53 protein-coding genes, 1 tRNA gene and 1 pseudogene (2 of these 55 running past the window's edge) are annotated in these 57671 nt (G+C 41.4%); 8 read left to right on the forward strand and 47 right to left on the reverse strand.

Translation table 11 applies throughout. The features are described from left to right. From JYB65_RS10580 to JYB65_RS10660, 17 genes and pseudogenes are all read right to left on the reverse strand, one after another. Positions 1-873 carry the 5' portion of a 4Fe-4S dicluster domain-containing protein gene (locus JYB65_RS10580; RefSeq protein ID WP_206582644.1) on the reverse strand. It extends 477 nt beyond the left edge of the window, so only the first 873 of its 1350 coding nucleotides appear in the window; its start codon is at positions 871-873; its stop codon lies beyond the left edge, outside the window. 23 nt (positions 874-896) lie between these two features. Continuing rightward, the gene (locus JYB65_RS10585) at positions 897-1178 is read right to left on the reverse strand and encodes a EutN/CcmL family microcompartment protein (protein ID WP_206582645.1); all 282 of its coding nucleotides are present in this window, start codon (positions 1176-1178) and stop codon (positions 897-899) included. Between the two features lie 54 nt (positions 1179-1232). After that, on the reverse strand, positions 1233-1985 hold the full coding sequence (locus JYB65_RS10590) for a hypothetical protein (protein WP_206582646.1): 753 nt from the start codon (positions 1983-1985) through the stop codon (positions 1233-1235). A gap of 54 nt (positions 1986-2039) precedes the next feature. Then, a complete protein-coding gene (gene pduL / locus JYB65_RS10595; protein ID WP_206582647.1) occupies positions 2040-2654 on the reverse strand; it encodes a phosphate propanoyltransferase in 615 nt (204 codons plus the stop codon). Between the two features lie 16 nt (positions 2655-2670). Further along, complete coding sequence (locus tag JYB65_RS10600) at positions 2671-3468, reverse strand: ATP-binding protein (protein WP_342366661.1); 798 nt, start codon at positions 3466-3468, stop codon at positions 2671-2673. 26 nt (positions 3469-3494) lie between these two features. Then, the gene (gene eutM / locus JYB65_RS10605) at positions 3495-3779 is read right to left on the reverse strand and encodes an ethanolamine utilization microcompartment protein EutM (protein WP_206582649.1); all 285 of its coding nucleotides are present in this window, start codon (positions 3777-3779) and stop codon (positions 3495-3497) included. Between the two features lie 13 nt (positions 3780-3792). Continuing rightward, the gene (gene eutM / locus JYB65_RS10610) at positions 3793-4074 is read right to left on the reverse strand and encodes an ethanolamine utilization microcompartment protein EutM (RefSeq protein ID WP_206582650.1); all 282 of its coding nucleotides are present in this window, start codon (positions 4072-4074) and stop codon (positions 3793-3795) included. A gap of 18 nt (positions 4075-4092) precedes the next feature. After that, positions 4093-5565, reverse strand: a complete 1473-nt coding sequence (locus JYB65_RS10615; RefSeq protein WP_206582651.1) for an acetaldehyde dehydrogenase (acetylating) — start codon at positions 5563-5565, stop codon at positions 4093-4095. A 360-nt stretch (positions 5566-5925) separates the two neighbouring features. Then, positions 5926-6159: pseudogene (locus JYB65_RS15215) on the reverse strand (BMC domain-containing protein); the annotation flags it as partial. Between the two features lie 18 nt (positions 6160-6177). Further along, entirely contained in the window at positions 6178-6828 is a 651-nt protein-coding gene (gene eutL / locus JYB65_RS10625) for an ethanolamine utilization microcompartment protein EutL (RefSeq protein ID WP_206582653.1), read from the reverse strand. Between the two features lie 17 nt (positions 6829-6845). Beyond that, a complete protein-coding gene (eutC, locus tag JYB65_RS10630; RefSeq protein WP_206582654.1) occupies positions 6846-7730 on the reverse strand; it encodes an ethanolamine ammonia-lyase subunit EutC in 885 nt (294 codons plus the stop codon). Positions 7731-7745: 15 nt separating this feature from the next. Then, entirely contained in the window at positions 7746-9116 is a 1371-nt protein-coding gene (locus JYB65_RS10635) for an ethanolamine ammonia-lyase subunit EutB (RefSeq protein ID WP_206582655.1), read from the reverse strand. 58 nt (positions 9117-9174) lie between these two features. Continuing rightward, a complete protein-coding gene (gene eutA, locus JYB65_RS10640) occupies positions 9175-10605 on the reverse strand; it encodes an ethanolamine ammonia-lyase reactivating factor EutA (protein WP_206582656.1) in 1431 nt (476 codons plus the stop codon). A gap of 182 nt (positions 10606-10787) precedes the next feature. After that, positions 10788-12224: a sensor histidine kinase gene (locus JYB65_RS10645; RefSeq protein WP_206582657.1), complete on the reverse strand. Its 1437-nt coding sequence runs from the start codon at positions 12222-12224 to the stop codon at positions 10788-10790. 16 nt (positions 12225-12240) lie between these two features. Next, complete coding sequence (locus JYB65_RS10650; RefSeq protein WP_206582658.1) at positions 12241-12822, reverse strand: ANTAR domain-containing response regulator; 582 nt, start codon at positions 12820-12822, stop codon at positions 12241-12243. Between the two features lie 54 nt (positions 12823-12876). After that, a complete protein-coding gene (locus JYB65_RS10655; protein WP_206582659.1) occupies positions 12877-13242 on the reverse strand; it encodes a BMC domain-containing protein in 366 nt (121 codons plus the stop codon). 222 nt (positions 13243-13464) lie between these two features. Continuing rightward, a complete protein-coding gene (locus JYB65_RS10660; RefSeq protein WP_206582660.1) occupies positions 13465-13914 on the reverse strand; it encodes a EutP/PduV family microcompartment system protein in 450 nt (149 codons plus the stop codon). 312 nt (positions 13915-14226) lie between these two features. On the opposite strand from JYB65_RS10660, the gene JYB65_RS10665 reads away from it, so the two are divergent. Both JYB65_RS10665 and JYB65_RS10670 read left to right on the forward strand, forming a co-directional pair. Continuing rightward, on the forward strand, positions 14227-16539 hold the full coding sequence (locus JYB65_RS10665) for a glycosyltransferase (protein ID WP_206582661.1): 2313 nt from the start codon (positions 14227-14229) through the stop codon (positions 16537-16539). A gap of 78 nt (positions 16540-16617) precedes the next feature. Next, positions 16618-18453 carry a hypothetical protein gene (locus JYB65_RS10670; protein ID WP_206582662.1) on the forward strand — a complete coding sequence of 612 codons (1836 nt, stop codon included), beginning with the start codon at positions 16618-16620 and terminating at the stop codon, positions 18451-18453. Positions 18454-18534: 81 nt separating this feature from the next. Here JYB65_RS10670 and JYB65_RS10675 read toward each other — a convergent pair whose 3' ends face one another. The 3 genes from JYB65_RS10675 to JYB65_RS10685 form a co-directional block, all read right to left on the reverse strand. Next, entirely contained in the window at positions 18535-19560 is a 1026-nt protein-coding gene (locus JYB65_RS10675; RefSeq protein WP_206582663.1) for an S-layer homology domain-containing protein, read from the reverse strand. A 113-nt stretch (positions 19561-19673) separates the two neighbouring features. Beyond that, the gene (locus JYB65_RS10680; protein ID WP_206582664.1) at positions 19674-19973 is read right to left on the reverse strand and encodes a hypothetical protein; all 300 of its coding nucleotides are present in this window, start codon (positions 19971-19973) and stop codon (positions 19674-19676) included. 1007 nt (positions 19974-20980) lie between these two features. Then, the gene (locus JYB65_RS10685; RefSeq protein WP_206582665.1) at positions 20981-21328 is read right to left on the reverse strand and encodes a DUF551 domain-containing protein; all 348 of its coding nucleotides are present in this window, start codon (positions 21326-21328) and stop codon (positions 20981-20983) included. 155 nt (positions 21329-21483) lie between these two features. Between JYB65_RS10685 and JYB65_RS10690 the strand changes: the two genes are divergently transcribed. After that, positions 21484-22062: a hypothetical protein gene (locus JYB65_RS10690; RefSeq protein ID WP_206582666.1), complete on the forward strand. Its 579-nt coding sequence runs from the start codon at positions 21484-21486 to the stop codon at positions 22060-22062. 182 nt (positions 22063-22244) lie between these two features. Here JYB65_RS10690 and rsiV read toward each other — a convergent pair whose 3' ends face one another. The 15 genes from rsiV to thrC form a co-directional block, all read right to left on the reverse strand. Continuing rightward, on the reverse strand, positions 22245-23105 hold the full coding sequence (gene rsiV, locus JYB65_RS10695) for an anti-sigma-V factor RsiV (RefSeq protein ID WP_206582667.1): 861 nt from the start codon (positions 23103-23105) through the stop codon (positions 22245-22247). Further along, positions 23092-23583, reverse strand: coding sequence for an RNA polymerase sigma factor (locus JYB65_RS10700; RefSeq protein WP_206582668.1), 492 nt, complete (start codon positions 23581-23583; stop codon positions 23092-23094). The genes rsiV and JYB65_RS10700 overlap by 14 nt, the downstream gene beginning before the upstream one ends. Before the next feature lie 213 nt (positions 23584-23796). After that, entirely contained in the window at positions 23797-24990 is a 1194-nt protein-coding gene (locus tag JYB65_RS10705) for a glycoside hydrolase family 3 protein (RefSeq protein ID WP_206582669.1), read from the reverse strand. A gap of 214 nt (positions 24991-25204) precedes the next feature. After that, entirely contained in the window at positions 25205-25906 is a 702-nt protein-coding gene (locus tag JYB65_RS10710) for a response regulator transcription factor (RefSeq protein ID WP_206582670.1), read from the reverse strand. Position 25907: 1 nt separating this feature from the next. Continuing rightward, entirely contained in the window at positions 25908-27320 is a 1413-nt protein-coding gene (locus JYB65_RS10715) for a sensor histidine kinase (RefSeq protein WP_206582671.1), read from the reverse strand. Between the two features lie 157 nt (positions 27321-27477). Then, positions 27478-28671, reverse strand: coding sequence for an ABC transporter permease (locus tag JYB65_RS10720; protein ID WP_342366662.1), 1194 nt, complete (start codon positions 28669-28671; stop codon positions 27478-27480). Next, on the reverse strand, positions 28672-29352 hold the full coding sequence (locus tag JYB65_RS10725) for an ABC transporter ATP-binding protein (protein ID WP_209010510.1): 681 nt from the start codon (positions 29350-29352) through the stop codon (positions 28672-28674). It lies immediately after the preceding gene. Continuing rightward, complete coding sequence (locus JYB65_RS10730; protein WP_206582672.1) at positions 29349-30443, reverse strand: efflux RND transporter periplasmic adaptor subunit; 1095 nt, start codon at positions 30441-30443, stop codon at positions 29349-29351. Before JYB65_RS10730 ends, JYB65_RS10725 begins: the two co-directional genes overlap by 4 nt. A 381-nt stretch (positions 30444-30824) precedes the next feature. Beyond that, positions 30825-31268, reverse strand: coding sequence for a hypothetical protein (locus JYB65_RS10735; protein WP_206582673.1), 444 nt, complete (start codon positions 31266-31268; stop codon positions 30825-30827). A gap of 468 nt (positions 31269-31736) precedes the next feature. Continuing rightward, entirely contained in the window at positions 31737-31964 is a 228-nt protein-coding gene (locus tag JYB65_RS10740) for a hypothetical protein (protein WP_206582674.1), read from the reverse strand. Between the two features lie 312 nt (positions 31965-32276). Then, positions 32277-32364 (reverse strand) — tRNA-Ser (locus tag JYB65_RS10745). Positions 32365-32444: 80 nt separating this feature from the next. Next, on the reverse strand, positions 32445-33155 hold the full coding sequence (locus tag JYB65_RS10750) for a DUF1129 domain-containing protein (RefSeq protein WP_206582675.1): 711 nt from the start codon (positions 33153-33155) through the stop codon (positions 32445-32447). Positions 33156-33169: 14 nt separating this feature from the next. Further along, the gene (locus JYB65_RS10755; protein WP_206582718.1) at positions 33170-33487 is read right to left on the reverse strand and encodes a helix-turn-helix transcriptional regulator; all 318 of its coding nucleotides are present in this window, start codon (positions 33485-33487) and stop codon (positions 33170-33172) included. A gap of 193 nt (positions 33488-33680) precedes the next feature. Next, entirely contained in the window at positions 33681-34163 is a 483-nt protein-coding gene (locus tag JYB65_RS10760) for a methylglyoxal synthase (protein WP_206582676.1), read from the reverse strand. 137 nt (positions 34164-34300) lie between these two features. After that, the gene (gene thrC, locus JYB65_RS10765) at positions 34301-35776 is read right to left on the reverse strand and encodes a threonine synthase (RefSeq protein ID WP_425331126.1); all 1476 of its coding nucleotides are present in this window, start codon (positions 35774-35776) and stop codon (positions 34301-34303) included. Between the two features lie 330 nt (positions 35777-36106). Between thrC and JYB65_RS10770 the strand changes: the two genes are divergently transcribed. From JYB65_RS10770 to JYB65_RS10785, 4 genes are all read left to right on the forward strand, one after another. Beyond that, positions 36107-37030 carry a polysaccharide deacetylase family protein gene (locus tag JYB65_RS10770; RefSeq protein WP_206582678.1) on the forward strand — a complete coding sequence of 308 codons (924 nt, stop codon included), beginning with the start codon at positions 36107-36109 and terminating at the stop codon, positions 37028-37030. Positions 37031-37053: 23 nt separating this feature from the next. Beyond that, positions 37054-38712, forward strand: a complete 1659-nt coding sequence (gene gltX / locus JYB65_RS10775; RefSeq protein ID WP_206582679.1) for a glutamate--tRNA ligase — start codon at positions 37054-37056, stop codon at positions 38710-38712. Positions 38713-38772: 60 nt separating this feature from the next. Then, complete coding sequence (locus JYB65_RS10780) at positions 38773-39522, forward strand: acyl-[acyl-carrier-protein] thioesterase (protein ID WP_206582680.1); 750 nt, start codon at positions 38773-38775, stop codon at positions 39520-39522. A 196-nt stretch (positions 39523-39718) separates the two neighbouring features. Continuing rightward, entirely contained in the window at positions 39719-41188 is a 1470-nt protein-coding gene (locus tag JYB65_RS10785) for a cadherin-like beta sandwich domain-containing protein (protein ID WP_206582681.1), read from the forward strand. 386 nt (positions 41189-41574) lie between these two features. Here the strand turns inward: JYB65_RS10785 and JYB65_RS10790 are convergent, their stop codons facing one another. The 12 genes from JYB65_RS10790 to JYB65_RS10845 form a co-directional block, all read right to left on the reverse strand. After that, the gene (locus tag JYB65_RS10790) at positions 41575-42765 is read right to left on the reverse strand and encodes an aminotransferase-like domain-containing protein (RefSeq protein WP_206582682.1); all 1191 of its coding nucleotides are present in this window, start codon (positions 42763-42765) and stop codon (positions 41575-41577) included. Between the two features lie 117 nt (positions 42766-42882). Further along, positions 42883-44133, reverse strand: coding sequence for an adenosylhomocysteinase (locus tag JYB65_RS10795; RefSeq protein ID WP_206582683.1), 1251 nt, complete (start codon positions 44131-44133; stop codon positions 42883-42885). A gap of 62 nt (positions 44134-44195) precedes the next feature. Beyond that, complete coding sequence (locus tag JYB65_RS10800; protein WP_206582684.1) at positions 44196-44747, reverse strand: GerMN domain-containing protein; 552 nt, start codon at positions 44745-44747, stop codon at positions 44196-44198. A gap of 55 nt (positions 44748-44802) precedes the next feature. Continuing rightward, positions 44803-46641 carry a glutamine--fructose-6-phosphate transaminase (isomerizing) gene (glmS, locus tag JYB65_RS10805; RefSeq protein ID WP_206582685.1) on the reverse strand — a complete coding sequence of 613 codons (1839 nt, stop codon included), beginning with the start codon at positions 46639-46641 and terminating at the stop codon, positions 44803-44805. Positions 46642-46655: 14 nt separating this feature from the next. After that, positions 46656-48005, reverse strand: a complete 1350-nt coding sequence (glmM, locus tag JYB65_RS10810) for a phosphoglucosamine mutase (RefSeq protein ID WP_206582686.1) — start codon at positions 48003-48005, stop codon at positions 46656-46658. 33 nt (positions 48006-48038) lie between these two features. Continuing rightward, entirely contained in the window at positions 48039-49241 is a 1203-nt protein-coding gene (locus JYB65_RS10815) for a CdaR family protein (protein WP_206582687.1), read from the reverse strand. After that, positions 49228-50088 carry a diadenylate cyclase CdaA gene (cdaA, locus tag JYB65_RS10820; protein WP_206582688.1) on the reverse strand — a complete coding sequence of 287 codons (861 nt, stop codon included), beginning with the start codon at positions 50086-50088 and terminating at the stop codon, positions 49228-49230. The genes JYB65_RS10815 and cdaA overlap by 14 nt, the downstream gene beginning before the upstream one ends. A gap of 265 nt (positions 50089-50353) precedes the next feature. Next, on the reverse strand, positions 50354-50881 hold the full coding sequence (gene hpf / locus JYB65_RS10825; RefSeq protein ID WP_206582689.1) for a ribosome hibernation-promoting factor, HPF/YfiA family: 528 nt from the start codon (positions 50879-50881) through the stop codon (positions 50354-50356). Between the two features lie 374 nt (positions 50882-51255). After that, entirely contained in the window at positions 51256-52011 is a 756-nt protein-coding gene (locus tag JYB65_RS10830) for a ComFC family protein (RefSeq protein WP_206582690.1), read from the reverse strand. A gap of 28 nt (positions 52012-52039) precedes the next feature. Beyond that, positions 52040-54253: an SF1B family DNA helicase RecD2 gene (recD2, locus tag JYB65_RS10835; protein WP_206582691.1), complete on the reverse strand. Its 2214-nt coding sequence runs from the start codon at positions 54251-54253 to the stop codon at positions 52040-52042. 20 nt (positions 54254-54273) lie between these two features. Further along, entirely contained in the window at positions 54274-55620 is a 1347-nt protein-coding gene (locus JYB65_RS10840; RefSeq protein ID WP_206582692.1) for a CCA tRNA nucleotidyltransferase, read from the reverse strand. 36 nt (positions 55621-55656) lie between these two features. Then, positions 55657-56628 carry a 3'-5' exoribonuclease YhaM family protein gene (locus tag JYB65_RS10845; protein WP_206582693.1) on the reverse strand — a complete coding sequence of 324 codons (972 nt, stop codon included), beginning with the start codon at positions 56626-56628 and terminating at the stop codon, positions 55657-55659. A 260-nt stretch (positions 56629-56888) separates the two neighbouring features. On the opposite strand from JYB65_RS10845, the gene JYB65_RS10850 reads away from it, so the two are divergent. Next, a protein-coding gene (locus JYB65_RS10850) for an NAD(+) synthase (protein ID WP_206582694.1) crosses the window boundary here: on the forward strand, positions 56889-57671 show its beginning. 1203 nt of this gene lie beyond the right edge of the window; only the first 783 of its 1986 coding nucleotides appear in the window; it begins with the start codon at positions 56889-56891; its stop codon lies off the right edge, out of view.

Consider the following 57671-nt stretch of genomic DNA (forward strand, 5'->3'; position numbering starts at 1 on the left):
GTTGCTTTTTATTAACTTTTCTCTGTATAGATTCCTCATAACCATGTTCGGGCGAATTTTATGTCCTATTAAATATCTGGGACACATGTCCGTACACATTTTACATTGAATGCAAGCACTTCTGGTCTGTGCGACGATGGAAGCGAACGAAAGTTCCTCGCATCTTACTAAATAATGATTTTGGGGCAGAACAATGATATTGCCCGTCGTTTTAGTAACCGTTAATTCCTGAATAGCATTGCCTCTGTACACCTTCCCCATCATAGGTCCCCCCACAATGATGTCATATTCGTCAAGGCGAGGACAGGCTTGACGGATACAATCCTGCAACGCCGTTCCAATAGGCACATGCAGCATGACCGGAGCAGCAACCTCACCCACTACGGATAAGTATTTGTCCGTTACCGGATTTCCCTGCAACGCCTGATATACATTTAGCATCGTACCTACATTGCTGACTACCGCTCCTACGTCCAAAGGCAGTCCTCTTTCCGGCACGCTGCACCCTGTCACCAGCTGCACTAAGGTTTGCTCATCACCGGCAGGATAAAAAGACTTCATTTTGAATAGTTGAAAGGAAGAATTCGTTTCAACGATAGCTTGCTGCAATGCTTCTATTTCTTTTTGGTATTTGCTCTTCAGTGCGATGACCTTGCGTTCTGCCCCTATATGTACCGCTGCGGCTTCTGCTGCCTTCAAAATCTCATTCGGAAAAGTTCTCATCAAATATTTATCGGTTTCGATTAAAGGTTCACATTCCGCTGCGTTTATTATAAATACCTGCGCTTTTGCAGAAAGCTTTACATGCGTAGGAAATCCTGCGCCGCCGGCACCGACTATTCCGGCATTTTTTATTGCCTCTATTAAGTTCATATGCTCACCTCGTCACATACCTTTTACAGCACATTCTCGTTTATTTCCTTATCATCCACGATTCCTACAATAGTGGCATCTACCGGTATTGCCGTATCTCCGACTGCGCTGCGTGCTGAACTTCCTGAGACGAACAAAACAGTTTCTCCAACTCCTGCGCCGATGATATCGGCTGCAACAATCGGCGTATGGTAATTTTCTTCATGTAAAAGGTCAATGGGCAAAAGAATCATAAGCTTTAGCCCTGCTAAGCTTTCATCCTTCCTCGTTGCCCAAATATTTCCTATAACCTTTGCCACTTTCATATACTCTACCCTCTCTTTTACACAACACTGCGCCTTCTGTGCCGGAATTTCTTATCAGCCGATTGTAAACGAAATGCCTCTTTGTTCTGCATATTCACGAGCTAAATCCGTAATAATTGTTTTTTGAGCGATGCAAATTTGCGTTGCATGCTGTTCATAAGCAGTTCGGATATCTCTCTCCGTAATAATCCTCTTTTCAAATTTTACTGAACCACCTGATTTGTTTTCACAAACCTCGGCTACTTCTTTCGCAGGCTCTCCCGTGCAGCTTTTCTTTTCCGGAACACCTTCATTTCCGAGTAGGATGCTTTCTAGTTGATCTGCATTGCAGAACTGAATCCCTATATTCTTCAGGAATTCTATCTTTTGCATCATCCGGCCATAATAGAGCTTCGGAGCGGTTTCCCTATACTGAAAAAGTTCCATTTCTTCATTCGGCACAATCAGTTGTTTTCCCAGTAGAATTGCTTTCATTACCGCTTGTGTAAAAGGCGTATCGCCGATACCTTCTGCGATTTTTCCTAATGAAGTATTACTGAAGCTTCCGAGCACAATCCTATCAAATTGCTGCGAGTCACATTGATATTCTTCGTTTAACGCACAAATAATCTCAAATTTATGTTTGAGAGATTCCTTCTCCAACAGTTCATGGCAGGCTGTGCCATGGTCCTCTGTAAGGATCAGAATCTTGGGTTTTGGGCACAATTCGACGCTGCTCGGTGCTTCAATTTGTAAACTTTCTTCCAGCTCCGCAATTCTTTCTGCAACTTTTACCGCAATTTGCTCCACTAATTCTTTGAATTCCATAGATTTCCTCCTTTCTGATTGGTTTCCCCATTCATGGTGATACCTTCAGGACTGCTAAAAATGAGTGACAATCCGTCCTAAAGTAAACCCTTCACAACCCGCTGCATTTGCTTCATCTGTATCAATATGAACTTTACAGCTCGATGCTTCATCCACACGGATGATTACATCCTTTAGTAACACCGGGCGTTCTGTGAGGACTTCTAATGCGACCCTCTGACGATCTCTTAAACGGAGTTTCTGGGCCATTTCCGGAGTCATATGAATATGTGCTTTTGCAACAATAGCCCCTTCCGATAAGGCCACCGCACCATTGGGGCCTTTCAATATAACCGAGCCGGAGCCTTCTAGCTCTCCCGATAAGCGAATCGGGGCAGACAGTCCTAAGCTCATACAATCACTTCTGGACAATTCCACCTGAGTCCGGTTTCTGACAGGACCCAAAACAGAGACTTTCTTCTCTCCTTTAGGCCCTATTACCGTAACCTTTTCCTCCGATAAATACTGTCCCGGCTGTGACAAAGCTCTTTTCGGAGTTAGTTGATGCCCCTTTCCGAACAGCTGCTCTAAATCCGTTTGACTCAGATGAACATGTCTGGCAGAAGTTTCAACCTGCAATACTCCATTTGCTTGGATGGCCTCTTTCAATGCCTGAATCAGCTTCTCCATATTGTTTGTTCTCCTTTTAACGATATTCTCCGGCCAGCCATTTACACATCATCACGTGCAGCGCACTGGATAACCGATTTAATTCTTCCACGATGTCTTTTCTGCTGCACTTTCCATCCCTGTAGAATGCTGCGGTGGCAGCAACTTCTACTTCGCGTATCGCAGCTCGGAGTTGATTCAGCATGGCATAGGCCGTACCCATCGTGTAATTCGGCATCTGCATCTGCTTAATTCCAAAGAATTTCATCGGATTATGAGAGCGGTCATGCAGTTCACCATGGGTAAACCCTATAATCAACCCGCTTTCCAGCTCTTGATCCAATACGTCGCATTTCATGATGTTCTGCATGGTCAAAAGTACACTGTTTAAATCCTCGATTAGTTTTCCAGAGGTGCCCGAATCCGCCAGCAGTGCTTGATGTAAGATGAGTGTAGTCTGAATCGAATCCAGTTTTCCTCTGAACAATATTCTTGGGTGACACTTCGGCACCAGTAGATTGCCCGAAAGCTGGCACATGTGCTCCGGCTTTTCCATGTAGAATGCACCTGTTTCATAATCCACGTATTTCGGCATCCATGGATCAGATGCCGTATGGCTGCACGGCTCTGCCGCTTCAGGTGCAGTCCCTTTTTTATCTTCCGGTGCCTGTGCCGGCATTGGGGGTTCTGTTACAATGTTAATTTTGCGTTGTTGTAGATATTCGCGTGCTGCAGGCGATACAATAGTCCCCTCCGGTATGCAATAGTACTCCGGCTGGCTGGCTCTTAATTCGTCCCTCAAAGCTGTTTCGGTTATAACCTTCAACGCTGTCACCTCCCACCTTTTATTCTAATTACGTTTTATTTCTTTAAAGCAGGAAGTATAGATTCCACTTCTTCATGAGGTCTAGGAATAACATGAACGGAAATCAACTCACCGACACGCTGTGCAGCCGCTGCCCCTGCATCGGTAGCTGCCTTAACCGCACCTACATCGCCTTTTACCATAATTGTAACCAGTCCGCCGCCAACGTGCTCTTTACCGATTAACGTAACATTTGCAGCCTTTACCATCGCATCTGCTGCTTCTATAGAGCCTACCAGCCCTTTTGTTTCGATCATACCTAATGCTTGTGTTGTTGTCATATCTGATTCCTCCTTACTTTACTATCGGAAGTATACGTTCTACTTCGTCGTGAGGTCTTGGGATAACGTGTACGGAGATTAACTCGCCGACACGCTGTGCAGCCGCTGCCCCTGCATCGGTAGCTGCTTTGACAGCTCCCACATCCCCTCTTACCATAACTGTGACCAATCCGCCGCCAACGTGCTCTTTACCGATCAACGTAACATTTGCAGCTTTTACCATTGCATCCGCTGCTTCTATAGAGCCTACCAATCCTTTTGTTTCAATCATACCTAAGGCTTGCATTGCTAACATATCAATTCCTCCTTACCATTAAATAGCTTCCAGTTGCTGAATGATGCGACGCACCATTTCATCGATTTGTTTTGAATCTAAATGGATAACTTCCGGTTTTATTTCTATGGCTCCGGCTTCCGTTCGGATTTCCTCTAGGCTCTTCTTCCCTACCGCTATATATCGTAGATTAAAGAGCTGTTCCGGGCCCACATTTTCACTGGTAGCGCTTCCGCCTACTGCACCGCAGCCCAGCGTCAATGCCGGCATTAATCCGGTGGAAGCGCCTATTCCTCCTAACGCCCCCGGGCTGTTGACAATAAATCGGGATACGGGTATGCGATGGGCAAAATAGTCTACCATCTCCTGGTTTTCCGTATGAATGATAAAGGTATGCCCCGCCCCTTCGTAGTACAAAATCTCACAGCAGCGCTCACAAACTGCTTTATAATCCGGCGCCGTATAAAATCCCAAAATAGGAGCTAATTTTTCATTCGAATACGGATGCCCTCTTCCTACTCCTGTTTCTTCCGCTACCAGCACTCTGGTATCCTGCGGTACAGCCAATCCGGCCAATTCGGCTATCACTTGTACGCTCCGGCCTACAATCATCGGATTCATCGTACCGTTTGAACGTAAAATGAAGTTCCCCAGTTGTTCCCTCTCTTTTTCATTTAAAAAATAGGCGCCCTGCTTCTCCATTTCTTTCTGAACCGCTTCTTTCATGTCATCCTCGCAAATGACCGATTGCTCCGATGCGCATATGGTCCCATTGTCAAAGGTCTTTGAATCCAAGACACACTTCACCGCTTTATGTATATCCGCACTTCGTTCGATATAGGCCGGTCCGTTTCCGGGTCCTACCCCTATTGCCGGAGTTCCCGAAGAGTATGCGGCTCTTACCATAGCGGAGCCGCCTGTAGCCAAAATCAGAGAAGTGTCCGGATGGCTCATAAGTACATCGGTGGACTGAACAGTCGGCAGAGAAATACAAGAAACTAAATCTTCATTCCCTCCGGCTTCTGCTACGGCCTGCCGGATCACTTTCACGCTTTCCAAAATGCATTTTAAAGCGTTGGGGTGAGGTGAAAATACAATGGCATTTCCGGCCTTAACAGCAATTTCTGCCTTATAGAATACAGTTGAAGTAGGGTTCGTAGAAGGAATCAAGCCAGCTATTACTCCTACAGGTACGGCTACCGCATAGGTTCCGGCTTCTTCATCCCGTTTAATGACGCCTACCGTCTTCATGTCTTTGATTCTTTCATAGACTCCCTTGCTTCCAAAAATATTCTTTATCACTTTGTCTGAAGCGATGCCGAATCCGGTTTCTTCATGGGCCAGCTGCGCCAGTCTTTTAGCATTTCTCACACCGGCGTCCGCAATGGATTTTACAATCGCATCTACCTGCTCCTGGTTTTTCTCTGCTAATTCTTTCTGGGCCGCCTTTGCATGTTCTACCAATTCACGCACTTCCTGTACAGACAGTAAATCCTTATCATATAGCAGCATTTACTTATCTCCTCCTTCATTAAATCTGCAAATAACTTCAATCAGCTGCCCTTTTTTTGCAAATTTAATTTCATTCTTTGTCATGTCCCCTAGGTTCAGCTTTCGAGCGATCTGTCTCAATTCTTCCACTGTTTTTTGTTCCAATTCCTCTTGGCTGATTGCAGTCGGAGACTCTTCTGCACTCCTTTCTTCTTTCGGTTCTTCAAGCTTTACGGTTTGTATCGGTTCTTCAGGCTCCGCGGCTTCTATAAGAAATTCCGTAGTAGTAACTTCTTCAGGCTCACCCGTATTGTCTGCTTCAGCAGTCTGCTTTTCCCGACTCTTTACCGATGTATTTGTCATATCAAAGACACCCTTTGCAGGTCTCGGAATGACGTGAACGGAAACCACATTTCCCACACGCTGCGCCGCAGCAGCGGAAGCATCCATTGCCGCTTTTACAGCACCGACATCACCGGCGACCATGACAGTAACCAATCCGCCTCGAACCTTTGTTACGCTATGAAGAACTACATTAGCGGCTTTCAGTGCACTGTCCAATGCTTCTACTGCACTTACATAGCCATAGACCTCTATCATTCCTAATGCTTCCATAACTTACATCCTTCCGCTTTATCCAATCGGATTATCCGCAACAAATTCTATAGCCGCAGCAAAGGCTTCGCATGCAGCCTTACAAGCAGATTGACTTCCGGTCAGCAACGCGCCGCCGAAATTAGTCTCTGAAGGAGGTGCATAAAGTACGCACATCGTAACATCTGCCGCCTTCATTGCTGCATCCACACCGTACATCGCTTCAAGAGGCGGAGCAATTAAATAAGCTAAGGCTTCCCCTTCCGGAATGCCCGCACCCTCCGATAAATAGGATCCGGTTCTTGAAATGCAATGTGCATAATAGACAATACTGTCATCTTCATTGGCAGATACAAAGTGTGCTGAGTTTTCAATAAATTCTACGCACGCCTTTAATCCGCTCTTAATCTCTGCCGGATTTGGTCCTGCCAGAATACCGATGATTTCACCGGCCAGCTTGGTGTTGGCATTTGCCGCACCGCCATAGAAGCTTTTTGCATACACAACTTTTACATCGGCAGCTTTTGTTGCTTCATCCAAAGCAGTATACGTCACATCATCGCAATCTACGGTTATTAATCCTAAAGACCTCTGATCCGGTGTTAAATTGAATTCTTTTGCTAATTCAGCATTGACATTTGGAATCACCTTGGTGGCTAATACCGTGGCTTTAACGGGATCTCTTTTCATTTTCATATCCTCCCTTATTACAATTTCAAATTGGTTCCGCTTGCTTTTTTCTCAAGCATAAGCTTTATAATATCTGCAATATGGGCTCCTGCTTCAACCGGCAGAGTCCCTGCTCTATGAATATTGGACACGACTGTTCTTCTCGCCTCCGGCATCCCCACCGTTGCTTTATAGGCTATGTATGCGCTCATGGATTCTGCTGTAATCAAGCCCGGCCGTTCACCGATTAAGGTGCACGTCACTTCTGCTCCGGTAAGTTCCGAAATCTCATCCATTACGCCGACTCTTCCGTATTTGACAAAGAACGGTGTTCCCGTATCAATGCCATGGCTCTGCAAACCTTGAAGAATAGACGGAAGCAAATCCTTCACATTGGCAGCTACGGAAGCGGAAGATAAACCATCTGCCACATAAATCTGCACCGTAGGATTTTTTTTGCACTTTTCTTTCACGATTTGTACCGATTCCGGTGCAAGCTTTCTGCCTAAGTCCGGTCTCGTCAAATAGGTGTCTTTACTATCGCACTGGGTGGCTACAGTAAAGAGATTCATTCTTTCAACAAATTCAGCATCTACATCGCTGAAAACCGCATCTTGTGCGGCGGAATGAGCCGCTCTGAATTGAAGCAGCGGATCTGTTTTATATCGTCCGCCTGCTTTACCGATCCCTAACCGGCAAGGTGCATATTGCTTTAATTCATAGTAAGCTTCTCCGTTTTCAGGGTTCTTTACAAGATATTGCGTTCGAATATCCACCTCTGTTACATCCGGAATGAAGCCGTCCTCCGATACCGTATGTTCTTGATCGGGCGCCAGCGCAGCAGCTTTTTCCACCGGTGCATCTGCTAGCTTCATATCTTTAATCACTTGTTCTATCAGCTGTTTTAAATCGATCTGTTCCATGTTGAGACCTCCTTTCTATTTCCTCATAAATACCGAAGCATCTCCTGCAAGCGGAGTTAGTTTTCCATTTTCAGAAAAACCCATTTTTTCAAGCCATAAATCAAATTCTTTAATTGGACGCAGTCCAAATACTTCTCTGAGTGCAGCGGCTTCATGATATCCTGTGCACTGATACATCAGCATGCAATCGTCTCCCTGAGGGACTCCCATGATGTAGTTGCAACCTGCTGCAACTAATAGGGTAGCCAGGTTTTCAATATCATTCTGGTCCGCCTTCATATGATTGGTATAGCAAGCATCGCAGCCCATAGGAATGCCGGTCAATTTGCCCATAAAGTGATCTTCCAATCCCGCACGGATTACTTGTTTGGAGTCATATAAATATTCCGGCCCGATAAATCCGACAACGGTATTGACTAAGAAAGGATTATATTTCTTTGCAAACCCATAGCAACGAGCCTCCATCGTTACCTGATCCCATCCATGATGGGCTTCGGAAGATAATTCTGATCCTTGCCCAGTTTCAAAGTACATCACGTTAGGCCCTGTACAAGTTCCTTTTTTCAGCATCATGTCATGCCCTTCCTGTAACATAGCTGCAGTAAGTCCAAATGCTTCATTCCCTTTCTGGGAGCCTGCGATGGACTGGAACATTAAATCGATTGGCGCATTAAACTTATCCGCTGCCTCTGTCTGGGTGGTAACGTGAGCCAGCACACAAATTTGTGTAGGTACTTCCCATTTATTTTTGAATTCGTCAAAGCTCTTTAGGATTCTTGCAACACTTTCTACCGAATCGTCAACCGGGTTCAGCCCGATTACAGCATCTCCGCAGCCCAGGCTTAAACCTTCCATAACCGAAGCCATGATACCCTTGGGATCATCCGTCGTATGATTGGGCTGCAAACGGGATGAAAAGGTTCCCGGAAGGCCGATGGTTGTATTGCAGTGGGCAGATACCCGCATTTTTTTTGCGCAATAGATCAAATCTAAGTTACTCATCAGCTTGCATGTTGCCGCAACCACTTCACTGGTTATCCCTCTGGATGCCCTGCGAATCATAGATGGCGTTGTTTTTTCGTCTAAAAGCCATTCCCGGAATTCGGCAACCGTCATATGCTTCAACTCATTGTAAATGGATTCATTCACTGCATCTTGAATGATACGGGTTACCTCATCCTCCTCGTACGGAACGGCCGGGTTGTTTCTTATTTCTGACAACGGAATGTGTGATAATACTACCTTTGCGGCCACTCTTTCTTCCGCAGATTCAGCGGCAATGCCGGCAAGTCTGTCTCCGGATTTTTCTTCGTTTGCCTTGGCCATTACTTCTCTGAGTGATTTAAACTCATAGTTGTGTCCAAATAGCTTTGTTCTCAGTATCATGCTTTCACCTTCTCTTTTTTCCTTTCCTCTTTATTGATAACTCCAAAAGTGGAGTGATCTACGAATTAAAAATCAGGGTTTTCACGACGACAGGAAGGACGTATCCGCCCCCTACCGGCTCCCCTATATCGATATAATCTCCGCTTTTGCTTCGAACCCCGTCAATACAAATGACATCCTTCTCTTTCGCAAGCCGCACATAGAGTGCATTTCCCAAGGCCTTTCCGATATCTGATTCGAGAATGACAATAAGCGGCGGCTTTTCTTTTATCAACGCCTCTGCGCCTTCAATAATAGCCGCAGCAAGCTCCTGAACCTTTTCAAATCCCCCGTAAGGTTGCCCTGAAAGAGCAATGGCCACTGCTTCTTTTTTCCCTTCTTGTTGGAAAATCGGCAGTTGCGCTTTTATCGTCGAGCTGACCGATTGAGGAGTCTCTTCATCCAATTTGGACAGCTTGAGTACGGGAATATTTTTAATCGGCAGTTGATCTCTTTGATAGAAAATAGTGCTCCCGCTGATTTCCGTGGTGTGGGTTCCTGCCCCCACCACCGTAGCCCGGATCGTTTCCTCTGAACGATAACACTCTACGGACTCTAAAATTCCGCATTCAGCAATAGCCGTCCCCAAAAGAATGCCTACGTCACCATACCTGAAAACGTCTTCATCCGTAGGTTCATACACATAATTCGCCACTCCGCCGGAAAAAGTCAGTGCATCGACCCGAAGTTCTTCTCCCAGCCCCTTCCCTTCATTGGTATACAATTTTTGATGATAATCAGATTTTTCAGACAGGTGCAGCGCCGATTTTAGTTCGTAAGCCATGAGCCGGCATATTTTCTCTAACGTCTGCATTTCTGCTGCATCCCCTACGTGAATATCAATCCCTTTTTCTCTTGCCAGTTCTTGAATTTTACTGTAAATATAACTGATTTTTCCGTTCTCAATTTTAATCAGACGCCCCCCGATATCCAAACAGGTCACTCCGGCCAAGCTCCCTTTGCGGAACACAGCTATATTGGTCGTTCCTCCCCCTATATCAAGATTGGCCACTACATTTCTATTCTCTTCGCTAAACGTGTCTGCTCCGGCTCCCCTGCCCGACAGTACGGATTCCAAATCAGGCCCGGCTGTGGCTACAACAAAATCCCCCGCCAAGTCACTCAGGCTGCTTAAAACCGTGTTGGCATTTTGCTTCCTCGCGGTTTCCCCGGTTATAATGACAGCACCGGTACTGACCTCTTCCGGCTTTATTCCCGCTTTCTCATATTCCGCACGTATCATGGCACTGACTTTTTCTCCGTCAATTTCCGTATTGGATATCAACGGAGTAAAATAAATGTCGCTGCAATAAACCACCTCTTTATCCACGATTTCAACTTTCGGGACCATATACCCTGCGGCTCGGTTTTCAATTGTCAGCTTGCTGAAAATCAACTGTGTTGTAGAAGTTCCGATGTCAATGCCAACGCTGGTCACCACTTCTTTCACCTTGCTTCCTCCTTTCTGTGCGCTTTCTTGTTGTCCTTCTGAAAGCGATTTCTCCTATGGGAATTCCCGTATAGCACCTACCAGACCTTTGCTTGGGCATGAGGTTAAGTGCGTAAAAAAAGCAGCTTAGACACAGAAATAAATTCTGTACCTAAGCTGCATCGCTTAGCATAAGGATAATGCTACGTCACATTATCTATTGTGGTTATTTTATTTTTGAAGTCAAAGGCAATACTCGTTCCTTCCTCATTGGATCTCACGTTAATGGTGCCCTTTAATTTGTCTTTTACAATGGAGAAAACAATACTTAAACCTAAGCTGTCTTCCTTTACGTTGTTGATATCAAAGCCTTTTCCATTATCGGTTACGGATATACAGGATTGCCTTCCGTCATTTTCAATTTCGATTGTTATTTTCCCGCCGACTTTTCCGTCATCAAATGCATATTGCAATGAATTATGTAACAGTTCACTCACCACAAGAGCCACTGAAGTCGAAATCTCTGAATCTACTTGGAAACCGTCTCCTCTGATTTCTACCGTGACATCTGTCGTAGGCTTCAGAAAATAACGAATGGTATTGTCTTTAATATGCTCTAACACATCTCGAATGTTAACTTGATCGACGCCTACCTTTGCTAATAACTTATGGGTGCTGGCAATAGCCAGTATACGGTTCATGCTTTCATCCAACACCTTTTTTGCCTCTGAGCTCTTCGTTCTTCGCCCTTGCAAACGAAGTAGGCTTGCTATCGTTTGCAGACTGTTTTTCACACGATGATGCATTTCCTTTATTGCGACCGATTTTAAAATAAGCTCTTTTTCCTTTTCTCGGATATGCGTGATGTCTTGTATCATTACCGCAAAGTCCACATTGTTGCTTTTTAAAGATATTTGTTTCACAGTCAAGGTCAAATCGGCCGTATTTACTTCTATACCGGAGTAATTCGCATCTTGGTCAAACCACTCTAAGTTCGAACCATGCAATGCCATACACCGGTAAGGCTGCCCTAAGATGTCTACCGTGTACCCCAATTTTTGATACAATTTACGGGCTATTTTATTTCTATAGCTTACATAGCCATTCATATCCACTAAGATAACCGCTTCATCGATGCAATCCGCCAGCCAAGAACTTTCCTTATCCAGTCTGGTCAACACATTGGCAAGTTTTGCATAGCTTTGCTCTGTGAACCGAATTCGATCACGCATTTCACTGTTTTCATCCGCATTTTTCTCTTCAATCAATACACCAATCACATGATTGTCATGCCAAATCGGTTCCACTGTCTGTATGACATTTGCATATTCCTGCGTAACAGCTTTCATTTGCTTCGTAGGCAAGCCCAGTTTAAAAGTTCTGGCAACAGCCGGTTCATTTTGCGGCTCCGCCAAAAGTCCTACTACTGATTTCTTGTACGATGACGGAACATTTTGAGGCTTCGCCTCAGCCACTACAATAGCGGTTGTCTCGTCCGTCGTAAGACAGTCAATAAAAAAGTCCGCATCCTCCAAATTTGCCATAATTTGAAGGCTCACCCCTACTTTCTTAATCGTTTCGATTTCTTCATCTGTTAAATATGTATACTCTTTGCATAATTTTTCTATAGTATCCGGCATTGTTACCCCTATCCCTCTAAGCCAATATAATTTCCGCGATGCGTTTCATGGAAACTTTTTTTTCTTTGCTCAAATTTTTTATATACTCATAAGCCTCATTTTCAGATAAACTCATTGATACCATTAATTGTCCTTTCGCTTTTTCAATAATTGTGCGATTTTCCAGACGTTCAGCAATAAGTTCACATTGCTTTTTAACCTGCTGAATTTCTCTGCTTCTCGCTACAGCAATTTCAATATTTGGTACCAAAGCTCGTTCATCAATGGGTTTCACAATATAACCGGAAACGCCTATTTTCGTGGCACGATTAATAAACTCCTCGTCGCTGTAAGCCGTTAAGAGTATTATTGTGCCTGCATTTTTTTCTTCTGTTATTACTTTCGCGGCGGATAATCCATCCAGTAAAGGCATCTTAATATCTAAAATAACTACATCAGGTTTTTCTTTTTTGCAAATTTCAATCGCATCAAAACCTTCTGATGCCTCACCGACAACACTGTATCCGGCAACTACCAGCATTTCTTTTAAATCCATCCTGGTAATAGGCTCATCTTCAGCGATGACAATCCGGATTTCCTTTTTTTCCTTTTCCCTCATGCTTAACTCCTAGCATTCACCGCTGTACGTTCAACGGTTTTTGGTCTGCCTCCATCACGATCTACTGATTTCGGTTCTTGCAAATCCCATTTTATCACAAAGCATGCTCATAACGTCCCGTATTCCCGCTTCTACCGCAGAAACATCTCCTAATATGACCAACGATCCGTTGAAACGGTCTACAAAACCAATTGAAATATTGGCTGCTTTTGATGCGACATCTGCTGCAATCATAGCTCCTTCGCTTGGAGTAATTGTGAGTATGCCAATAGCTCCTTGATCTTGGATCATTCCTAATTTAGGATATAAATCTTTGATTGGATTTGCAATGACATGTGCTAAAGTGACTTGTTTACCCGGAACAAATTCTTGTATAATTCGTTGTTTGCTTTCTTCCAATGCCTCACGTCCTTTCAGCATTGATGTTTTCAAATGCTACTTATTACATGATTGGACAAAAAAAGCACCCAAGCCAAAACTATGGCTAGGCGCTACATCGCAATCCTTTTCGTTTCCGAGCCCCACACTACGCCGTACAGTGCTCTCTTAAGTTATATTTTTATAGTAATCAACTTCCATTAATTTGTCAATATAATCCTTTCATTTTGTTCCAAATTATTTGAAAATTATTAAGTGCTCAAGTTATAAGGCTTGTATCCACTTGTCCAAGTCTGGCATACCTTGCCCTGTTACACTGCTCACCTTAAAACAGATTGCGGCGCCTGCTTCTTTTAAATATCTGTCTGCTCTTTCGATCTGCTCTTCCGTTGCCATATCTATTTTCGTCACGATTCCGACAGCAGGCTTTCCGCCAAACATCGTGCCAAAGCTTGGCGCAAACATTGTTCCCTCTTCGACTGCGGATTGAACCAATGCCACTGCATCTGCGTTCGCAGCTGTTACAGAAAGAGCACCATAAAAGCCTCTCTGCTCTACGTACTCGCCGGGTGTATCGATTAAATGACCGTCTATTACCTCTACCGTCTGCGTTTTATGATAGTTGAGCTGCCGGTTCGTCAGGTATTGCGCCAGCGTGGTTTTCCCCGCTTGGGACCGCCCAACAAACATAATGCATTTCTTCCGTATTTGCATCCATTGCCTCCAATATATTCCTCTGTTTCCTTTATAATCCCCGGCAAAGCCGAGTTTAATCTATTGTGCTCATTATAGCATACCCCCTTTGTTTTTCACCATTAATTTTCAGTTATTGAGAACTCCTTTTTTCCAGCTTTATTCAGCTTGTTCGGTCTCATTTCTTCTGCTATAATAATGCATATTGCGATGAATTACGACAAAATACGACAAAATTTTCCATCTCTTGTACTGAGTTCCTTTTTAGCACAAGAGATGGTAACTATATAAAATTTTAACTCCATTTGAGTTTATGTTGAGGTGCTAAATAAGTTGTTAGAAAAAAAGAAACTGCAAAGCCTGATTTTTATCTGTGCTACCATATCGATGAGTGTCTATTTGCTGTGGCGATTGATTTTTACCCTGCCGTTTAACGGGGGTGTCTTTGCCCTGATTATGGGAATCTTGCTTCTTCACAGTGAAATTATCTCTGCCTTGGGTACTTTTGAACTGTTTTGGCGAAAAAACAAAGAGTTTGAGCTGGAACTTCCGGAAATTCCCACTCAGTGGTATCCTCATGTGGATGTATTTGTAGCGACTCACAATGAACCGATAGAGCTTTTATACAATACCGTCAACGCTTGCACATTCATGGACTATCCCGACAAAAATAAAGTTCACATCTACTTGTGCGACGACGGGAATCGTAAAGAAGTAGCGGCTCTTGCAAATCAGCTCGGAGTGGGTTACCTCGGTCTCGCTAACAATAAGCATGCAAAATCGGGGAATTTAAACAATGCGTTATCCCAAACCAAGTCACCGCTGGTAGTGACCTTTGATGCGGATATGATTCCGAGAAGCAGCTTTTTAATGAAATCGGTGCCTTATTTTTGTTTACCGTTGATGAAAAAGGCATCGGACGGCAAGTGGGTGAAACGACAGCCGGAAGAGATCGACAAATCCTACCGCATTGGCTTTATTCAAACGCCACAGAGCTTTTATAATCCGGATTTATTTCAGTACAATCTGTTTGCCGAGCGCAATATTCCCAATGAACAGGATTTTTTCACCAAAGAAGTGAACGTGATGCGCAACAGCTCCAATGCTGCTGCCTATACCGGCTCGAATACCGTTCTGGCACGCCGCGCTTTGGAGGAGATCGGAGGCTTCCCTACCGATACCATTACGGAAGACTTTGAAACCGGCATCAAAATTCAAAGCCTCGGTTATACGACCTATGCGACGACAGAAGTGCTGGCCAGCGGCCTGACACCGACTTCTATCAAAACGATGATTTCCCAGCGGGTTCGCTGGGCAAGAGGGGTTATCCAGAGCATACGCAATTGCAACGTTCCTTTTAACAAAGGGCTGTCGATATCGGCACGAATCAGTTATATGGTCAGCCATTCCTACTGGTGGTCTTTCGCCCGCCGTATCATCTTTACGATGGCCCCTATTTTATTCGCCTTGTTTGGCGTGCGTATCGCCGTATGCGGCTTTTGGGATTTGATTGCGTTCTGGGGCCCATCGCACCTATTTTACAGTATCGCTATGCGCAGTCTGTCCAGTGACACACGAAATCAGCGCTGGTGTCAAATTATTGATACCATATTGGCTCCTTATCTGGTTCTTCCCGTTATCATGGAGACATTGGGCATTCGTCAGAAAAAATTTAAAGTGACCCGCAAAAACAGAGAGGAGCGTGAAAAGGAGTTTTCTCTCCATTATGCCATCCCGCATCTATTTTTGCTCGGTCTGTCAATAGCGGCGCTCATTCGCTTCACCAGCGGCAAGTACGGTATGGCGTTGATTTACAGCAGCATCATTATTTTCTGGCTGATCTATAACGTCATTAATCTTAGTTACGCTGTTTTCTTCATGTGCGGAAGAAAAATATACCGCAAGAGCGAGCGTTTTGATGCGGTCATGCCACTGCAGGTATCCTACGATAACCGTACGCTCAACGCGTGCACCGTGAACGTATCGGAGGGCGGATTGGCTTTTTCACTGGATAACCCGGAATATATCCCGCCTGATCGGCCTATTTCTTTTCTCGTATACAACCATCGCTACCGAGCTGTTTTCCAAGGGTTTGTGACTTATGTAAAACAATCCGGCAGCAAGTGGTATTATGGCGTGAACATTCAGGCTCTCGATGCAGAAAATCGCAGACAATACATGCAGATCGTGTATGACCGAATGCATTCTCTCCCTACTAAACTGAATGTCTGGATCAGTGCCTTCGACGATTTGGCTAACAATGTGAGCAGCCGTATGGAAAAACAAAAAATGGACATGCGGGCACTGCCCCGGATTGAGCTGCATCATCCCCTCAATTTTGATGATGGCAGTCGAGCACTTCTGGTGGATTTTAATTACAGATATACGTTTGTAGCCGATTTTTCCTTCCGAGGCACGGATTCTATCCGGCACACCTGCACGTTACAAGAAGGACTGGTACTCATTCTTGAGCCAGTCAAAGAAGAGCAGACAAGCAGCAGAGAAGGCCTTCTAATGAAGGTGGTGAATTGGCAGGAACTAGCCTATCATCCCGCCTTCAAACACCTCTTACATCAGTGGAGTGATGACCGTCAGAAGGAAAAATTGGTGCTGGCTGCAAAAGAAGCTGAAAGGCTCGATCTGTAAGGAGATAACGGTCAGCAATCGAAGCCAGAAAAAATTTATCCTTTAAATCCGTATCCTGATGAAATGGAGAATATCACAATGTTATTAATCGCAACAAGCTTAAGTTTTTTAATTCTGCTGCTGTCATTCCTGGGCTATATTATGCTTGTAAGGCAAACTCTTTGGATTCAGTCTAAATTCAGCTGGATCTTCACCTTTTCCACTCTATCCTGTATTCTATATTTTGCGGGACTGATTGGAATACTGTCCTATGTCGCCTATGGAATCTTTTTTTGCGGGCTTGGATTTTTTATATATTTTTATATTATAAGGGAAAAAAGTGTGTTCGGGCTGAAGGCTTTTAATCTTCTGAATTTCCTATACGGTCTCGGCTTTGGAATAATTTTCATTTCCTTGATTAGCACACAATATATTCATTATGACAACTTTTCCCACTGGGGGCTTGTGGTCAAATATATGCTGATCCATGATGCGTTTCCCAATGCAGCATCTGCTCTCATTGATTTTAAGACCTATCCGCTTGGAAGCTCTGTGTTTTTATATTATGTATGCCGAATCGTCGGCAACACGCAGGGAGTCATGCTCGTGGGGCAGTCCATGCTTATTTTTTCCTGTTTCTACGCTATGTTCGGCATCATCCGTGATACCAAGCGGTTTTTGCTTTGCAGCGGGCTTGCTCTCTGCTGCGCCGCAATGACTTTCTTTAATATATCTATACGGATCAATAATCTATTGGTGGATTTTTTGCTTCCGCTGCTGGCTCTGTCGGTTATCACCGTTTTGTTTGTCTACCGAAATGACTGGAAAAGAGCTTGCATTGTCAGCGCACCGATTCTAGCCTTACTTGTCATCGTAAAAAACAGCGGGCTTTTCTTTGCCGTTATTTGTTATGTGTACCTGCTGTACCTTGCACTGTCAAACAAGAAATACAAGGGGAAGAAAGCAAAGGCCCTGCTTCTTGCTGTGCTAACCATTGCGGTATCTTTAACGACTTTCGCAGCATGGAATCTTCATACCTCCATTGCGTTTAAGGGGGAAACGACAAAACATACTATGAGTGTAGAGAATTTTAACGAGATTTCCTCTGAAAAGACACCTGAGATTAAGGCGGCCATTGTACAACGTTTCTCCCAAGCGGTATTCAGTCCCGGCAGCCTATCCACCCGAGGGATCGTGTTGTTTCAGCTGTTGGCCCTTGCCGCTTGCTTGACGGCACGGCTGTTATTTAAGCAGAGATGGGGCCTTATTAAGGTGCTATTCTGGGTTGATATAGCGGTCGTTCTGTATTATGCAGGGATTCTCTCCATGTTCATCTATACCATGCCTACGGAGGAAGCACTGATTCTGGCAGGCTTTGAGCGTTATGCTTCCAGCATCGTTGTCTTTATGATCGGTATCCTAGCACTTTTCGGTGTTCACGATACGGAAAACTCCTTCTATATTCAGCAAGGAGAAAAACGAAACGTCATGGCATTTAAAAGTTTACTAACCAAAAATGCCTATGAGGTTGCTACGGTTATTCTCGTGTCCGCCGCCGTTATCATTTTATTATCGGAAGTCAACGGCATGACTAGTATGAAGTTTTCATACCCGTATTCTCTTCCGGGAAAAATAGAGCACTTGGTCGGAGACAATTGGTCCGGTGAAGATCAGCAAAGCTATCTGTTCTACGCCTCCGATACCGACAGCCAAATCAGCAACTATTATTTACAGTACTCTGCAAGATATTTTCTTTTTGCTCCGAAGGTCGATGCAATCTATGAATTGGATAAATCAGCCTTCCTTGATCAATTGAAGGGATACGATTATCTGGTGGTTCTGGAAAGCGACAGCAATATTGCTGCCTTTTTGAGAGACTACGGTAAAACCGGAGATATAACCGGGATTTACCCCATTAAGGAGACTTTTTTCTAATTCTCATGGAGTTTTATCCTGCTTTTAAGTAAATAAAAAAGAGACTTTTAAAGTCTCTTTTTTGTTTTTAAATAGGATCTCTTATTTTATCTTGATCTCATAACCTTCCGCATTAATAAAATCTGCAGTTCCGATTATGTATCCTTTCATATAAACGATTTTATCCTTTATGGCCTTATATTGTTCTCCTGATAACGTATCACTGAATTCCAGTGTCTCCCCTGCTTCCACTTTTGTGGTCATCAGTGCCAGCGTAAAGGCTTTGTCGGCAGACCATCGGTAAAGTGGATTTTTATCTCCATCCAAAAGTTCGAAATCCAACTTCTGTCCCGAAGTATTTTCTATATAGACGTCCTTCCCTGAATTATTTTTCAGGGTAATCTTCATCACGATAGAATCGTCTTTAACAGTAGCTTCAGGGGTTACCGTTACCTTTTGGCTCTGCTGCCCATCAAGCAGTTCAATCAGCCTGTTTATAACAACCGCTGTTTCAGCTCTGGTTGCTGTCCCTTGAGGGTTAAACAGATTACTGCCGTCTCCCGCAATCAGGTTATAGTGCTGTGCTCTCGCCACTTCTCCGCTGTATTCAGGAGAAATCTTATCCGTATCTGCGAACGTCGCCGGAGCGATTTTAATCAGTGCATAATCGTCACCCATTTTGTACTTGTATGCCTGCATAATAAAATGAATCATTTCTTCTCTTGTTAACGTTCCATCCGGCTTAAAACTCCCCTTGCCTTCCAAGATATTGGCAGTAACAAGATCGATAACCGCTGATGTATACGCAGCATCCTGTTCGACATCATCGAAATAATCCGTTATTTTTGGTGCCATTAAATATTCTATTTGAATATCCAATGCATTATGAAGCATTATTGCAAATTCGCTCCTTTCCACAGCCTTATTCGGAAAGAACTGATCGCCATTAAAAGGTATTGCCTTTTTCATCATTAGATTTTGTACTGCGTCCTTTGACCAGTGCTTTGAAATATCGCTAAAGTTCGCGGCCGATGCCTCGCTGCCTTGAACGGCAGCCTGCGCAAAGGAAAAAGAACCTAAAATAAGTAAAACCACTGTCATCAAAATTACTGAAATTCTCAACTTCATATAAAACCCTCCTGTGTCTTCATTGGTGTTTATTTGCCGGCTTATATCAAGTTAGACTCAGATATCGCGGGAATTGTTCCCATTATATACTCGTTTAAATTTTGCAAGGAACGCTAGTGTAATTTTCCATCGGTATTCTCTAGTTTAATCAACGCAAGTATCTCTATTTCTTTGGCGGCGAAGCCAAAACCATGATTTCCTAATTGAACAGCCATTTGGAGCTCTTTAAGCGATTCGTATTCGTGCTCTTCACCTTTATTTTCCCAAGCTACTTTGCAAAGCTCGTTCATATCCCCGTCAAAACCAACGAGATGGTAACGTTCCCCTGCACGGCCTACGATTAGCTCCTTATCAAGCAGGAACTTTTTCCACTCCATATCTGCTTCTATTAATTTAGCTTTTACTAAGTCCATCCAATTAACCCTCTTTACAAATAATTCTTTCCTTTATAACTATTTTCTATTATCACGTTAAAATTATTTTCTTTCAACCCAATTTTGTAATTTTTTAGATAATTTTTCAATTATTTCAGAAGCAAGCAATAATCCCAATGATACCGACCGCTCTTTGTCGTTTATCGTCCGATAGTTTGTCAAACATAATTGCCATTTCTATTTCTTTTATTTTTTGCAATTCTTTGTCTTCCATACTATTTCTCCTTATATATTTAAATGTGATTTTTTAACTCTTATATGACTGAAAAAGTTATTTGTACGTGGGATTCTCAGGAATTTGCTAAAAATGATGCCGTTTGGGCATCATCAAACCGATATCTGTTAGAAGCTGTATCATTGGTCGAAAAGAAAGAAAAGTAATCAAAAAATTTCCTAATAATTTTATGAAGTATTAGGAATAGAAACTCATGAAAAATAAATACTATATTCATAAACATTTGATTCCAACATTTTATAAGTGGCTGATTTAAGCTAAGTTATACGGGAACTGTATCCCTTCGTTGGAATCATAATGTTTTATTTTTTGCAACTTTAAGTGGTAATTCTATGTATAAATAATCTATTTAATGGTCATAATACCATCATAGATTGTAAGTTTTCTCCTTTAGAAATTGAAAATAAAGAGATATATACTTTTATACAGTATGTAACTCTTTATTTTTTTATTGTTGTATTCGCGCTGATTGCACATATTATGAAGACCCTACTACTTTAAAAGTGTCTCACAATTGTTTTGATAGATATATAGCTTCATAAGGCTTATCTTGTTTTTTGTAACTATTTGTATTTTATTGAATAACATGATTATAGACCTACCTTTGAAGGGGGGTATTATTATGTTTTCATCACGCAATAGATGCAGATCAAGAAGGTCATGCCGTCGCCGTAGTGGATGCCGTCGTTGCTTTTAATAATTTTCAGGCCCATCTAATTTTTAGATGGGCCTTTATGTGTAACATCGTACTTTATTCAATCAACTCTTTGTACGGTTTTGACAATGGCCGCCATGCGATTATATCCCCATACAACTTACCTAATAGAAGGCCATCACGACGCCATTCTCCGCTTAGATCTATAAAACCTTCACCTACAAATGTTTCTGTACTGAATAACACCCTTTCGCCAGATTCCGGTAACCTTTCACTGCAAGGAATCCAGTTTTCATTTGCTTCAATCAACGCTTCAATTGCCGCACTAATCGCTACGTGAGCTTCCTCTTTTTCCTTTTTTGGAACTATAACTTTTATAGATGTGCTGTAAAGATCTCCTAATACTCGGTTTAAAATTTCTATCGTATTTTGCACTTCTCTCATATGTCCACCTCACTTTCATAGACTTAGCTGCAAGCATCATTCCCCATATTAACAGTAACAAAATAGAATATAGGATCATTTATTAACAATTAGAAATAGAAAAACATATTAATAATCTGATTAATTAAACTTTAATTCATGTTAGGAGTATTAATATGGTATGCAAACAACAGTATGAAGGTATACCTTCTTGGCAAATAAACATAATTGTTCGTTTATCGAATGCATGGAAAGAATTCGCCACTTTTTCTAGACTTTATCTAATTAGTACTTATACGGGTCTAGGCGATCGCGAATTTATATCGGATAGATTAAGTAAAATACCAACAGAACTTGGAAACACAATTAGATTATTTTTTGGAGATGATATGTCCACCCAATATATAGATTTATTAAATTTGCAAATTTCATTAATAAAAAATTTAATTGATGCTCAAGTAAGAGGTGATATTGCTGCCGTAAATGATAATATAAAGCAAATATATAGCAATGCTGACATGGTTGCAGCTTTACTTGCAAAAGCTAATCCATTTTGGACACAAACCGAAATGCGTAATTTAAGGTATACTTACTTGAGTTTAATTCTAGAAGAAATAACGACATTTATAACAAAAAATTATGCAGCTTCTATAGATATATTCGATAGGCTTTTATCTTATTCAACTGTATTAGGAGGCTATTATGCACAAGGTCTACAGGATTATATAATGGCCGACAGAATTAGAACAGAATAAGTTGAAACCAGTCTCTTGTACTGCATCTGCTCCTAGAAATTGTTGGATAAAAATAGAAAGAGTAGGGTAATTCCCTACTCAATATTTCTCCCTCACTCCATGACTTCTCGTCTTATCCCCAGGCAAAAGAAAAAAGAGACTCGAAAGTCTCTTTTCTTTTAAAAAGTTAGGGGCTATCCCTGTTATTTCAATATAGCTTTTACTATGTTATCAGGAATAACAAATTCGGGACTTCCCTGTGCACCGGCAGCGACATCATATTTATCAAAGCATATCACGATCTGGCCGTCATTGTTTATATAGAAATTTTGATCCGCCTTAATCTGTTTAAAACCCTCGAAATTCTCTGTTTCACCATCTATCCAAAACAGCCCTTGTTCCTCCTGATTTCGCCTAATCATTTCATTCTTGATATAATCACTTAATACGGTTACATAATCAGCATGGTCCTTGAACAACCCTTTCAAGGTTAGCAGCTCACCTGTTTTTTTGTCTAAGTTATAAAAAGTATGCTTTGTCGAGGAGGAACCCGCGACATTGAGTAAATAGACATCGAGCGCCAATATGTTTTCATTGTCGGTTTTAATAATATAATCCGATTCAACGCCCATGTGGACTGTTTCATCGCCAAACTCCTCTTTTAACTGCTTGATATCCTGCTCATAGGCTAAAATAATGGCATTTGCATTTTCTTTCAATTCATCATTTAACCTTTTTTCAAGTTCTTTATCCAACAATCCCTCTATTCTGGGAGTGATAACCTTAGCACTATACCCATTATCAGCACTCTCGTATCTTCCAAAGGTTATTACCTTTATGATAGGCGCAAAAACAGGTATGTCTGACATAGCATATGCAAAGCTGGGGATAAAATTAACAACAAGCATTAGCATGATTATCAAGCTTGCTGCCAAACCTATACAACTCTTCCATACATTATTTTTTCTGTTCTCTTTTTTCATTGTATTTTTAACCCTCTCTCTTAATTCATCGGATGCTCTGATGTTTTCATAGTCATATTTCAAATCGTTAAAATCTTTCATATTCATCGCCCTCCATATCGACTTTTAATAATTTAAGCGCGTTATAAAGCCGTGTTTTAACTGTGTTTTCATTAATATCCAGAATCTGCGATATTTCGCTTAGCGACATATCCTCCAAAAAACGAAGCACGATTATGCTTTTATATTTCAGGTCTAATTTTTCAATTAAACTGTTAATGGTAAGCTCGGAATAATCATCTTCTATTCCTTCTGTATCCGTTACGTTTTCGTAATCCAAATATGAAATCTTGGATTTTCGTTTCAGATACGTCAGTGCGGTGTTGACAATTATTTTGTAAAACCAAGGCTTAATATGTTCAGGCATTTGCAAATGGTGAATTGATTTTATTGCCTTTATAATACTTTCATTCACGATATCTTCCGCATCCTCGCGGTTTTTTGCGTAAGTGTATGCAAAACGATAAGCGCTATCAATATGTTGTGTTAAGTAGTTTTCAAACAGCTGTTTCTTGTTCATTTACGCTCCTCTTCACCTCCTCACATATGCTTAGACTAATGAAGAGGGAAATAAGTTTTAATTTTTATAAATATTTTTAAAGAATAATTAATTCACAGACCGAATCCCGGCTTGCCTCCAATCAAAAAACTACCAACCATTATTAATAATTAGTAGTTTTTTATGTTATATTTATTTTGATAAACTTCCTGCTTTATGCACAAAACACTCGATTTATTGGAGTAAATCATACTTTTCTTTTAAAGATAAAATACGCAATACACTCTCATCAATTCGCTTTTCACTGATGGTTCCGTTTTTTACTGCATCATAAATTCCATCATAAGCTTCTACAAAATTTTCAGGCATTAAGATAATATCCGCTCCACCTAAAATAGATTTAATAGCAGCTGTACTAGATGTATATTCCTGCGTAATCGCACCCATCGCCATCGAATCGGTGATAACCACACCGTCATAATTCAGCTCTGTTCGTAACTTACCCTCAATCATTTCATTGGAGAGAGAAGACGGAAGTCCATCGGATGTTATATTGGGGGCTGTAATATGAGAGATCATAACCATATCAGTCTGTTTGAAAGCATTCATAAACGGAATTAATTCGCATTCCTTTAGTTCTTCCCATGTCTTTTCCGTGGATACAAAGCCTTTATGCGTATCTCCTTTTGTATCTCCATGACCGGGAAAGTGTTTTATACAACTCATCACACCTGTTTCATGCAATCCATCAATTTCTGCAGATACCATTTTTGCTACAAGTGCAGGATCGCTACCAAAAGAACGATTTCCAATCACAATATTGTCCGGATTTGTATTAACATCGGCTACCGGAGCAAAATTCAAATTAAATCCATATTGTTTTAAGTAGGAACCAATTGTAATTCCAACATTTTGTGCATTTTTACTATCCTCGGTCAGGCCTATTGTTTCCATACTTTCATACTTCGTCACATCAAATTCCTTTGAATTCGCAATTCTAGACACAGAACCGCCTTCTTCATCAATACCTACAAATACTGGAATTTTGCTTTGCTCTTGTATTTCATCAATAAAATCAGTCAGTTGTGCAGGCGATAAAATATTTTTTTGGAAAATGACAACGCCACCAATAGGATATCGCTTCAGTGATTCAATCATTTGACTGTCCAATTCTGTTGCACCGTAAGCTTTTGCATTGCTAATTTGCTCCGTAGTAAGGTTCAGCTCAAGAGATTCCGGACGAATAATAAAAAGTTGCCCAATTTTCTCCTCCAAAGTCATGCTTTTAATTAATTGTTCTGCCTTTGATAACGGTTTACTAGGAGGGGTATTATTTATTGAATCTGGCTTTTCTGCATCTGGCACACCGCATGAAGTAAGGATTAGTAGGATGACAAGCATTAATGCATTTAAAAATATCTTTTTCATTTTTAACAACCTCGTTAGAATAAGTTATTTTACCATTAGGGTATTTTCATATTATATAATCTTCCACCATAGCATACTATAGGCTCTACTAACTATCAATATTAAGTTTTCAAGGGTCCCTTCCCGTGGATTCTCGTTCTGTCTCCAGTAAAAGAAAAAAGAGACTCGAAAGTCTCTTTTTGTTTTGAAAAGTTAGGTAATAAAAGATGCCACTTTATACGTTTATGCGATACCCTGCTCCCCACACCGTCTCAATGATTTGTGGTTTTGCTGGGTCATCTTCGATCTTTTCACGGATACGATTGATATGGACCGTAACCGTAGCACTGTCCCCAACATATTCATATCCCCATATTTTCTCAAACAATTGATCCTTTGAGAATACGATGTTAGGATATGTGGCCATATATTTCAGCAATTCAAATTCTCGATTGGGAAGCTTGATTTCTTCTTCTCCTTTATAGACTTTCCAGCTTCTTGGCAAAATCCTCAGGTCTCCGATGATTATTGCGTCATCACCCGGTGCCAAATTGGTTTTCATTGAACCGGTCAACCTTTCGTAGCGTTTTAAATGAGATTTGATTCTTGCTACAAGTTCAGCCGGATCAAAGGGTTTTGCGACATAATCATCCGCGCCGATTCCGAGTCCTCGAATTTTATCAACAGACTCCAATCGAGCTGTAACCATGAGAATCGGAATATCGAGTTTGTCCCGGATTTCCCGGCAGATTTCATATCCGTTCATTCCGGGCAGCATCAAATCCAAAAGGATCAAATCATAGCTGCCGTTTAAAGCCGCGCTGACCGCCTTGCTTCCATCCGGGATGATATCTGCCTCAAATCCATTGATTTCGAGGTAATCTCTTTCCAGCATTGATATTTCATCATCATCTTCGACAATTAATATTTTACTCATCTCATGCCTCCTTTCTGGCAGGCAATAGGAGATCAACCGTCAATCCCTTTTCATTCCTTGCGGAAACTGAGCCTCCATGTGCTTCCACGATATATTTTACAATATTAAGCCCCAGGCCGCTTCCTCCGCCATCCTTCTTGCTTCTTGATTCATCGCCTCTCCAAAATTGCATAAAAAGATTGGCTAGCTGTTCTTCCGGAACGCCTTTCCCATTATCGGCAAAGCTCAGATGTACCTGCCCCTCTTCGTTCCATACTGAAACGGTTAAGGCAAGACCATCCCCGGCAGCGTATTTCAATGCATTGTCTGTCAGATTGACAAGGACCCGATGCATCTGTTCCGTGTCTATTTTAACAGGATTTTCATTTGATTTACTGTCAACAATTATTTTCGCATTTACCTGAGCCAGTTCATCTTTTGATTGCATTGCAAACTTGCGTACAAAGTCTCCCAGATCTTCATCCTCCAGAAACAAGGGCAGATCTCCGGTTTCCAGTTTTGAAAAATAGAATAGCTTTTGCAGGAGGACATCCATTTCAGTGGCCTTATTGTACGCAATGGTAAGATACTGATCCTGCTTTTCCGGTGTGTTGACAATACCGTCACGCAGTCCCTTTATATAGCCCTTTACTGATGTAAGAGGGGTTCTTAAATCATGTGAAATGCCCGCGATCATCTCAGTTCGGGCTTTTTCATAGACGGCATTCCGTTCTCTTTCTTTCTGCAGATGGCTTTGCATTTGATTGAAGGTCGAACAAACGGGGGCAAGCTCATCTTTCCCGTCATAGATCACCGGTTCTGAAAGGTTTCCCTGCACAATTCTCTTCGCCCCTTCGGTTAGTGCACTGATAGGGCGCATAATACGCTTCACCAGCCGATTGGTAAAAAACTGGCTGATTAACAAAATCGTTGCAATTGAGATCAACCCGATTACGATAAAAGCATTCAGCACAATTTCGAATTGATTTTCATGCATACCGTTTCCATTCGTTTGAGCACCGCTGTTAACCGCAATGATACGGTACCCTTCCGTCTCTTTTCCGACGACTGTAATCCCAGTCACGTAACACGATCTCCCAGTCTCCATCCAGTTGACATTTTGAATAGAGTTTATAAAATGCTTCGAAGGCGGATCCAAATTTGAAAAAGTGACAGCTCCCTCATGAATCACATAAAGGTGATATCCATCTGAGGCAAGGTCCCGGGCAATCTCATTCCAATTGGAGTCGTTCACATCGATATTCGTGATGATATCTTCCACAGCGAATACGTTCCGGTCTAACTTGGGAATGGCTGCATCACTGATCTTACCGGAAAACGACCGGATTACAAAGCTGCTGATTACAAGAAGCGCAATCAGGGATACCAGTGTCATCAAAAACCCGGATAAAAGAATTTTATTTTTCATCTTCATGTGACATCTCCAGCTGGGTATTAAAATTGATTATCAGGGTTTACCCCGAATATCATAACAAAAGCAAACAAGACGATTCAATGAACGCTACCTTGCGGCAACATCGTATTCAATCCTTAACGTTTATTATATCATGCTTTTGATCAAAAAAGATAACTTAGTCTGTTCTCAAAGCATCAATGGGTTTTAAATTACTCGCCTTTTTTGCAGGTGTCCATCCAAACACCAAACCTACTGCGACAGAGAAGCCTGTGCCGAGGGCAATGGCCCCCCAGGATATGGTGAATGCTGTTCCAAGCAGCAGTGTTGCGATCAAAGAAATCCCCAATCCCAGAGCAATTCCAAACAGCCCTCCTATCAGGGACAAAGCCAGGGCTTCAATGATAAATAATGTCTGTATCTGCATCGGTTCTGCGCCCAAAGCTTTTCGCAGCCCGATTTCTTTTGTCCGCTCGGTGACAGAAACAAGCATCATATTCATGATCCCAATTCCGCCAACCACCAGTGCAATGGAAGCAATTCCGGCCAATAACGCCGTGAGCATTGTCGTCATGCTGTTCATCATGTCCAGGATACTGCTCAGATCCAGAATTCGATAGCTATCTTCTTTGTAATTAAATGCCGCATCCAGCACAACCTCAATCTCGGAAGTCGTCTGTTCTGTCAATGCCGCATCCTTTAAATAGACCTCCACGTTGGAGTATGTCGATGCTCCCGACAAAGCCAAAGCATTTTTATAGGGAATAATAATCGTGCCGTCTGCGGTGCTGCTGGAATTGATTCCAGCCATGACATCACTGTTGCTTGTGGTATCTCTTACCCCTACAACCTCATAGCTCTGTCCGTTAACCATGATTCTCTGTCCGATGGGATTCTCGTTGGGAAACATGGCTTTCTCTATGTCCTGGTCAATTACGCAGGCATACGTGTAGCCATCCATGTCGTAAAACTGTAATGTTCGTCCCCGGGTTATCTCCGAACCATCCGATTCAAAGAATTTTTCATTTTTCCCCATGATAGAAACTTCATCAAGAAGAATCCCCTGTTTTCCCGCAGAACCTGTAATGGATACGGAAGGAGCGACACCTGAAACATTGTCGATTTCCTCCAGATTTTGAAGATCTCTTGAGGTCAGTCCTGATTTGAGCGGATTACCCGTCGCTATTACCGTGATTTTACCGGTCCCAAGACTTTCAAATTGGGACAGCATTTCTCCTGTGGCACTTTGCACGATTGTAATCAATGCAATTACCGCGGCTACACCGATCACAATGCCGAGAGACGTTAAAAATGACCGCATCCTACTATTTTTAATATTCTCCCATGCCATAATAAGGTTTTCTCTGATCACTTAGATCGCCTCCTCACTGATGTTTCCATCTAAAATCCGAACCACCCTCTTTGCCTGCTTCGCCAGGTTAACATCATGGGTAATCATTATGATCGTTCTGCCCTCCTGATTCAGTTCATGGAACAACTCCATAACCTGGTGCCCCGTCTTCTGATCCAAAGCTCCGGTGGGTTCGTCTGCCAGCAGGATTGTCGGGTTGTTTATCAATGCCCTTGCGATGGCAACTCTTTGCTGCTGCCCGCCGGAAAGCTGCCTGGGGAAGTGATTGATTTTCTCTTCTAATCCGACTTTTCGCAGCATATCTGCCGCCAGTTCATGCCTTAGCTTCTTATCCATGCCGGCGTAAATCAGCGGCAGTTCAACGTTTTTAAGGGCAGTCTGCCTTGAGAGAAGATAAAATGACTGAAAGATGAAACCGATTTCTTTTCTTCTGATTTGAGCGAGCACTCTTTCTTCCTGCACTGCCATTTTCTTACCGGATAAATAGTATTCTCCTGTGGTGGGGGTATCCAGCAAACCGATTATATTCATCAATGTGGATTTTCCCGAGCCAGAGGGTCCTAGAATGGCAATGAATTCACCAGCCTCAACGGTCAGGTTGATTCCTCTCAGTATGGTTGAAACTTCATCCCCCATCTGATATTCTTTGAAGATATCTTTCATATTTAGTATTTCGGTCATTGCGCTTCCCCCATAAAGGACGTTGCATTTGATGAATCGGAAGTGTTGATATAAACTACCGTATCACCTTCTTTAAGACCATTTTTGATCTCGATATCCGCACCATTATTGATTCCAATCGTTACAGATACCTTTTGCAATTTTCCTTTTTCGTCATACTGCTGAACATATGCATTTGAGCCATCATATTGAACGGCTTTCATCGGCACGGTAATAGCTCCTTTTACGCTTTGGGCCGCTACCTTTACCTCAGCCGATATGCCCACTCTAAGGTAGGTGTCCTTAGGAAGCGTTACCGTAGTCTCAAAATAGGATACTCCGTTTTCAACGCTGGCTCCCCGGGCGATTTCAGAAATCGTCCCGATCACTGTTTTCCCGGTGGCTTCAAAATATACCTCTGCATCCATGCCTTCGGAAATCGCGGATAAATCGTACTCGTCCACCTTTATATTCACCTCAAGGTCATCATAATTAACAATATCCAAAATACTTGTTCCCTGCATTACGGAATCATTTTCACCCACATAAATTTTTGAAACCTCTCCCGATACTTCCGCATAACACTTTGTATCCGCATACTGTTTTTGCGCCTGGGCGTATGAGGCTTGCGCTTCTGTCACCCGATTCTGGGCTGTGCTCAATGCGTCCTGGGCAGTCTCCAGTTCCACAAGGGAAATTCCGCCCATATCATACAGCTCCTTTTTTCGCTCATAGTCCACCTTACTTGACGAGTAGGTTGTTTTCGCGTTGGACAGGGATGTAGATGCAGTGGTCAGAGTTGACTGGATCGTATTGCTATCAACTTCGTAAAGCAGAGCCCCCGCCCGTACTTTATCGCCTTCTTTGGCATAGAATTTTTTAACAGGCTGGTTGGTGGTTGATACTACATTTTGGACTTCACTTGATTCAATATTTCCGCTGAAGCTGTAATACTTTTCCAGATCTTGCTTCACAGCTGTTGCTTCTGTCATATCTACAGAAGCACCGCCGCCTATCATACTTTTCACGATGATGATTCCGGCCACAACCACTACGCCCGCAATTACAATCATTATCTTACCTTTTTTACTGAGATTTAACAGCTTTTTCATTGATCGATTACCTCCAGATCTTTAATCACCTTTCTCATGTATTTTTATTCTAATAGATCAATATAAACTGCGAGGGTATAAGACTTAAACAAATCCTAAACAATAATGTCGTTTATGGTAAATGTTAAAAATCCATTTATTATTTACCTGAAAATACATTAATAAAGCGAAAAAAACTAAAATCTCAATATTCCGATGCTCTCTTTTGCTGGGGAACGTCATCTTTTGGTTTTTATTACATCTTAAAAAAACACGCCTTAGTGCGTGAATTTGTCAACGTTATACATTTTAGTATTTAAAATAACTCCTGTTTTTTATTTTTGTAAATATAAAGCCTTAGAAATAATCCTAAGGCTTTATGAATATAATAAATTTTTTAATTTATTCTAAACGTTCAATAGTTAAAGTTGGTCTATAAACTTTTGTAGGCATTTGATTACTAGTACCTTTCAGATAGATACAGCCTAATATTTGCCCTTCTGTCAGATATACTGCATCTAACAAAATGGCCCTTGCATGACCAGAAGAATTGCCATTAATAGAAATCATCGCAAAGTCGTCAAACCTTCCAACGCTTCCGGTATTTGAATCATTCATTAAATCAAAACCAAAATCAACAGATTCCTTACTGTCATATCCATCAAAATCACCCAAAGCTGTTAGCCTATACCAACCTGTAGCAGGTACGATTAATCTTCCATATTTAATCATACCCAGGTCATCTTTTATTGTTGTTGTTGGATTAAAGCAAAAAGCTTCGGTATCTATAGTCACTTTAGTCTCTGCTGTAAATCCAATTCCAAGTTTGCATTTAGTAAAAGCCATAATTTTTACCTCTTTCTTTCTAAAATATAATTGATTTGACTTATATCACCGGCGATATTTTAGTTATAGAAAAAGAAACGTATTTTTACGTTAATTTGCAAACCTTCATTTCTATTTTTTTATTTCTACTCTTTATCTAGAAATTAAAAGCACACTTAATACGTGCGCCACTTCATAGTATATGATGCACACTTAATACAGGTGCAGATTTTTCTATTTTTTTGTCACTTAATAAGACGTTAAATTAAACTATTCATCCAGATGCAGTTCTCTAATATATGTCTTTGTACTCACAATCAAGGCCGAATGCTGATCATAACGTCGAAACCATTTCCGGCATCTTCTTTAATAGTATATTCCTCAAGAAAAACTAAAATATTGAAGTTTCTATTGTGGCAAGTATAGTCCTTCTTTCAGGCATAAGAAAAAGCACCCTGTGAAGAGTGCTTTTCATTAGATAATTTGTTTCTATCTTATTGCATATTCATATTCGTCATTGCCGAGAGTAAATATGACTTTTACCGGATTCTGTGATTCTGCCACCTCTTGTGGGCATTCCACTAGGAAACGAACTCCTGGCATACTAAGGGGCGCAATATTAACAATATTGGCATAAGTGAATCCGGTTGTAGAATCTTCTGGTACCGCAAATCCTGTGTACTTATAACCATCATTGTAATCTACTTCAACTGTCATAATTTCATCACAATCAAGGTTTTGCTTCTGAATATTCTTAACATCCGTATCTATGTGAACATAATTACAAATGCGTAAATTCCAACAAAAGAAACAAAAAACCACTATTTCTAGCGGTTCATGTTTTGGCGGAGGACAACATTCAGCCCTCAGGGCTTCTTTCCTTCGCTCTCTTCGTTCGCTACGCTGTCCTATTTTCCACTGCGGCTAAAGCCGCGGAAAATAAGCATGGGCCTTTCTCACCCACTCCGTGGCTTCTCGTCCTGTCTCCATGCAAAATAAAAAAGAGACCCGAAAGTCTCTTTTTTATTTTGGCGGAGGACATGGGACTCGAACCCACGGGGCTTTAACACCTTACTCGCTTTCCAGGCGAGCTCCTTAGCCACTCGGTCAATCCTCCATACTGTGTTCAGTTGTTTGTCCTTTCTTGGACACATTTGATATCTTAACACAATACTTTTTAAAATGCAAGTATTTTATTTACTGCTGGAAATTTATAACTTTATGAAGCGCATACATACCGCCAGCGACGATTAATACGATAAATAAATTCGCCGTTATAACGGTAAAAGAAGCCAATTTAACCAACAGAATAAGTCCTACTGCAACAAGCAATCCCCAGGCTGCACCAATGAAGAACCTCCGTGGTATAAGCTTTTTCTTTGACATGGCTTTATGCTCCTCACTCTTTTGAGTGAGTTCAAAGGAGGACTTGCAGATATAGTGTACAATCCCTACCGAAAAAGCAATGATGATTAAATCTAAAATGATAGTACCTAAAGAATAAGAAACAGTAAAATCGGCGGTTCCACCCTTAACCATATTCCTAAAAATCCGAATTGCATCCGAAGACAATAACGTTGAAATGGCGACTACTATGCTTCCGCATAAAAGAAAAGTATCTACATACTCTACTATCTTTTCCTTGGTGGTCATTTGAGGCATACTCGATATGATCTCATTGCAAAAGCCTTTATAGTCTTCTCCGACAACCGCGGAAAAAGGTTCCTTTCGTTCCTGTGCGGATAGCGCCATTTCCAGTAAATCCTGCCGGATGAGCTCTTGATTCTTTTCTGACAAGCCCGATCCCCGTATATAGCACACCATATCCGTCATAATGATACCATTTTCTTTGGTTAACTTCTTACCTATTTCATTGTTTAATCGTCTCAACTTCTTTACTTCGCTCATTCTTATACCCCCTGCTATTTATCAAACAACCTATTTACAGCTTTCTCCAGCTCTTTCCAACCGGCTAGAAAGGTTTTCATTTCATTCAGCCCATTTTCCGTTATAGAAAAGTATTTTCGTTTCGGCCCTAAAGAGGATTCTCTATACTCCGCTTCAATAAGGCCGCTCTTTTCAAGCCGCAGCAGTAATGGGTAAATCGTCCCTTCAGATACCTCGTAAAAGCCGTATTGTTTTAATTGCTGTGAAATTTCATATCCATATGTTTCATTCTCGCTGATTACTTTTAGGATGCACCCTTCTAAAGTCCCTTTCAGCATTTGTGAATTTATTATAGTGATCACCTGCCTCTTCCGATGTACCTTGCATCACATAGTAGTTTATCTATATTGTATTGCAAGGTACTGCCTTTGTCAAGACTCCTTTAAAATAAAAACCCCCTGAAAAGATGTGATATACCTTTTTTCAGGAGGTTCAACTGTCCAAAATTTATATTGTTTAAATACGATTTACGATTAATGCCTGTATTTATTTTTCCTCTGCCACTTTCGCAACCCTTTCGCTGAGCAGTTTATTATAGTCACATACCTCGTGCGTATACTCCTGATTCATATGCTTGGAAGCCATGATGAAATCTGCAGTTGCACGGTTATTTGCTATGGGAATATCATAGACTGCCGCAATGCGCAGTAAGGCTTTCACATCCGGATCATGGGGTTGTGCTTCAAGGGGATCCCAGAAAAAAATCAACATATCGATGAGGCCTTCCGCAATTCTCGCACCGATTTGTTGATCCCCTCCAAGAGGGCCGCTTTTGAAGGCTCTGACAGGAAGTCCTGTTGCTTCGGCAATTAACCGTGAGGTGGTTCCCGTTCCCATCAAAAAATGCTGTTTTAAAGTGTCTTCATGTTTCTTGCACCATTCTACCAGATCCATTTTTTTATTGTCGTGTGCTACCAATGCGATTCTCTTTTGTCTATCCATCGTTTTTTTTATTCGTTCATATTCCATAGAGGTTCCTCCGCTACAATAACATCCTTCGTTATTAATCTGATTCAATAGTTATTTTCTTCATTATACACAATAGAGCCCTCAAAAAGGGCTCCATTATTTAAATTTATTCTACATTTCACTGATATTTAACAAAGTTATTTTAAGCAATCTTTAACAGCCGTTTGCAATTGATCAATGTCCAGAACTCCCGTATGGCGGATTTCCTTCTGTTCAAGACCTTTTAATCCTGCCGGAACTCTCACACCGGTCTTTTCGTGAAGAGCTTTTACATAAGCAAAACCATCTTTCTCCTCACCTAAACCGATTGCACTTGCAACACTGTCTGCAAATTTATACGCACTTGCTGTAGCAGCGATCACTGTCGGCGTTTTATCTCCGGTCTCTCCTACATAGTCCTCATATACTTTATAAGCAACTGCCGTATGGGTATCCATTAAATAGCCGTTCTTCTGATACATTTCACCGATAACCGCAGCCGTTTCAGCTACAGTAGCATAGCCGCCATAAAAATCGACTAAACCGCTCTTGATCTTATCACTAACCTGATAAACCTTTTCTCTGTCCAGGCTTTCCATCAGATCTTTAATCTCTGCAGCGTTGCCGCCTGACAAATGGTAAAGCAGTCTTTCCAAATTACTTGAAATCAAGATATCCATAGACGGCGAATTCGTTAAGTAGAAGTCTCTTCTGATATCATAACAGCCTGTATTGATAAAGTCGGTCAATACTTTATTTTCATTGGAAGCACAAATCAGCTTGCCGATAGGAATCCCCATCTCTCTTGCATAATAAGCGGCAAGGATATTACCAAAGTTACCGGTTGGGACTACTACATTCATTTTTTCACCGGACTTCAATACGCCCTTTTCCAAAAATTTCACATAAGTATATACGTAATACGCAACTTGCGGAACCAGCCTTCCGATATTGATAGAGTTAGCAGAAGACAGCTTGCAATTCATTGCTGCTAATTCGGCTGCGAAATTACTGTCATTAAAAATCTTCTTTACACCTGTCTGCGCATCGTCGAAATTTCCATTTATCGCAAAAACATGAGTATTCGCTCCTTCTTGAGTAACCATCTGTCTTTCTTGAACCTGACTTACTCCCTGATTTGGATAAAATACGATAATTTCAGTGCCCGCAACATCTGCAAATCCTTCTAAGGCTGCCTTTCCAGTATCGCCGGAAGTTGCTGTTAAGATGCAAATCTTCTTCTCTTCCTTCTCCTTTTTCATTGCTGTTGTCAACAAGTACGGTAAAATAGATAAGGCCATATCCTTAAAAGCAGCCGTTTTTCCATGGTAAAGCTCCAGAAAATAAGCCTCTCCGCCCTTCACAATCGGAGCGATTTCTTTTTCCTCAAATTTGCTGTCATAAGCGCCGTTTATACATGCTTGCATTTCTTCTTCGGTATAATCCGTAAAGAAAGAGGAAATAACCTTCGCTGCCATGTCCTGATAAGTTTTCCCTTGCATCTCTTCCGGTTTAAACGGTAAGGCAGGGATATCAGTCGGAACATATAAGCCTTTATCTTCTGAAATACCCTGTATAACAGCTTGCGCTGCCGTTTTGATATCTTGACTTCCCCTTGTACTAACGTATTTTATCATATGGTTCACTCCTTTTAAGGTTATTGTTAAAACATTTATCTTTTATAATATCAAAGTAAGGGTTAGATTTCAAGTTAATATTACTGGGATATGCTCTTTTTAGGCGGTTTTAAGAAGAGCTATAGACCCAAGAAAAGTCTTTTATTTGATCGGCTAAATCTTTGTTTTGGGTTTGTTAAAAAACGAATTTATGTTATAATGAACGCGACGATTAGGATACGGCGAGTCGGTGCCGCCGTAAAGAAGCGTTCATTGAATCATACGGCGGCGCTGCTTGTATGATATAATACAATGTCTATTTTTCAGTATTACGAGGAAGGTATTATCATGTATTTTGGAAGCGTTCGTTTTTTTAAGCATCTACTATTAATTGCTATGGCTCTAATTGTAATTTTTTCAATATCTTCATGTGTTTATATGGGTGTTTCCAATCATCATTTGAAGAAGATTCTGGAAGATAACGGGATCGAAGCAAACCAGCCTTCTGATGATTCAAACGGCGCTACGGCAACGGATTTGAAATTAGCGAAAAAAGAGCGGATGGCGCAATATTACCTTAGCTCCTTTGACTATCAATTATCGTATCCTGAATTATATATTGATAATGATTTTATTTATAAAGATGAACCGCCGAAATCCGTTTATCTTACGTTTGATGATGGTCTTTCAAGCATGACACCAAAAATTCTTGATGTGCTGAAGGCCTATGGCGTAAAGGCAACGTTCTTCATTATCTATAATGACAGTACGGAAGCACAGGCTTTATATAAACGAATCCTCGATGAAGGCCATACGCTTGGTGTGCACAGCACATCTCACCAATATGACGCCATCTATCAATCTCCTGCGGCTTTTTTAGACGATTTTGCACAAACTGCAATCATGCTTGAGCAAACCACGGGGGTTAAACCTGATATATTCCGCTTTCCGGGCGGCAGTATTAACCCTTATAATCGATCGGTCTATATGCCTATCATCGCTGAAATGACCAGGAGAGGCTATACCTATTACGACTGGAATGTTTCCGCGGATGATGCAACGAAGAATGCTACTCAGGAGACGATTTACAGCAAAGTCGTAAACGGAGTCGAAAAACGCTCCAAGTCCATCGTGTTGCTGCACGATTCTTCAGAAAAAGTAGACACGGTGGCTGCTTTGCCATCCATTATAAAAGAATTGCAGTCAAAAGGATATACGTTCTATGCATTGAATAAAGATATCCGGCCCATTGCTTTTAACTATGTAGAATAAATAATTAGGAGGAATATACCCACATGGATCATAATAAATTAGCAGACTTATTATTTCCGAACATCTCAAGATCACGTCAGGATTATGAGGAAATGTTTCCTGAAAGGAAGCTTCCCGCCGGTGCTAAAGTGACAAGACTTGGTCCAAGCCCGACAGGCTTTATACATCTTGGAAATCTTTATGGAGCCTTTGTCGACGAACGGCTTGCGCACCAGAGCGGCGGAACCTTTTACTTAAGAATTGAGGATACAGATGACAAGCGTTATGTAGAAGGTGCGGTAGAAGTCATCATTAATTCTCTTCGTTTTTTCGGCATTCACTTTGATGAGGGTGCGACTATTGACGGACACATCGGTGACTATGGTCCTTATTATCAAAGTGCCCGAGGCGACATTTATCAATGCTTTGCCAAAGAATTAATCGCGAAGGGACAAGCCTACCCTTGTTTCTTAACGGAAGAAGAAATTACGGCAATCCGTGAAAAACAGGAAAGCCTAAAAGAGAACCCGGGGATCTATGGCAAATGGGCGGTTAATCGCGATCTTTCCTTTGAAGAAATCGAATCCAACCTGAATGCAGGTAAATCCTATGTGATACGGCTTAAGTCCGATGGGAACCACGACCTTCCAAGTGAAGAAATCAAGACGATTTCGATTGAAGACGGCATACGCGGTACGTTAACCATACCGGAGAACAATCAGGATGTCATACTATTAAAGGCAAACGGAATTCCAACGTATCATTTTGCGCATGTAGTGGACGACCACTTTATGAGAACAACACATGTAGTAAGAGGGGCTGAATGGCTTCCGTCTCTTCCGATTCACGTTGAGTTATTTGAAAAGCTGCATTTTGCAATGCCGATTTTCTGTCATACGGCCCAACTCATGAAGCTGGACGAAGAAGGAAATAAAAGAAAGCTTTCCAAGCGAAAAGATCCCGAATTGTCTTTAGACTACTATAGAAATGAAGGCTATCACCCGGCGGCTGTACGGGAATATCTGATGACGATTCTAAATTCCAACTTTGAGGAGTGGCGAATTGCTAACCCGGATTCTCCTATCGATGAATTCGATTTTACGGTAGAAAAAATGAGTAACTCGGGTGCCTTGTTTGATTTAAATAAATTAAACGACATCGGCAAAGACGTGCTTGTTAAAATTCCAGCTGCTGACTTGTGTCAGTTCCTCAAGGACTGGTCGAAGGAGTTTAAACCGGAAATTCTGCCTTTATTAGAAGGTCAAGAAGCTTATATTGAAAAGATCCTTGATTTAGGACGTACCGGAGATAAACCTAGAAAAGATTTAATTTACGCCAAGCAAATTTTCGAATTTATTCGCTATTTCTTTGATGATTATTTTGTCATCGAAGACAGCAATCCGTCCAATGTCAGCGAAGAAGATGCCAAAGCAATTTTATCGGCCTATCTGGCAAGCTATGATCACCATGATGATCAAGCGCAATGGTTCGATAAAATCAGAGCCATCGGCTCCGATCTAGGCTATGCTGCGAAGCCGAAAGATTACAAGAAAAATCCGGATTTATACAAAGGACATGTCGGAGATGTCAGTACGGTCATTCGTATTGCATTAATGGGCCGTTCCCAATCTCCGGATATTTGGGAAATTCAGCAGATTTTAGGGGAAGCACGAACAAAATCCAGAATTCAAAAAAGAATATAAAGCTTAACCGGGGGTGTCTCAAAACAAAGAGGCATCCCCCTCTTAGATAGGGGGACTAAGATGTATACATTTCATGATCGAGTTAAGATGAGTCAAACGGATAAACGCAGAAATTTAACGATTCCGGCCATCATCGATGCCATGCAAAACTGTGTGATGTTCCAGCTCGAAGACCTAGGAGTCGGTCTGGATTATATGGAGAAAGAAAATAAAATATTAGTCGTGACCTGCTGGCAAGTACAAATCTTCTCTCTCCCACGATTGTTTGACAGTGTCTCTCTGGCAACTCAGGCCTATTCCTATAAAGCAGCTACTGGCTTTAGGCACTGTATGATTTATGACAGAGAAGGCAAGTTATGCATTGCGTCGAATTCAATAGGTGTTTTTGTTAATCCGGACACCGGTCGACCGATTAAAACTACTGCTGAAGAATGGGCCAAGTATGATTTGAATAAAGGCCTTGATATTGAATTCAAAGATCGTCATATTCCCATTCCTACAGACTATGAGGTAGTGGAACAATTTCAAGTGAATATTCATCATTTAGATGCCAATAATCACATGAATAACGGACAGTATGTGCGGATCGCCTACAATTATCTTCCTGAGGACTTTGATGTCTCTGACTTTCGTGTAGAATATAAAAAACCGGCAAAGCTTGATGATACAGTGTTGGTTCGTTTATCTGCGTTTTCTGCTCCTGCTCAAGAAAATAGTCCATTATCGCAAAGGATCCTTTGTGTTGATTTATGTGACTTAGCAGGAAATTCTTTTGCGGTTGTTGAGTTTACCAGCAAAGATTTTTCATAAAGAATTAAGCCCTTTCAGTTAACTGTACTTTCTCATAAATTTCTTATTTTCACTAAATTTACAGATAGGAATCATGCGGATTACAAAAAAGATTCTGTTAATTTTCATGTATATAAGTTAAAATGGGTTATATAACCAATTTTGTTTTGCTTTTAAGATAAGGCATATGTATATATTTTTTAATAGGAGGTTCGTAATGAAAAAAATAATTTCTGCACTAATTGTGTTTACTCTGGTTTTCTCGTCCAGTTCTTTTTGCTTTGCAGCCAGTGATCCGTTAAGCAAACTTATTGTCAGCAAAAGCGAAAGTACAAGCTCCAGTAAACAATACACTCTATTCCCTGAATTTGACGCAGATATCACCGAATATAGCATTTTCCTTGCTGATGGAACGGATGATGCCTATCTGTACATGAAACCGGGAAGTAGCAAATATACGGTGTACTGTGACGGTGATGAAGTGACAGACGATGACGATTATTTTGCACATGTTAAAAGTATCGACGATGGCGATGAAATTGATATTGTGGTTAAAGACGATGATGATGACAAGCTTGAGACCTATACAATCACCTTTTACTGCGGTGATGATGATGACAATGATGAAGCGGCATTGGATGATCTTTATGTAAAAAGTAAAACCTCTAGCGGCAGCTATTCAAAAGTCGATTTAAATGATGACTTTGATTCAGACACAAAAAAATATGAAGCTGATATCAATAGTGATTATAAGACCGTTCAAATTTACGCAGAGGCTGAGGATTCAGATGCAACCGTCCTCATTAATGGATATGTGGTAGGCAGCTCAGGGTATCGTTCCTTTGATTTAACAGATGGGGATAATACCTTTAAAATTACCGTCATCGCTGAAAATTGCGATGATACCGAGACGTATACCTTAACACTTAGTTATAATGATAAATCAGCTTACTCTTCGGCCCTGTCTTACTTATATGTGAGAGACTCCGGCAGTAATACCATTACATTAAGCCCTGCTTTCTCAGGCAGTTCAAAAAATTACACTACGAATGTAGCAAATTCGGTGAAAAGCGTAAGTGTTTATGCGACGCCTACCGATTCCGATTCAACGCTTTATATTAACAATGGTACAGCAACTAAAAGTACTTGGACTGAATGTACACTGAAAGAGGGAGTAAATACTATTTCAGTTAAAGTATATCAACCGGATGCTGAAACTACCACCACCACCTATAACCTCAATATTTATCGTCAGCCAATCGCTCAAGATACTTCCATCAGCTCCCAAAAGCTTACGGTAGACGGTATTTCAAAAACGCTGAATGCTTATAATATTAACGGAAATAATTTTGTTAAGCTAAGAGATATCGCCAGCCTAATCTCCGGAAGCATGAAGCAATTCAGTGTCAGCTATAATGAAGCAAACAATGTAATCGTTCTGCTAAGTAAGAGTTATTATACGTCAAACGGACAGGAGAACGTAGCTCTCGGCAGAGCAAAAGAAATTGCTGTTTCAACGCAGTCGGTTTATCTGGATGGAAGTTCTGTAAGCCTGATGACCTATAATATCGATGGAAATAACTATGTCATGCTGCGAGACGTAGCCATGTTATTTAACTTTGGTCTAAGTTATGATACAAGCACTGAGACTGTAAAAATAGTAACAACTTCCTCTTATTCAAATTAAAATGAACGGAAACAATATTTATATTCAAAAAAGAGCAAGGCATCTCCTATAGAGACGCCCTGCTCCTCTTTTTATGTGGGTTGATTTACCGCTTAAGTAAGCTTTGTGGCGAGCAATTTGCTTCAGCCAGCACACTCTTAGCGCATTCGCGAGACATTTTAGCTATAGCAATTACAGAAAATAATCACCAAAAGTAAGAAGAAAAACAGTAAGCTAGTATCAACACCTTCGCCATTAAATAGGCCACAACTGTTTGACATTTATAATCACCTGCTTCTTTTAAAATTTTATTGTATGATATGATATGTGCCAAATCAGCAATGTGTTACTAAATTCATATTTTCCTTTTAAAAAAGTCTTTAACCTCATTTTTTAAAGGAATCTTCCTATCTCTCTTTCATAAACCGTTTCGTTACATTCGCCAGAATCCGAATCCCTTTTACAAGGTCCTCATCCTTCATATTGGAGAAATTCAAGCGCATTTCATTGCTTCTGGATGCATTGGGATAAAAGGCAGTCCCCGGGACAAAAGCTACCTTATTTTCCATCGCAATCGGAAGTAACTTTCTTGTATCATAGTCAACCGGAAGTTCAAGCCAAATAAATAACCCTCCTGCCGGCAAAACAAATTGAATCTCCTCAGGGAAGTTTTCTTTAATCGCTTTTGCCATTACGTCACGTCTATGTTTATACAATCTGCTGATCTTGGCGATATGTGCGTCTAAATCATAATGTGTTAGATAATAGGCCATCTGCATCTGAGCAATCGCCGATGAAGAGAGATCCGCCGCATTTTTCAGAACCAAATACTTTTGCATCATTTCTCCACGGGCACAAAGCCATGCTACACGCAGTCCGGGACAAAAAGTCTTAGAAAAAGTTCCGATATAAACAACTTGCCCTTTTTTATCATAATAGCTCAGTGGTTTTTGAGGCTTGTTATCATACGCTAGCTCAGAATATGCAGCATCCTCCAGAACTGCTACATCGTATTGTGAAATCATCTCCATAAATTCAATTCTTCTTTGTTCCGACCAGCTTCGTCCGGTGGGATTCTGAAAGTCGGGATTCACATAAATCATCTTTACCTTATCGCCGTATTGGTCCAATGCTTGTTTCAATGCATTCAATTCCAATCCCTGGCGATCCGTAGGAATCGCTACCAATTGAGCCTCGTGTGCCCGAAGTGCACTCACCGCACCTAAATAAGAAGGCGTCTCAAACAGAACCACGTCTCCCTTATTGATAAACAACATCGCACTCATATCCAAACCCTGCTGAGAGCCGCTGGTAATAATGACTTCATCCAGATTATAATCCAAATCAAATATTCTTTTCATTCGATGGCGAATCACCTCTCGGAGCGGCTTATGCCCACTGGTTGAACAGTAGCTTAATGCCGCTTTTCCTTCTCTCTCCAGCGTTTTAATGAAAGCGTCGGTGATTTCCTCCAAAGGATAGGTCTCCGGAGACGGGAAGCCTCCTGTAAAAAGAATCATATCGTCCGTTTCCTGTATTTCCATGACACTTAGCAAAGATTTATCTTCTAAACAATCCATCCTCGTTGCGTATCTCATTTTTATCCCCCTATTTCAGCAAAATGATATTTTAGGGCTAAAAGTACATTGCTGCACATTTAGCCCTAATCTTCGTTCTATTCGTTTATTCGTTCCTCACATTTCAGGAAGAAACACCTATACCTGCCAACTATTTAAATATTTTTCTTGTTCTTCAGTCAGCTTATCGATTTCGATGCCCCATGCCGCTAATTTCCTGGTAGATACCACTTCATCAATCTCTGCGGAAACGTCGATCACACCTTTTTTCAAGTTTTTATAGTGTTCCTTAATGTACAATGCGGAAAGCGTCTGAACAGCAAAACTCATATCCATGATTTCAGCTGGGTGTCCGTCTGCAGCAGCAATATTTACTAATCTTCCTTCCGCGATGATATGAACAGTTCTCCCATTGGAAAGCTTGTAACCCATGATATTCTTTCTGGATTCCGTTTTTTCCACTGCGGCTTCTTCTAAACCGGCCATATCAATTTCACAATTAAAATGTCCTGCATTGCTTAAGATGGCTTTATCCTTCATCGTCAGCATATGATCCACTGTGATGGTATGCGTGCATCCTGTCGCTGTAACAAAGATGTCACCTAGCGTGGCTGCTTTTGCCATGGTCATGACACTATATCCGTCCATCCTGGCTTCGATTGCCTTCACCGGATCGATTTCCGTTACGATTACATTGGCACCCATAGCCGCTGCTCTCATTGCAATTCCTCTGGAGCACCAGCCATAGCCTGCGACAACTACGGTTTTACCGGCTACGATTAAATTGGTGTTGGCCATGATACTGGTCCAAACCGACTGTCCTGTACCATATCTATTATCAAATAAATGCTTGCACTGAGCATCGTTTACAGCAACCATAGGGAACTTTAAGATGCCTTCTCTTTCCATGGCTTTTAATCGAATAACACCGGTAGTTGTTTCTTCACAGCCACCCCATACTTCTTCGCCGAGATCCGGTCTGGAATGATGAATCAGCCCTACTAAATCACCGCCGTCGTCAATAATGATATTCGGTTTATGTTCTAAGGCCATTTCAATATGACGGTCATACTCTTCGCCAGTTGCTCCATGATAAGCAAACACCATCAAGCCATCCTCTACAAGAGCAGCCGCAATATCATCTTGTGTGGAAAGCACATTGCTCCCGGTAACAGACATCTGTGCGCCGCCCGCAGCTAACACCTTGCAAAGATAAGCAGTCTTCGCTTCCAAATGTACCGATAAAGAGATTTTAATGCCATCGAAAGGTTTTGTCGTTATAAATTCCTCTTCAAAACCTCTCAGCAGGGGCATATTATTTTTTACCCATTCAATTTTCTGATGGCCTGAAGGCGCAAGCGCTAAGTCTCTGATTTCATATTTTTTCATTTATTACTCCTTTATGCGTTTCAGTGATACACTCCTTTAACTGATAAATTATACGAACCCTGTTAAAAAGATTGGTAATCTGCAACAAGAATAGGCTCTGTCACATCAACATGACCCATCAAACTTTCTACGACTTTTCCGTCTACTAGAAATTGTACGGATTTAATTTCATCAAAACTTTTTCCGAGCGTCAATACGATTTGGCTAATCAATAAGGTTTCCTGGAAAGACCCTCCTGACAGATCTTTTGAAGAAAGATCTACATACGCAACATCGTCTTTCAAATATACATCATGAATACCATATTTCTCAGTCACTTCGGTTTCTGCATTTTTTAGATCTTCCGGCACTTGCCAAAGCATGGTCAGTGCATTTAGATATTGATCATCTGTATTTTTATCACAGTAGACAGATTTTCCATCATACTCTATGAGCGGATCCTTCGACTCATCACCCGTTTCTACAAAATCCTTTGAAACAAAATATAACTTTAGCGGATACTCTACTTTACTTGTATCTTCCTTGGTGCCACAGGCGCCTAAACTGATAGTCATTCCAATGACAAGGACGATAACGAGGGAGAAGCAGAGTATTTTTATCCATTGGTTTTTCATAACCTCAAACCCCTTTTCCATTTAAATAAATTTTAGTTCTTACCACATAGCCCCATTATTCAACCGTTACACTCTTGGCCAAGTTCTTTGGCTTATCAATGTCACAGCCTCTTTCCCTTGCTATGTAATAAGCTAGAATCTGAAGTGGTACGACAGACAGCAGCGGTGAAATCTCATCTATACAATTTGGGATATAGATTACTCTATCCGCTTGCTTTTCAATTTCCGTATTATTTTCCTTCGCGATACCAATTACATAAGCGCCTCTCGCTTTCACTTCCTGAATATTGGAGAGCATTTTTTCATACAGCTTTTCCTGTGTGGCAAGTGCAATAACAAGGGTATCTTTTTCAATTAATGCGATGGTACCGTGCTTCAATTCTCCGGCCGCTATGGCAAAGGAATTGATATAAGAAATTTCCTTTAATTTGAGTGATCCCTCATAAGAAACCCCTGCATCCGATCCTCTGCCGATAAAAAATACTTGTTCCTTTTTATAAATTTCTTTTGCCAGATCGTGTATTTCATTTTCCTTTTTCAAGAGCTCTTTTAACTTATCAGGAATCTCTTTTAATTCTTTTAGATAGTTGGTATAACGTTCCTCATCCAAAATGCCTCTTGTGCGGCCCATATAAAGCCCGATCAAATACATGCACATTAACTGAGTTGTATAGGCCTTTGTGGAAGCCACCGCTATCTCAGGGCCGGCCCACGTATAGAACACGTCATCGGACTCACGGGCAACGGAACTGCCCACTACATTCACAACGGATAAGATTCTGGCTCCCTTACGTTTGGCCTCCCGAAGGGCCGCCAACGTATCCAGCGTTTCGCCAGATTGGCTAATAGCGATAAACAATGTTCTCTCATTTACAAAGGGATCTCGGTACCTAAACTCAGAGGCAACATCAATTTCTACCGGGATCTTCGCCAGATTTTCTATGACAAACTTTCCTACAAGTCCTGCATGATAAGCTGTTCCGCAAGCAACAATAAATACCTTATCGAAGTTTTCGATATCTTCCTTCGATAGATTGATTCCGTCTAATTTGATGCTTCCGTCTTCTTCAATTCTTCTGGTCAGTGTTTCATATAGGCCTTTAGGCTGTTCATGGATTTCTTTCAGCATAAAATGCTCATAGCCTTCCTTCTCAGCCGATTCTGCATCCCATGTCACATGGAAAACATCCCGCTTAATTTCTTTTCGTTCCGCATTATAAATTTTTACGCTGTCACTCTTTATAACAACCGTTTCATTATTTTCAATTAAATAAATCTTACGAACATGCTTTAGAAGTGCCGGGATATCCGATGCAATAAAATTGCAATCCTCTCCCAGTCCTGCAATGAGCGGTGCATCTTTCCTCACGGCTACGATTTTATCCGGTTCTGCAGCTGCAACGACACCAATAGCATACGCCCCTCTCATCTTCTCCACTGCTTTATAGACGGCATCTTGAAGATCCCCGTCATAATAAATCCCAATCAGGTGAGCAATGACTTCCGTATCCGTTTCGGACTTAAAGGTGATGCCATACTCTTTCGCCAGCCATTCTTTTATCTCCACATAATTCTCGATGATTCCGTTATGCACAACGGCAATCGTTTCATTGGAGTTGCAATGCGGATGAGAATTTACGTCCGATGGCGCTCCATGAGTAGCCCATCTGGTATGACCAATTCCAATTCTGCTGGCGAGTGTTTCTCCTGCAATCAGATTTTCCAAATTAGCGATTCGCCCTACGTGCTTTCTGATTTGAAGTTCTCCGTCTATATTTAATGCGATTCCTGCCGAATCATACCCTCTGTATTCTAACTTCTTTAATCCATCAATAATGATGTCCTTTGCGTCTCTCGCTGCGCTGTTTCCAACGTATCCAACTATCCCGCACATATTCTTTCCCTCCTCTATCCGAGTCTCTTTGTTATAAGCAGCGCAAGATCCTGCGCAAGCTTAGCTATTGTTTCTATATCCTTGCCTTCAATCATCACTCTCACAAGGGGTTCTGTTCCGGAAGGTCTTATCAAAACTCTTCCTTCTCCCGCCATCAATTCCTCGACGCGTTTAATTTCAGCACTGATTTCAGTATCCTCCATATAGTTCTTTTTATTCTCATTCTTTATGGCGGCATTTTTGAGTACCTGCGGATAAATCGTGATTTCATCGGAAAGTTCGGATGGTTTCTTTCCTGACAGCTTGATAGCCTTTAACAGCTGTAATGCGGATAAAATCCCATCTCCGGTGGTTGTATAGTTTAAGAAGATAATATGTCCGGATTGCTCGCCTCCGATGATACCGCCGCTCTTTAGCATACTTTCCAATACATAGCGGTCTCCCACCGCAGTCACTTCTACCTTTGCCCCCATTGCTTCAACGCCTTTATGGAAACCAAGGTTGCTCATAACGGTAGCAGTTACTAGGTTGTTCACCAGTAATCCGCTTTCTTTCAGCATCTTTGCACACATCAAAATGGTTTTATCTCCATCAATAATGCGTCCTTGTTCATCTACGGCAATCAATCGATCCGCATCTCCATCAAAGGCAAGACCGATGGCGGCTCCTTTTTCCACTACTATTTTCTGTAGTTTCTCAGGGTGCGTGGATCCGCAAGCATCATTTATATTGATACCATTCGGTTGCTTTGCTAAAACAGTAATCTCTGCTCCGAGGTCATAAAAAACGCGCTCAGCGACCTTATAGGAAGCTCCATTTGCACAATCCAGCACAATCTTCATGCCTTTTAAACTGACATCAATCGTGCTCTCTAAAAATTTAGCGTATAGTTCTAAGGCATCCTCTTCGGCCTCTAAGCATCGGCCTAACTTATCCCCTGTGATGTGGCTGTTTACATCGATATTTCTGATGATGATATCTTCTATCTCTTCTTCCAGCGTATCATCCAGCTTAAAGCCTTCTCCGTTAAAAAATTTAATACCGTTATATTCAAACGTATTATGAGATGCGGAAATGACCACACCTGCCGTTGCCTTATAATGCCTCACAAGATAGGCTACCGCGGGAGTTGGCAGAACCCCAACCTTTATGACATTCCCGCCCATCGCAAGAATTCCTGCGCTGATCGCATCCTCCAGCATATCTCCTGATATTCTTGTATCTTTTCCAATAAGAACGACCGGCCGCTGCTCCTTTTTGCTTAATACATAGGCCCCTGCCTTACCCAGGTTAAACGCCAGCTCCGGTGTCAGCTCTGAATTGGCAATTCCTCTCACACCATCTGTTCCAAATAGTCTACCCATTTATCGTGTTCCTCCTCTGAAAGAAAAACGAGGTTATACGCCCTCGTTTATCGTTATATAAATTTCACTCGGTGTTACCGAAGATTCCGATAAGGTTTGGTCACAGGACAGCTTAACCGGAACGGTACGAATCCCTGTCTCCAGATCCGTTAAATCAATGGACAAATGGATTTCATCCTCTGTCAAGTTTGTTATTACCGACTCTTTTCCGGATGCACTGACCTTCACGCTTTGCGTGTTTACCACCACAGAAAGTCCCTCAGCTAATCCTTCAAAACCTATCTTGCTGCTATCTATATCGAATTCTTTTACACTTATTCCTTTTATATTTATGCTTACGACCGGATGCTTCGAATCATCAGAAAGCATGATACCGCTTGGCAAATTTACTTTCACCGGAATATCTGCTGTGGATGAAATACTGCTGATGTCAATACTCGCTGCTGTCACACTCTGAATCTTACTTACCGTATCCTTTAATCCTTTAATCTTTACTTTTTTAGGAATGTTCAAGCTGGTCACTTCAAATTTGTTACTTACTTGACCTGTCACCTCAAGGTTTAATGGCACTTCCTTCGTTTCAAAGACTGCTGCCGTGAGATATGCTTTCGAAGCGGATAATTTTACTCCGCTAACCAGATTTCCATTTTTATCGACTGCATGTAAATCTGTAGTCAATATATTCTTGTCCGTTTTGAGCTGGGTTACATCAATTGTAGTCGTCACTTCAGACACACTGGCTACTTTAGATTTGGCTCCCTTGACTTCCACTTCATCCGGGGATAAATCAAACGCCGTCGGCTCTGTGCCGCTCTCAATAGTGCCTGAGAATAGAACCGTAATCGGTTTATAGATGGAGACAAGACTCTCAATTGTTATAGGAATCATACTGGTTCGGACATCCGATACGGATACCGAATCCGGCACTGTAACAGAAACCGGCACATTGTTTGTTCCGAGGTTATAACCCAAAACATTTGCAGTAGCCGATATGTCATTGGCTGCGATTTTTAAAACATCGGCTCGCTTTCCTTCAATGACCACATCTACATAATATTCTCCGTCCTCCGTCAATGCTAAACCTCTGTCAGTCAGTGTCTCCATGTTTAGCAGCTGCACCGGAACGTTTGGTATTTTCAACTTTGTTGTAGGATTTTCAACACTTACAACATAAATCCAAAGGAATACTGCCAATACCACAGACAATACCTTCACAAAAGTTTTATTCTGCAGCATTTTTCTTTCTCCCCAATCTATTCAGTATTGCGGACAAGCCTTTTGCCGCAACGTTCTTCTCATTATCGTTGGTATTTAAAAACAAGTTAAGCAATGTTTTTTCCACTGTCTTAATATCCAAAAATCGAGACAGCTTTCCATCTACAGCGATGGAGATAATACCCGTCTCCTCTGATACGATTAACGTAATGGCATCCGAATTTTCCGTAATACCGATGCCCGCTCTATGCCTTGTGCCTAACTCTTTTGATAAAGTCTTATTTTGAGTGAGCGGTAACACGCACCCTGCGGCAAAGATCTTATCCCCCCGAACAATGACTGCTCCATCGTGAAGAGGGGAGCCTTCATAAAAAAGATTTCCTAAGAGCTCTGCTGATATATCCGCATTTAGAATAGTTCCTGTCTCGGCGATATCGGTCAAGGAAGTCTCCCTTTCTAAGATAATCAGCGCCCCCACTTTATTCGTTGAAAAGTTATCCACCGCTTTAATAAAAGAAGCGGTTATCGTCTTCGCCTTTTCTTTATCCAGCTGTCCGAAAGGGGCTTTTACCAATTTGCTTCTTCCTACATATTCCAGCCCTCTTCTAAGTTCCGGCTGAAATACGATCACCAGTGCAATAACACCTAACGTCATCGTTCCTTTCAAAATCCAGTTCATCGTGTATAAGTGAAATTGGTCAGACAAAAAAGTCGCCAGTACTAAAACAAGCAGACCTTTTACTAATTGCTCTGCTCTTGATTCTTTAATAAATCCTAATACTTTATAAATCACAAACGCGACGATAAATATATCAATTGCATCTGTAATGCCAAAGCCGGAAATAATGTTGCTTATGTAATTCTGCATTCTTTTTCCCCTTTATTTTTTCCCCAATATCATCCCATCATTAATTGTAACCAAAATACACTGATTTTTCAATAGATATATAGCAAAAAAATCGTCTTTGCCAAGTCTTTGATTTGCGTTTATGCACTTTAATTTGTAGATTTTTTTGATACTTTGTCAATATCACAAAGAATATTTCCTATGAAATTAAAAACAGCAGGATTTTCATCCTGCTGCATTAATCTTATTTCCTTCTGTATATTATGTTTTTACACAACCGCCCTTTTTAGTAAACTGCCTCAATCAGGCCGTAATCACCATTCTTTCTTTCATAAACAGCATTTACTGAATCTGTCTCAAGGTTTAAGAATATAAAGAAGTTATGTCCCAGTAATTCCATCTGCATGATGGCTTCTTCCACCGACATGGGTATGAGTTCCATCTTCTTTTTCTTTACTACGGCTATCTCTTCCGACTGATGGTCGAAATCTGGGATTTCCGCAAACATAAACTCCCTGTTATCCTTGTGCTTTTTCTGAAGCTTTGTCTTAAATCTAGACATTTGTGAGGATAACTTGTCAACAACCCGGTCAATCGCGTCGTAAGCCACATCCGCCGTTTCTTCTGCCCTGAAAATGGTTCCCTTCGCATTGATTGTGGCTTCTACTTTCTGCTTGCCTTTTACATTGGAAAGCACTACATTAGCCACAATGTCACTGGAAAAATATTTTCCCAGCTTTTCCAGCTTCTTTTCGATGGTGTCCTTCAGATGGTCACTTGCATTTAAATTCCTGCTAGTAAATATAATCTTCATATAAACGACCTCCTTTGTATATTGAGTTGTTATTGTTATTATATCACCGTTTTCAGAAATTTTCTATAACTTTTAAAAATGATTTATGTCAATTTTTTTCAATATATTTTGATCAGATTTCAGCAGACCACAGAAAGTCAGCGCGGCGGTTTTTACGCAATAAAAAAATTAGGACAATAGGATTGCCTAGCTGACCTGGTCTTTGACCCCACACTCGCCTTTATCTGACTTTGTCAGAGGACTTACTTCTAAGCTACGCCATGATCACTGCCGCCTTGCGGATCAGCTTACGTGGATCCTTTCGCCCGTAACTGGCTTGGACTTTCAACCACAGACCTAGGCAATCCTATTATTCTAATTTATTCTATTTCTATTTAATTAACACCTGCCGCTAAAGTCAGCACAAACACGTTGTCCGCTCCGGCTTCCTTCAATGCTTTGCTGCATTCATCGGCAGTACTCCCCGTCGTATATACATCGTCTATTAACAATATACTTTTACCATGAATATCATATAATACGCTCGCCGAATACGAATCGATCAGGTTTAGTTTTCGCTGATTTCTATCCAGTTTATTCATCGGCGCTTTATAATAATTCCTCTTCAGTACTTGACCATTATACGGCACGCAAAGCCCCTTGGCAACCTCTTTTGCCATAAGTTCCGCCGGATTATATCCCCGCTTTGCCTGTTTCTTTTTGTGCATCGGTACAGCAGTAACAAAATCGATTTTCAATTCCTCTAAAAGAATCCGGTCCAGCATAATTTTTCCGAGTTTACTGCCCATATAAGCGGCTCCGTTAAATTTAAATCGATGCAGGATTTCTTTTTCTTTCGTCCCATATTGCATACACGTAAATCCGCGTTCAAACCAGTGTACATTTTGTTGACAGTCATGGCATAGCTCGTTTTTTCTTTCATTTTCCAATGCTTTTCCGCACTTACCGCACGTTCTTTCATTGGCCCAGCGAAGGTTCTGCAAACAGTCATCGCAGAGAGCGTAGATACGGCTGGGGTCAATCAAATTGCCGCAGCAAATGCAATAAATACTAGAGGGAAAAGCCAATTCTAAGCTTCGCTTCCCTACCTTAAAAAGAAGGTCTCTGAAATCCCTTTTATCAAGATGCATTGTTCCCTCTCCCCTTTCGGCTTGTCCTCTATAACACACTCTTCAATCTCGCTTTTAGCCCGGTATAGCGATCCGTAATCCGGTTATTCTCAATCATTCCCTGCATTTTGTTTTTAGATCCAACCAGCACGACAGCTTCCTTGCCTCTGGTAACAGCCGTATACAGCAAATTTCGTGTTGCTAAAATAGGCGGGAACCAAGAAATCGGCATAATGACAATAGGAAACTCACTTCCCTGACTTTTATGTACCGTTACGGCATACGCCAACTCCAATTCGTCCAGCTGCGTCACATCATACGTGACATACTTGTTGTCGTCAAAAATAACGACCACCTCATTGAACTCCTTATCGATGTGGCTGATAAATCCAACATCTCCGTTAAAGATTCCTTGACCTTCGGTAAAGTCCTCTATTTTTTTCCACGTCATCTGATAGTTATTTTTAATCTGCATCACTTTATCGTTTACTCTGAAGATTTTGTCGCCAAATTTTTGCTCGGCAAGTTCCGGATCCGGTGGGTTTAAAACCATCTGCAGTTCTTTATTTAAATGGATGCTGCCAAGCAATCCTTTTCTGACAGGAGTCAACACTTGCATGTCCTTCAGCGGGTTACAGCCTGTAAAATAATTCGGCAACCTGCGTACGCACAGATCTTTTATGCTGTCCAGCATTTCTCTTTCCCCATTTCTTTGCAGGAAAAAGAAGTCCTTATCTTTTTCATTGAAATCCGGTTCCTCGCCCCGGTTAATTTTATGCGCATTCACCACAATCAAGCTTTCCTTAGCTTGTCTGAAAATCTCCGTCAATTTCACCGAGTAGATGACTTCACTGTTAATGATATCTCGAAGCACATTTCCGGCCCCCACGGAAGGCAGCTGATCGGCATCTCCTACGAAAATCAACCGTGTACCGGGGGTCAGTGCGTTCATCAATCCGTTCATCAGCAAGATATCAATCATGGAGGCTTCATCTATGATGATGACATCATACTCAAGCGGGTTTTCTTCCGTCTTCCCGAAACGCATCGTATCCTCTTCCTCTGAATAGTAATACTCCAAAAGGCGATGGATGGTGGAGGCCATATAGCCCGATGTCTCTGTGATACGCTTTGCCGCACGTCCGGTAGGTGCTGCAATGGCTGTACTCAGTCCGCTGTTTTCCAAAACGGACATGATTGCGTTTATAATCGTCGTTTTACCTGTACCTGGTCCTCCTGTAATAACAGAAATACCGTTCACCAAAGACGATTTGACAGCAAATTTTTGATTCTCAGAAAGTTCTATTCCTTTACTGGCTTCCGTCATCTGTATCAGACTGTCGATATCCGTATTAATCAATTTTAAAGGAGCCTGATTTAATGCCAGCAATTTTTTGCAAACATTTTGTTCGGCCATAAAGTACGGCATCAAAAACACAACGGATTGTCCTTCCAACGTTTCAATATGTACATCGCCATCAAAAGCCATATAAACCAAAATATCGTACACATTTTCCGAAGACAGATCCAGCAATTCGCCTGCTTTCTCACATAATAATTTTTGAGGGGCAAACGTGTGCCCCTCTGAAATATAATAATTTAAAGTGAAACGAATACCGCTTTTTATTCTCTCCTCATCATCTTTCGCCACACCCATCTTTTGTGCAATGGCGTCTGCCCGTTTAAATCCGATGCCAAAGAACTCGTTTACCAATTGATACGGATTATGAGAAACAATTTCCATCGCATCCACACCATACTCGTTATATAATCGAATGGCATAGTTGGACGGAATGCCAAATTGTTGTAAAAACAACGAAACCTCTGATAATTCTTTTTTGCTCTTAAAAGCTTCTCCGATCATAAAAGCTTTCTTTTCTCCGATACCGTCAATTTCTACAAGCCTCTCCGGCTGATTCTCGATGATACTCAGCGTATCGGTTCCAAACTGCCTGACGATGATTGCCGCCGTTTTTTTCCCGATTCCTTTTACTGCTCCCGACGCAAGAAATTCTTCAATTCCGCTTGCGGAAGTCGGCATCAATTCTTTCATTTCAGCCGCATCAAACTGCTCCCCGTAAGTGGGGTGAATCTTCCAGCTTCCGACCAACTCAAAACGTCTTCCTCGATCCGCAAAAGGGAAGCAGCCCGTCACCGTGAACAGTTCCTCTTCATTCTCCATCACCGCAATGGTATAGCCGTTCTCCTTATTTCTAAAGATGATATCTTGAATTGTTGCAATTTTTACTTCCGTTGCTGCCATTTCTTCCTTCCCTTTTTGACCTATCGAATAAATCGAATTTTTCTCATACTTGCTGCCAGCTTGTTCTTGCTGAACGTTCTCGCATAGGTCATCAAATCTTCCTTTGTATTCAAATTCGGCTTCATATGCACTACGTCCAGCAACATATTCAGCAGCTTACCGATCGCTGCTCCCGATGCAATACCTTCTTTTAATAAATCGTCCCCGTTAATCGCCAAATCCTCCACAAAAATTGGTTCCTGGAATTCCCGAATATTATCTAGAATAAATTTTCTTGAATGGATCCGGTTTACCGGCAGGTCATAGACGATTCGCTGTGCTTTTGAAAGGTTATCTAAAAATTCATACCGCTCCATGCCGTAATCGACTAAGAATTTTTTCATTTCATATTTATTGGTTATAAAATACAGCTTATCTACCAGATGCACCCCATCTAACAAAGCATGCTCATCCTTCCCGCTGTATTTCAAATATTCAATCGCCGCCACAGAACGTTTCAGATCAAAACACTTATAGAATAGAGCCAGTCTGCGAAGGCGAACCTGCTTCGTCTTATCAATATTACAGATATACGTATCCAAATCCTCCAACTCCCGTTTGGAAACAGTGGAAGAAACCTCTTGGCCGGCAATATAATCCATCAATCCGGTTTCTATAAGCAATTTCAGTCCTTTGCGGGTATGTTGACTGACAATAATCTTTTCAAACTGACTGCGTATGGATTCAACGGGAATTTCATCCAATAGAAAAGCCTTCGCTACAATAGCATCATACACCGATTGATGCAAGTCAAAATCAAGTTCTGCCGCAAAGCGAACAGCCCGCAGCATACGAATCGGATTTTCTTCAAAACGAAGTATGGGATCACCGATTGCCTTGATCTGCTTTTCTTTCATATCCTGACGCCCCTGATTAGGGTCTGCCAAGGTTCTTTGGGGATTATAGGCGATTGCATTTATCGTAAAATCCCTGCGCGTTAAATCCTCTTCCAGACTTCCCGTAAACGTCACGTGATCCGGCTTCTTATAATCACTATAAGGGCCTTCAATCCGAAACGTAGCGATGTCTACGATAAGTGCTTCCTCTAGTAAAGCACAATCTGCCGCCGGCCCTTCCCCGGAATGAGCCGGTAGTTCCTGCGCCTGCGGAAAAACCATTCGTATCACGCCGTACTCCTCGCTGAGCACTTGCGCTTCAGGAAATATCCGCTTCAGCTCATCGATTCGGGCTGAGGTCGCAATATCCCAATCTAAAGGTTTTAGTCCGATCAACGAATCACGTACACAACCGCCCACGACATAGGCCTCAAAACCTTTTTCCTCTAACAACTTTAAAGTTCCATTTACTTCCTTTGGTAATTTAATCATAAATAATTCCCCTATTATTTAAATCAAAATATATCTCTATTTGTCATCGCTTTGCATAGGTTTATACAATTTTCGATTATCTAAAGTCCAAACTCGATCAGAAAATTCACCCGGTGTAGTTCCTCTCAATGCATCCTCCATATCGAACATTCTTGCATCAATGATATCCAAATAATGCAGAATTTCCGCTTCCGGGAACATTGGCTTCTTCGGACTTCCGAATTCAGGCTCATAATGATGCGAAAGAATCATATGCTCCAGCATGATTGCTTTTTCTTTTGGCATGCCGATCTCTTCAGCAAGCCGGTCAATAGTCTTGATCCCTTGAACTAAATGGCCCAGCATCTGTCCTTCAAAAGAATAACCTTGAGCAATTCCCAGCTCATTGGATTCGATCTCATTCAGTTTTTCTATATCGTGAATGATGACACCTGCTGTCACCAAGTCCGCATTTAAATTCGTATAAACCTCACACATCCGCTCTCCATTCATCAGCATTCTTTTTACATGGTAGAGCAACCCGGACAACTCCGCATGATGGTTTTTTTGGGCAGCCGGATAATACATCAGCCTCTCTTTGTTATCGGTTAACAGCCGGATGCAAAGAGTCTTTAAATGTTCATCTGTGATGCTTTCAGCTTTACCCAAGATAAACGCATACATATCTTCCCCGCGTTCCGGAGCGGCTTTTATCAAATCCATGAGCTCAATCGGATCCTTTTCCGCCTTCTTGCGGATTTTCATGACACGAAGCTGTTTCAGACCGTTCCACTGGGTAACGGTGGCTTTAATCTTCACAATATCGCCTTCCGTGATTTCGTTAATCGCCGGCAGTTCACTATCTGCCACATCCCATTTTTTAGCGGTGACTTCTCCGGTAGAATCTCCAAGTAATAAATCTAAATATTGCTTTTTATTTGATCCCAGCTTGACAGCTATGGTTTTTATTATAAAAAAGTCTACAACCTCTTCTTCCGGCTTAAAATCCGAAATGTAAAATCCTTTCATTTCTACTTCCCTTCTCTTCATAAAGTATCTTATAATTATATACCAATTATTAGCTCACATGCAAGAAATCTCAGCATCCATTTCTCTATTGTTTCCAACTTCTTGAAGTTGTTTAGTGTAATTTCAGCAATTTTATTATATAATATAGATGTCTGCATAAAGACGGAGACAGGCTTTCAAGACAAAGTGACTGCTTGCCGGTTTTATGCACTTGAAAAATACCAAGTCAAAAACTTATTATTTTGAAAGGAAAATTCAGCATGTCAAATATCGGTTTGGTGCGTGTTATAGCCGCGTCACCTAAGCTTAAAGTAGCCAATACAGACTACAATACAACGCAAATTATCGAAGCCATGGAATGGGCCGTAAAGGAAAAAACAAATGCGGGAATTATTTTATTCCCGGAGCTTTGTATCACAGGATATACGTGCGCTGATTTATTTTATCAGACGCATTTATATGAAAAAAATTTAGAGGGACTTCAGGCCATCATTAAAGCCTCCTCCTCTTTAAATCTGGGTGTCATTGCAGGTTTCTATTTTAAACTGAAGGGAAATCTCTACAACTGTGCCGCATTTATTCAAAACGGCAAGCTGAAGGGAATTGTTCCTAAAATGTTCATCCCAAATTATAAGGAGTTTTATGAAGACAGATGGTTTTCCTCCGGCGTTGACATTACTCATGAAATAACCTCCGTTACGCTTTTTGGTGAGGAGATTCCTTTTGGCAATATTATTTTTCGGGATGAAGTGTCCGGGTTCGGTCTGGGAATTGAAATTTGTGAAGACCTTTGGGTTCCGGTTACACCGGGAACAGCTCTTGCCTTAAATGGCGCAGATATCATCTTCAATCCTTCCGCGAGCAACGAAACGGTCGGAAAATCCGATTACCGAAAAGCTCTCATCACAGCAGAAAGCGCAAAAAACGTATGCGGATATGTCTATGCCTCTGCGGGTGTACACGAATCGACAACCGATTTGGTGTTCAGCGGTCACACCATGATCCTGGAAAACGGTGTTCTTATTTCCGAGGGTTCCATGTTC

The sequence above is a fragment of the Clostridium aminobutyricum genome (assembly GCF_017255415.1).
Lineage (GTDB): Bacteria > Bacillota > Clostridia > Peptostreptococcales > Anaerovoracaceae > Aminipila > Aminipila aminobutyrica.

Coding starts and splice junctions, on each gene's coding strand:
- JYB65_RS10795 (WP_206582683.1), bottom strand. CDS start 44,133: ATGAAAAAATATGAAATCAGAGACTTAGCGCTTGCGCCTTCAGGCCAT.
- hpf (WP_206582689.1), bottom strand. CDS start 50,881: ATGAAGATTATATTTACTAGCAGGAATTTAAATGCAAGTGACCATCTG.
- JYB65_RS10690 (WP_206582666.1), top strand. CDS start 21,484: ATGGTATGCAAACAACAGTATGAAGGTATACCTTCTTGGCAAATAAAC.
- eutM (WP_206582650.1), bottom strand. CDS start 4,074: ATGTTAGCAATGCAAGCCTTAGGTATGATTGAAACAAAAGGATTGGTA.
- JYB65_RS10770 (WP_206582678.1), top strand. CDS start 36,107: ATGTATTTTGGAAGCGTTCGTTTTTTTAAGCATCTACTATTAATTGCT.
- glmM (WP_206582686.1), bottom strand. CDS start 48,005: ATGGGTAGACTATTTGGAACAGATGGTGTGAGAGGAATTGCCAATTCA.
- JYB65_RS10830 (WP_206582690.1), bottom strand. CDS start 52,011: ATGCATCTTGATAAAAGGGATTTCAGAGACCTTCTTTTTAAGGTAGGG.
- JYB65_RS10670 (WP_206582662.1), top strand. CDS start 16,618: ATGTTATTAATCGCAACAAGCTTAAGTTTTTTAATTCTGCTGCTGTCA.
- JYB65_RS10655 (WP_206582659.1), bottom strand. CDS start 13,242: ATGCTGAAAGGACGTGAGGCATTGGAAGAAAGCAAACAACGAATTATA.
- JYB65_RS10705 (WP_206582669.1), bottom strand. CDS start 24,990: ATGAAAAAGATATTTTTAAATGCATTAATGCTTGTCATCCTACTAATC.
- JYB65_RS10680 (WP_206582664.1), bottom strand. CDS start 19,973: ATGGACTTAGTAAAAGCTAAATTAATAGAAGCAGATATGGAGTGGAAA.
- JYB65_RS10685 (WP_206582665.1), bottom strand. CDS start 21,328: ATGAGAGAAGTGCAAAATACGATAGAAATTTTAAACCGAGTATTAGGA.
- glmS (WP_206582685.1), bottom strand. CDS start 46,641: ATGTGCGGGATAGTTGGATACGTTGGAAACAGCGCAGCGAGAGACGCA.
- JYB65_RS10730 (WP_206582672.1), bottom strand. CDS start 30,443: ATGAAAAAGCTGTTAAATCTCAGTAAAAAAGGTAAGATAATGATTGTA.
- JYB65_RS10710 (WP_206582670.1), bottom strand. CDS start 25,906: ATGAGTAAAATATTAATTGTCGAAGATGATGATGAAATATCAATGCTG.
- eutC (WP_206582654.1), bottom strand. CDS start 7,730: ATGGAACAGATCGATTTAAAACAGCTGATAGAACAAGTGATTAAAGAT.
- JYB65_RS10750 (WP_206582675.1), bottom strand. CDS start 33,155: ATGAGCGAAGTAAAGAAGTTGAGACGATTAAACAATGAAATAGGTAAG.
- JYB65_RS10840 (WP_206582692.1), bottom strand. CDS start 55,620: ATGATTAAATTACCAAAGGAAGTAAATGGAACTTTAAAGTTGTTAGAG.
- JYB65_RS10785 (WP_206582681.1), top strand. CDS start 39,719: ATGAAAAAAATAATTTCTGCACTAATTGTGTTTACTCTGGTTTTCTCG.
- recD2 (WP_206582691.1), bottom strand. CDS start 54,253: ATGGCAGCAACGGAAGTAAAAATTGCAACAATTCAAGATATCATCTTT.
- JYB65_RS10735 (WP_206582673.1), bottom strand. CDS start 31,268: ATGGCTTTTACTAAATGCAAACTTGGAATTGGATTTACAGCAGAGACT.
- JYB65_RS10815 (WP_206582687.1), bottom strand. CDS start 49,241: ATGCTGCAGAATAAAACTTTTGTGAAGGTATTGTCTGTGGTATTGGCA.
- JYB65_RS10645 (WP_206582657.1), bottom strand. CDS start 12,224: ATGCCGGATACTATAGAAAAATTATGCAAAGAGTATACATATTTAACA.
- eutL (WP_206582653.1), bottom strand. CDS start 6,828: ATGAAAAGAGATCCCGTTAAAGCCACGGTATTAGCCACCAAGGTGATT.
- JYB65_RS10615 (WP_206582651.1), bottom strand. CDS start 5,565: ATGCTGCTATATGATAAGGATTTACTGTCTGTACAGGAAGTGCGTGAA.
- JYB65_RS10780 (WP_206582680.1), top strand. CDS start 38,773: ATGTATACATTTCATGATCGAGTTAAGATGAGTCAAACGGATAAACGC.
- JYB65_RS10760 (WP_206582676.1), bottom strand. CDS start 34,163: ATGGAATATGAACGAATAAAAAAAACGATGGATAGACAAAAGAGAATC.
- pduL (WP_206582647.1), bottom strand. CDS start 2,654: ATGGAGAAGCTGATTCAGGCATTGAAAGAGGCCATCCAAGCAAATGGA.
- JYB65_RS10725 (WP_209010510.1), bottom strand. CDS start 29,352: ATGACCGAAATACTAAATATGAAAGATATCTTCAAAGAATATCAGATG.
- rsiV (WP_206582667.1), bottom strand. CDS start 23,105: ATGAAAGATTTTAACGATTTGAAATATGACTATGAAAACATCAGAGCA.
- JYB65_RS10845 (WP_206582693.1), bottom strand. CDS start 56,628: ATGAAAGGATTTTACATTTCGGATTTTAAGCCGGAAGAAGAGGTTGTA.
- JYB65_RS10790 (WP_206582682.1), bottom strand. CDS start 42,765: ATGAGATACGCAACGAGGATGGATTGTTTAGAAGATAAATCTTTGCTA.
- gltX (WP_206582679.1), top strand. CDS start 37,054: ATGGATCATAATAAATTAGCAGACTTATTATTTCCGAACATCTCAAGA.
- JYB65_RS10700 (WP_206582668.1), bottom strand. CDS start 23,583: ATGAACAAGAAACAGCTGTTTGAAAACTACTTAACACAACATATTGAT.
- JYB65_RS10715 (WP_206582671.1), bottom strand. CDS start 27,320: ATGAAGATGAAAAATAAAATTCTTTTATCCGGGTTTTTGATGACACTG.
- JYB65_RS10635 (WP_206582655.1), bottom strand. CDS start 9,116: ATGATACTGAGAACAAAGCTATTTGGACACAACTATGAGTTTAAATCA.
- JYB65_RS10740 (WP_206582674.1), bottom strand. CDS start 31,964: ATGACAGTTGAAGTAGATTACAATGATGGTTATAAGTACACAGGATTT.
- JYB65_RS10675 (WP_206582663.1), bottom strand. CDS start 19,560: ATGAAGTTGAGAATTTCAGTAATTTTGATGACAGTGGTTTTACTTATT.
- cdaA (WP_206582688.1), bottom strand. CDS start 50,088: ATGCAGAATTACATAAGCAACATTATTTCCGGCTTTGGCATTACAGAT.
- JYB65_RS10590 (WP_206582646.1), bottom strand. CDS start 1,985: ATGGAATTCAAAGAATTAGTGGAGCAAATTGCGGTAAAAGTTGCAGAA.
- JYB65_RS10660 (WP_206582660.1), bottom strand. CDS start 13,914: ATGCAAATACGGAAGAAATGCATTATGTTTGTTGGGCGGTCCCAAGCG.
- JYB65_RS10585 (WP_206582645.1), bottom strand. CDS start 1,178: ATGAAAGTGGCAAAGGTTATAGGAAATATTTGGGCAACGAGGAAGGAT.
- JYB65_RS10650 (WP_206582658.1), bottom strand. CDS start 12,822: ATGAGGGAAAAGGAAAAAAAGGAAATCCGGATTGTCATCGCTGAAGAT.
- eutM (WP_206582649.1), bottom strand. CDS start 3,779: ATGACAACAACACAAGCATTAGGTATGATCGAAACAAAAGGGCTGGTA.
- JYB65_RS10800 (WP_206582684.1), bottom strand. CDS start 44,747: ATGAAAAACCAATGGATAAAAATACTCTGCTTCTCCCTCGTTATCGTC.